At 64.7% G+C, this 57,671-nt stretch carries 40 protein-coding genes (2 of these 40 cut by a window edge); 18 read left to right on the top strand and 22 right to left on the bottom strand.

From position 1 onward, the window contains the following. Positions 1-8,425, top strand: partial view of a DUF5801 repeats-in-toxin domain-containing protein gene (locus J4D52_RS11175; protein WP_102676936.1) — the 3' portion only. It extends 380 nt beyond the left edge of the window; only the last 8,425 of its 8,805 coding nucleotides appear in the window; its start codon lies off the left edge, out of view; its stop codon occupies positions 8,423-8,425. 261 nt (positions 8,426-8,686) lie between these two features. Here J4D52_RS11175 and J4D52_RS11170 read toward each other — a convergent pair whose 3' ends face one another. The 16 genes from J4D52_RS11170 to tagH all read right to left on the bottom strand — a co-directional run bounded on the left by J4D52_RS11170 (position 8,687) and on the right by tagH (position 32,723). Continuing rightward, on the bottom strand, positions 8,687-9,403 hold the full coding sequence (locus tag J4D52_RS11170) for a LuxR C-terminal-related transcriptional regulator (RefSeq protein WP_025810286.1): 717 nt from the start codon (positions 9,401-9,403) through the stop codon (positions 8,687-8,689). Between the two features lie 745 nt (positions 9,404-10,148). Further along, positions 10,149-11,510, bottom strand: a complete 1,362-nt coding sequence (locus tag J4D52_RS11165) for a TolC family outer membrane protein (RefSeq protein WP_051519258.1) — start codon at positions 11,508-11,510, stop codon at positions 10,149-10,151. 38 nt (positions 11,511-11,548) lie between these two features. Beyond that, complete coding sequence (locus tag J4D52_RS11160; RefSeq protein WP_025810282.1) at positions 11,549-12,862, bottom strand: HlyD family type I secretion periplasmic adaptor subunit; 1,314 nt, start codon at positions 12,860-12,862, stop codon at positions 11,549-11,551. Then, entirely contained in the window at positions 12,855-14,630 is a 1,776-nt protein-coding gene (locus J4D52_RS11155) for a type I secretion system permease/ATPase (RefSeq protein WP_063431585.1), read from the bottom strand. The genes J4D52_RS11160 and J4D52_RS11155 overlap by 8 nt, the downstream gene beginning before the upstream one ends. 570 nt (positions 14,631-15,200) lie before the next feature. Next, a complete protein-coding gene (gene tagQ / locus J4D52_RS11150; protein ID WP_063431587.1) occupies positions 15,201-16,142 on the bottom strand; it encodes a type VI secretion system-associated lipoprotein TagQ in 942 nt (313 codons plus the stop codon). Positions 16,143-16,285: 143 nt separating this feature from the next. After that, positions 16,286-17,950: an SUMF1/EgtB/PvdO family nonheme iron enzyme gene (locus J4D52_RS11145; RefSeq protein ID WP_231103255.1), complete on the bottom strand. Its 1,665-nt coding sequence runs from the start codon at positions 17,948-17,950 to the stop codon at positions 16,286-16,288. Between the two features lie 73 nt (positions 17,951-18,023). Further along, positions 18,024-19,211 carry an ABC transporter permease gene (locus J4D52_RS11140; RefSeq protein WP_063431591.1) on the bottom strand — a complete coding sequence of 396 codons (1,188 nt, stop codon included), beginning with the start codon at positions 19,209-19,211 and terminating at the stop codon, positions 18,024-18,026. Continuing rightward, positions 19,211-19,927: an ABC transporter ATP-binding protein gene (locus J4D52_RS11135; RefSeq protein ID WP_025810276.1), complete on the bottom strand. Its 717-nt coding sequence runs from the start codon at positions 19,925-19,927 to the stop codon at positions 19,211-19,213. The genes J4D52_RS11140 and J4D52_RS11135 overlap by 1 nt, the downstream gene beginning before the upstream one ends. Beyond that, positions 19,927-22,986, bottom strand: a complete 3,060-nt coding sequence (locus J4D52_RS11130; protein ID WP_173678545.1) for a serine/threonine-protein kinase — start codon at positions 22,984-22,986, stop codon at positions 19,927-19,929. Before J4D52_RS11130 ends, J4D52_RS11135 begins: the two co-directional genes overlap by 1 nt. A 34-nt stretch (positions 22,987-23,020) precedes the next feature. After that, positions 23,021-23,746: a PP2C family serine/threonine-protein phosphatase gene (locus J4D52_RS11125; RefSeq protein WP_063431593.1), complete on the bottom strand. Its 726-nt coding sequence runs from the start codon at positions 23,744-23,746 to the stop codon at positions 23,021-23,023. 61 nt (positions 23,747-23,807) lie between these two features. Further along, positions 23,808-24,500 (bottom strand): type VI secretion system-associated protein TagF, encoded by a 693-nt coding sequence (gene tagF / locus J4D52_RS11120; RefSeq protein WP_063431595.1) that lies wholly within the window; start codon positions 24,498-24,500, stop codon positions 23,808-23,810. Next, complete coding sequence (gene tssM / locus J4D52_RS11115; protein ID WP_102676938.1) at positions 24,497-28,009, bottom strand: type VI secretion system membrane subunit TssM; 3,513 nt, start codon at positions 28,007-28,009, stop codon at positions 24,497-24,499. The genes tagF and tssM overlap by 4 nt, the downstream gene beginning before the upstream one ends. Beyond that, positions 28,006-29,373, bottom strand: coding sequence for a DotU family type VI secretion system protein (locus J4D52_RS11110; RefSeq protein WP_102676939.1), 1,368 nt, complete (start codon positions 29,371-29,373; stop codon positions 28,006-28,008). Before J4D52_RS11110 ends, tssM begins: the two co-directional genes overlap by 4 nt. Positions 29,374-29,379: 6 nt before the next feature. Next, the gene (gene tssK / locus J4D52_RS11105; RefSeq protein WP_102676940.1) at positions 29,380-30,714 is read right to left on the bottom strand and encodes a type VI secretion system baseplate subunit TssK; all 1,335 of its coding nucleotides are present in this window, start codon (positions 30,712-30,714) and stop codon (positions 29,380-29,382) included. 21 nt (positions 30,715-30,735) lie between these two features. Continuing rightward, complete coding sequence (tssJ, locus tag J4D52_RS11100) at positions 30,736-31,203, bottom strand: type VI secretion system lipoprotein TssJ (RefSeq protein WP_102676941.1); 468 nt, start codon at positions 31,201-31,203, stop codon at positions 30,736-30,738. Positions 31,204-31,313: 110 nt separating this feature from the next. After that, a complete protein-coding gene (gene tagH / locus J4D52_RS11095; protein ID WP_063431605.1) occupies positions 31,314-32,723 on the bottom strand; it encodes a type VI secretion system-associated FHA domain protein TagH in 1,410 nt (469 codons plus the stop codon). 365 nt (positions 32,724-33,088) lie between these two features. Between tagH and tssA the strand changes: the two genes are divergently transcribed. The 17 genes from tssA to J4D52_RS11010 all read left to right on the top strand — a co-directional run bounded on the left by tssA (position 33,089) and on the right by J4D52_RS11010 (position 52,338). Next, positions 33,089-34,135, top strand: coding sequence for a type VI secretion system protein TssA (gene tssA / locus J4D52_RS11090; RefSeq protein WP_219736241.1), 1,047 nt, complete (start codon positions 33,089-33,091; stop codon positions 34,133-34,135). A gap of 55 nt (positions 34,136-34,190) precedes the next feature. Beyond that, on the top strand, positions 34,191-34,706 hold the full coding sequence (gene tssB / locus J4D52_RS11085) for a type VI secretion system contractile sheath small subunit (protein WP_009049566.1): 516 nt from the start codon (positions 34,191-34,193) through the stop codon (positions 34,704-34,706). A 15-nt stretch (positions 34,707-34,721) separates the two neighbouring features. Beyond that, the gene (tssC, locus tag J4D52_RS11080; RefSeq protein WP_025810259.1) at positions 34,722-36,218 is read left to right on the top strand and encodes a type VI secretion system contractile sheath large subunit; all 1,497 of its coding nucleotides are present in this window, start codon (positions 34,722-34,724) and stop codon (positions 36,216-36,218) included. 97 nt (positions 36,219-36,315) lie between these two features. After that, the gene (locus J4D52_RS11075; RefSeq protein WP_009044340.1) at positions 36,316-36,804 is read left to right on the top strand and encodes a type VI secretion system tube protein Hcp; all 489 of its coding nucleotides are present in this window, start codon (positions 36,316-36,318) and stop codon (positions 36,802-36,804) included. A 74-nt stretch (positions 36,805-36,878) separates the two neighbouring features. Continuing rightward, complete coding sequence (locus tag J4D52_RS11070) at positions 36,879-37,310, top strand: type VI secretion system amidase effector protein Tae4 (RefSeq protein WP_025810257.1); 432 nt, start codon at positions 36,879-36,881, stop codon at positions 37,308-37,310. Further along, positions 37,307-37,747 carry a hypothetical protein gene (locus J4D52_RS11065; protein WP_025810255.1) on the top strand — a complete coding sequence of 147 codons (441 nt, stop codon included), beginning with the start codon at positions 37,307-37,309 and terminating at the stop codon, positions 37,745-37,747. Before J4D52_RS11070 ends, J4D52_RS11065 begins: the two co-directional genes overlap by 4 nt. Positions 37,748-37,897: 150 nt before the next feature. Next, positions 37,898-38,413: a type VI secretion system baseplate subunit TssE gene (gene tssE, locus J4D52_RS11060; RefSeq protein WP_053279678.1), complete on the top strand. Its 516-nt coding sequence runs from the start codon at positions 37,898-37,900 to the stop codon at positions 38,411-38,413. Further along, the gene (tssF, locus tag J4D52_RS11055; RefSeq protein WP_025810252.1) at positions 38,410-40,269 is read left to right on the top strand and encodes a type VI secretion system baseplate subunit TssF; all 1,860 of its coding nucleotides are present in this window, start codon (positions 38,410-38,412) and stop codon (positions 40,267-40,269) included. Before tssE ends, tssF begins: the two co-directional genes overlap by 4 nt. Further along, on the top strand, positions 40,251-41,285 hold the full coding sequence (gene tssG, locus J4D52_RS11050; RefSeq protein ID WP_102676942.1) for a type VI secretion system baseplate subunit TssG: 1,035 nt from the start codon (positions 40,251-40,253) through the stop codon (positions 41,283-41,285). The genes tssF and tssG overlap by 19 nt, the downstream gene beginning before the upstream one ends. Beyond that, positions 41,278-44,001: a type VI secretion system ATPase TssH gene (tssH, locus tag J4D52_RS11045; protein ID WP_063431611.1), complete on the top strand. Its 2,724-nt coding sequence runs from the start codon at positions 41,278-41,280 to the stop codon at positions 43,999-44,001. Before tssG ends, tssH begins: the two co-directional genes overlap by 8 nt. 30 nt (positions 44,002-44,031) lie before the next feature. Further along, positions 44,032-46,257 carry a type VI secretion system Vgr family protein gene (locus tag J4D52_RS11040; protein ID WP_025810246.1) on the top strand — a complete coding sequence of 742 codons (2,226 nt, stop codon included), beginning with the start codon at positions 44,032-44,034 and terminating at the stop codon, positions 46,255-46,257. Positions 46,258-46,273: 16 nt separating this feature from the next. Beyond that, complete coding sequence (locus tag J4D52_RS11035) at positions 46,274-46,723, top strand: DUF6484 domain-containing protein (protein WP_063431613.1); 450 nt, start codon at positions 46,274-46,276, stop codon at positions 46,721-46,723. 15 nt (positions 46,724-46,738) lie between these two features. Continuing rightward, the gene (locus J4D52_RS11030) at positions 46,739-47,851 is read left to right on the top strand and encodes a DUF2169 domain-containing protein (RefSeq protein ID WP_063431615.1); all 1,113 of its coding nucleotides are present in this window, start codon (positions 46,739-46,741) and stop codon (positions 47,849-47,851) included. Further along, positions 47,848-48,888 (top strand): 3-oxoacyl-ACP synthase, encoded by a 1,041-nt coding sequence (locus J4D52_RS11025; protein ID WP_102676948.1) that lies wholly within the window; start codon positions 47,848-47,850, stop codon positions 48,886-48,888. Before J4D52_RS11030 ends, J4D52_RS11025 begins: the two co-directional genes overlap by 4 nt. Then, entirely contained in the window at positions 48,888-50,093 is a 1,206-nt protein-coding gene (locus tag J4D52_RS11020; protein WP_063431619.1) for a PAAR-like domain-containing protein, read from the top strand. Before J4D52_RS11025 ends, J4D52_RS11020 begins: the two co-directional genes overlap by 1 nt. 19 nt (positions 50,094-50,112) lie before the next feature. Then, complete coding sequence (locus tag J4D52_RS11015) at positions 50,113-51,012, top strand: hypothetical protein (protein WP_081251657.1); 900 nt, start codon at positions 50,113-50,115, stop codon at positions 51,010-51,012. Between the two features lie 54 nt (positions 51,013-51,066). After that, positions 51,067-52,338: a TIGR02270 family protein gene (locus tag J4D52_RS11010; protein ID WP_063431621.1), complete on the top strand. Its 1,272-nt coding sequence runs from the start codon at positions 51,067-51,069 to the stop codon at positions 52,336-52,338. A 74-nt stretch (positions 52,339-52,412) separates the two neighbouring features. On the opposite strand, the gene J4D52_RS11005 is transcribed toward J4D52_RS11010, so the two are convergent. The 6 genes from J4D52_RS11005 to J4D52_RS10980 form a co-directional block, all read right to left on the bottom strand. Continuing rightward, a complete protein-coding gene (locus tag J4D52_RS11005; protein WP_063431623.1) occupies positions 52,413-53,318 on the bottom strand; it encodes a LysR family transcriptional regulator in 906 nt (301 codons plus the stop codon). Positions 53,319-53,451: 133 nt separating this feature from the next. Further along, positions 53,452-54,078, bottom strand: coding sequence for an isochorismate family cysteine hydrolase YcaC (ycaC, locus tag J4D52_RS11000; protein ID WP_063431625.1), 627 nt, complete (start codon positions 54,076-54,078; stop codon positions 53,452-53,454). 69 nt (positions 54,079-54,147) lie between these two features. Next, positions 54,148-55,986 carry an amidohydrolase gene (locus J4D52_RS10995; RefSeq protein WP_063431718.1) on the bottom strand — a complete coding sequence of 613 codons (1,839 nt, stop codon included), beginning with the start codon at positions 55,984-55,986 and terminating at the stop codon, positions 54,148-54,150. Between the two features lie 118 nt (positions 55,987-56,104). Next, the gene (locus J4D52_RS10990) at positions 56,105-56,734 is read right to left on the bottom strand and encodes an antibiotic biosynthesis monooxygenase (protein WP_063431627.1); all 630 of its coding nucleotides are present in this window, start codon (positions 56,732-56,734) and stop codon (positions 56,105-56,107) included. Next, the gene (locus tag J4D52_RS10985; protein WP_025810222.1) at positions 56,727-57,143 is read right to left on the bottom strand and encodes a DoxX family protein; all 417 of its coding nucleotides are present in this window, start codon (positions 57,141-57,143) and stop codon (positions 56,727-56,729) included. Before J4D52_RS10985 ends, J4D52_RS10990 begins: the two co-directional genes overlap by 8 nt. 127 nt (positions 57,144-57,270) lie before the next feature. Further along, positions 57,271-57,671 carry the 3' end of a LysR family transcriptional regulator gene (locus tag J4D52_RS10980; protein ID WP_063431629.1) on the bottom strand. Its footprint extends 523 nt past the window's final position, so 401 of the gene's 924 nt are visible here — the last part of the coding sequence; its start codon lies beyond the right edge, outside the window — the gene reads right to left on this strand; its stop codon occupies positions 57,271-57,273.

The following is a 57,671-nucleotide window of genomic DNA, read 5'->3' as shown; positions in this document are numbered from 1 at the left end:
CGATATCAAGTTCACCGACAGTCTCGGCGCGGCGCTCAACGGCCTGGACAGCGGCCTGGACACCCTCGATGGCACCAGCATCCTTCTCTATACCGATACCAACAACAACATCCTGCTGGGCCGCGCCGGAGGCCCTGGCGGCGCTATCGTGTTCGCGGCCTATATCGAAGAAACCGGATCGCCGGTCAGCGGCGGCAAGATCTGGACCGTGGAATACCAACCGCTCAAACACCCGGACGCGAGCAACCCGGACGATGCCCTCAACCTGCTGAACAAGGTGTTTGTCAGCACCCTCCAGGACGGATTCAACCTGACCAATGCACCTTCCGGACAGAACCTGTTCCTGATGTTCACGGGGTCGAACCCGACGGTGGTCAACGACGGCGGTGTGTTGCGAATCAGCGATCCGACGATCATCGCCACCGGTAAAGACCCCGCCGACCAGTCATCGGGCGCCAACATCAACACCGGTGACACCGTCAATACCAGCCAGGGGGGTGGCCCGACCACCCTGGGTACCAACAACCAGATGATCGTGGAACAGGAAGGCATCCGCCTGACCTTCGTCACCGGCGCCCGGCAGAATGTGACCGTTCCCAACCTGGACCAGAACGAAGCCGATGTCGAAGCCAACATCGACTACACCGCGATGTTTAATGCGAAGACGGCCAGTTTCGATGTCGTGCAGTTGCAAGGCGGCAAGACGGCGATGGTCAAGATCAGTGCCTTCAGCACTGCGGTTGAAACCGGCGTGAATTTCGTCAACGGCTATGCGAACGACGCATCGGTGGCCATCACCAATGTCCGTGTCTTCGATAAAAGCACCGGGCTGGTGATCGAGAATTCCGACGGCTCGGTGAATGATCCGAGCATTGCCATCAGCTTCTCTGGTGGAGTGGCCACCGTCACCGGCGTCAAGGCCGGCTATCAGATCGAATACACCACCACCGCGGATCACAACCGCGTGCTGATCGAGAACGGAGCAGCCACCAACGCCAGGGGCGATAACCACGCCGACTTCGATATCGGTGGTTTCTCGCTGCGCCATCCTTCTACGATCACCACCGAAATCGGCTCGCAGATGATCTTCGAGGACGATGGACCGGCCGCGGCCGGAACCGCTGAGGCCGGTACCGTCGACGAAGACGGCCTGGCCAATGGCATTGCCGGCGGTGTCGGCGACGTGCCTGGCGAGGTCACCACCGTCAGCGGCAGCGTGACCGCAATCTTCCAGTCCGGCGTCGATGTGCCGCTGAGCTATTCCTTGTCGAGCGATACCAGCGGCCTGCCGGCCCTGAGTTCGGGCGGGGTGGCGCTGGTGTATAGCGTGGTCGGCGACACCCTGACCGCCAAGGCGGGCGCCGTCGATGTATTCACCTTCAGCCTCAGCGCGGCGGGTGCCTACAGCTTTACCCTGCTGCAGCCGCTGGATCACCCAGCCGGCAACGATGAAAACGACATCACCCTTAACCTGGGCACGATGCTGCAGGCCACGGACAAGGATGGCGATACGGTAACGGCTGCGCCCGAGAAACTGGTGATCACCGTCGATGACGATACGCCAACCGCGACCGGCGTCGCCGAAGCCGGAACCGTCGATGAAGACGGCCTGGCCAATGGCATCGCCGGCGGCGTCGGTGACGTGCCTGGCGAAGCCACCACCGCCAGCGGCAACGTGACGGGCATCTTCCAGTCCGGTGCCGACGTACCGCTGACGTACTCCTTGTCGAGCGATACCAGCGGCTTGCCAGCCCTGAGCTCCGGTGGAGTGGCGCTGGTGTATAGCGTGGTCGGCGATACCCTGACGGCCAAGGCCGGTGCAGTCGATGTGTTCACCTTCAGCCTCAGTGCCGCGGGTGCCTACAGCTTTACCCTGCTGCAGCCGCTGGATCATCCAGACGGTAACGACGAAAACGACATCACCCTCAACCTCGGCACCCTGTTGCAGGCCACGGATAAGGATGGCGATACGGTAACGGCCGCGGCCGAGAAACTGGTGATTACCGTCGATGACGACACGCCAACGGCGAATGGCACCGCCGAGGCCGGCACTGTCGACGAAGACGGCCTGGCCAATGGTATTGCCGGTGGCGTCGGCGACGTCGCTGGCGAAGCCACAACGGCCAGCGGCAACGTCACCGGGATCTTCCAGTCCGGGGCCGACGTACCGCTGACGTACTCCTTGTCGAGCGATACCAGCGGTCTGCCAGCCCTGAGCTCCGGTGGCGTGGCCCTGGTCTACAGCGTCGCGGGTGACACCCTCACTGCCCAGGCGGGCGCCGTCGATGTGTTCACCTTCAGCCTCAGTGCAGCCGGTGCCTATAGCTTCACCCTGCTGCAACCGCTGGATCATCCAGCGGGCGACGATGAAAACGACATCACCCTCAACCTCGGTACCTTGCTGAAAGCCACCGACAAGGACGGCGATACGGTAACGGCTGCCGCCGAGAAACTGGTGATCACGATCGATGACGACACACCCACCGCCAATGGCACCGCCGAGGCCGGCACCGTCGACGAAGACGGCCTGGCCAATGGTATTGCCGGTGGTGTCGGTGATGTGCCTGGCGAAGCCACTACGGCCAGCGGCAGCGTCACCGGGATCTTCCAGTCGGGTGCCGACGTACCGCTGACCTACTCCTTGTCGAGTGACACCAGCGGCCTGCCAGCCCTGAGCTCCGGCGGCGTGGCCCTGGTCTATAGCGTCGCCGGCGATACCCTCACGGCCATGGCTGGCGCAGTCGATGTGTTCACCTTCAGCCTCAGTGCAGCCGGTGACTACAGCTTCAGCCTGCTGCAACCGCTGGATCATCCGGCCGGCAACGACGAAAACGACATCACCCTCAATCTGGGCACGATGCTCCAGGCCACGGATAAGGATGGCGATACGGTAACGGCCACCGCCGAAAAACTGGTGATTACCGTCGATGACGATACGCCAACGGCGAATGGAACCGCCGAGGCTGGCACCGTCGACGAAGACGGCCTGGCCAACGGCATCGCCGGGGGTGTCGGCGATGTGCCTGGCGAAGCCACCACGGCCAGCGGCAATGTGACGGCAATCTTCCAGTCCGGGGCCGACGTGCCGCTGACCTACTCCTTGTCGAGCGATACCAGTGGCCTGCCAGCCCTGAGTTCGGGTGGAGTGGCCCTGGTGTACAGCGTCGCGGGTGGCACCCTCACCGCCAATGCAGGCGTGGGTGGCGCCGAGGTATTCACCTTCAGCTTCAGTGCCGCCGGTGCCTACAGCTTTACCCTGCTGCAGCCGCTGGATCACCCAGCGGGTAACGATGAAAACGACATCACCATCAACCTCGGCACCCTGCTCCAGGCCACGGATAAAGACGGCGATACGGTAACGGCCGCCGCCGAGAAACTGGTGATTACCGTCGATGACGACACGCCAACCGCAACCGGAGCCGCCGAGGCCGGAACCGTCGATGAAGACGGCCTGGCCAATGGCATCGCCGGCGGTGTCGGCGACGTAGCTGGCGAGGCAACGACTGCCAGCGGCAACGTCACCGGGATCTTCCAGTCCGGGGCCGACGTGCCCCTGACCTACTCCTTGTCGAGTGATACCAGCGGCCTGCCGGCATTGAGTTCGGGCGGAGTGGCGCTGGTCTACAGCGTGGTGGGCGATACCCTGACCGCCAATGCGGGTGTGGGTGGCACCGAGGTATTCACCTTCAGCCTCAGCGCCGCCGGTGCCTACAGCTTTACCCTGCTGCAGCCGCTGGATCATCCAGCCGGCAATGACGAGAACGACATCAGCATCAACCTCGGCACGTTGCTGCAAGCCACCGACAAGGATGGCGATACGGTGACCGCTGCCGCCGAAAAACTGGTGATCACCGTCGATGACGACACACCAACCGCAACCGGAGCCGCCGAGGCCGGCACCGTCGATGAAGACGGCCTGGCCAATGGTATTGCCGGTGGTGTCGGTGATGTGCCTGGCGAAGCCACCACGGCCAGCGGCAATGTGACGGGGATCTTCCAGTCCGGGGCCGACGTACCGCTGACCTACTCCTTGTCGAGCGATACCAGCGGCTTGCCAGCCCTGAGTTCGGGCGGAGTGGCGCTGGTCTACAGCGTGGCGGGCGATACCCTGACCGCCAATGCGGGTGTGGGTGGCGCCGAGGTATTCACCTTCAGCCTCAGCGCCGCGGGTGCCTACAGCTTCAGCCTGCTGCAACCGCTGGATCATCCAGCCGGCAATGACGAAAACGACATCAGCATCAACCTCGGCACGCTGCTGCAAGCCACGGATAAGGACGGCGACACGGTAACGGCCGCCGCCGAGAAACTGGTGATCACCGTCGATGACGACACGCCAACCGCAACCGGAGCCGCCGAGGCCGGCACTGTCGATGAAGACGGCCTGGCCAATGGCATCGCCGGCGGCGTCGGTGACGTGCCTGGCGAAGCCACTACGGCCAGCGGCAGCGTGACCGGGATCTTCCAGTCCGGGGCCGACGTGCCACTGACCTACTCCTTGTCGAGCGCCACCAGTGGCTTGTCAGCCCTGAGTTCAGGCGGAGTGGCCCTGGTCTACAGCGTTGCCGGCGATACCCTGACGGCCAAGGCTGGCGCCGTCGATGTGTTCACCTTCAGTCTCAGCGCCGCGGGTGACTACAGCTTCAGCCTGCTGCAACCGCTGGATCATCCGGCCGGCAATGACGAGAACGACATCAGCATCAACCTGGGCACGATGCTGCAGGCCACCGACAAGGATGACGACACGGTAACGGCCGCCGCCGAGAAACTGGTGATTACCGTCGATGACGACACGCCAACGGCAGCCGGAACCGCGGAGGCCGGTACTGTCGATGAAGACGGCCTGGCCAATGGTATTGCCGGTGGCGTCGGCGACGTAGCTGGCGAGGCCACAGTGGCCAGCGGCAGCGTGACGGGTATCTTCCAGTCCGGGGCCGACGTACCACTGACCTACTCCTTGTCGAGCGATACCAGCGGCCTGCCTGCCCTGAGTTCGGGTGGGGTGGCGTTGGTCTATAGCGTGGTGGGCGATACCCTCACTGCCCAGGCTGGCGCCGTCGATGTGTTCACCTTCAGCCTTAGTGCCGCGGGTGCCTACAGCTTCACCCTGCTGCAACCGCTGGACCATCCAGCCGGCAATGACGAGAACGACATCACCATTAACCTGGGCACGATGCTGCAAGCCACCGACAAGGACGGCGACACGGTAACGGCCGCCGCCGAGAAGCTGGTGATTACCGTCGATGACGATACGCCAACCGCAGCTGGAACCGCCGAGGCCGGAACCGTTGACGAGGACGGCCTGGCCAATGGCATCGCCGGCGGTGTCGGTGATGTGGCGGGTGAAGCCACAGTGGCCAGCGGCAGCGTGACGGGTATCTTCCAGTCCGGGGCGGACGTACCGCTGAGTTATGCCCTGTCGAGCGACACCAGTGGCTTGCCTGCCCTGAGTTCGGGTGGGGTGGCGTTGGTCTACAGCGTCGCGGGTGACACCCTCACTGCCCAGGCTGGCGCCGTCGATGTGTTCACCTTCAGCCTCAGTGCCGCGGGTGCCTATAGCTTCACCCTGCTGCAACCGCTGGACCATCCAGCGGGCAACGACGAGAACGACATCACCCTCAACCTGGGAACCCTGCTGCAAGCCACCGACAAGGATGGCGACACGGTGACCGCCGCCGCCGAGAAACTGGTGATTACCGTCGATGACGACACGCCAACCGCAACCGGAACCGCCGAGGCCGGTACCGTCGACGAAGACGGCCTGGCCAATGGCATCGCCGGCGGTGTCGGTGACGTGGCGGGCGAAGCCACCACGGCCAGCGGCAACGTGACGGGTATCTTCCAGTCCGGGGCCGACGTGCCGCTGAGCTATGCCCTGTCGAGCGACACCAGCGGCTTGCCTGCCCTGAGTTCGGGCGGGGTGGCGCTGGTGTACAGCGTCGCCGGTGACACCCTGACGGCCAAGGCCGGTGCGACCGATGTATTCACCTTCAGCCTCAGTGCCGCCGGTGCCTACAGCTTCACCCTGCTGCAACCGCTGGATCATCCGGCCGGTAACGATGAAAACGACATCACCCTTAACCTGGGAACGTTGCTGAAGGCCACGGACAAGGACGGCGACACAGTGACCGCAGCGGCCGAGAAACTGGTGATTACCGTCGATGACGACACGCCAACGGCGAATGGCACCGCCGCGGCCGGTACTGTCGATGAAGACGGTTTGGCCAATGGCATTGCCGGTGGCGTCGGCGACGTGGCTGGCGAGGCCACAGTGGCCAGCGGCAGCGTCACCGGTATCTTCCAGTCGGGTGCCGATGTACCGCTGAGCTATGCCCTGTCGAGCGACACCAGTGGCTTGCCTGCACTGAGCTCCGGTGGGGTGGCGCTGGTCTACAGCGTGCTGGGCGACACCCTCACTGCCAAGGCGGGCGCCGTCGATGTGTTCACCTTCAGCCTCAGCGCCGCGGGTGACTACAGCTTCACCCTGCTGCAGCCGCTGGATCATCCGGCCGGTAACGATGAAAACGACATCGCCATTAACCTGGGCACGATGCTGCAAGCCACCGACAAGGACGGCGACACAGTGACGGCCGCCGCCGAGAAGCTGGTGATCACCGTCGATGACGATACGCCAACGGCGAATGGCACCGCCGAGGCCGGCACCGTCGACGAGGACGGCCTGGCCAATGGCATCGCCGGTGGCATCGGTGACGTAGCTGGCGAAGCGACTGTCGCCAGCGGCAGCGTCACCGGGATCTTCCAGTCCGGGGCCGACGTACCGCTGAGCTACTCCTTGTCGAGCAACACCAGCGGCTTGCCAGCGCTGAGTTCCGGTGGGGTGGCACTGGCCTACAGCGTCCTGGGCAACACCCTGACCGCCAAGGCCGGCGCGACTGACGTGTTCACCCTGAGCCTGACGGTAGCGGGTGCCTACACCTTCACCCTGCTCCAGCACCTGGATCACGCGGCGGGCAACGACGAGAACGACCTGGCGATCAACCTGGGAAGCCTGCTGCAGGCCACCGACAAGGATGGCGACACAGTGACCGCCGCAGCCGACAAGCTGGTGATCACCGTCGATGACGATACGCCGACCCTGGCCTTCGGCAACCTGATCGGCACCGGGACCGACCTGGCGCAACAAGGCTACTGGAACCTGGGGACTGGCGCCGACGGGCTGGATGCGAATGGCCTGGATATCTCGCTGGTAAACGGCCAGTTCACCCTGGTCCGGCCGGACGATACGACCACCACCGGCACCGGTACGCTGGTCGAGCAATCGCCGTCACCGGACGCCAATGGCGCCTATCAGTTCGCGGGAACCTTGACCGGTGACTTCGACAACAATGCGGCAACGGCGAACACCACTGTGCACTACACCCTGAGCGCCTACGCCAACGGCACCTATGCCCTGGACCTGGAGGAAGGCTTCCGTTCGGTCATCGTCCTCAGCAGTGCCGACGGCGCGCTGGATGCCGGTGGCCCGGACCCAGTGCGCACGCTGACGATCGGCACCGAGGACATCGTGTTCTTCGGCGCCAACCCGCTGGCTCCGGCAAGCGGCGCGAACAGCATCCAGACCGGCATCGGGCTTGGAGCGTCCGACCCGACCGAAGCGCAACTGCAGACCAACCCGCTGCCATCGTTCATCGGCACGGCAGCCTTGAACGTCAGCACGGCCGGTATCGGCATCGCCAACAACCTGCTCCAGGGAGACAACCAGGCGGCGATCGGCGCGGCCGATGAAAGCTTCGTGGTCAACCCGGAAAGCCTGCTGACGAGCATGAAGGTGTTTATCGACAACTCCGTGGGCGGCTACAACACGGCAACCGAGGACCTGTACTACAGGGTCTTCTACGAAGATGGCACCTTCTCCAACCTGATCGAGGTCAACACCCTGACGCCGGAGGCCGGTGGGCAGGTGTCCTTCACCGTCGAGAAGTCGGCCACATCCTTGATCGATGCCGTTCAGCTGACGATGGCCCGGGGCGATATCAAGATCCCGACGATCCTGTTCACCCACGAGACCGAGAGCCTGGCCAGCGACGTCAAGCTGGCGTTCAACGCGACAGTGACGGACAAGGATGGCGATACGGCAAGCAGCGCGTTCGACGCCAACCTGTTCGCCAACGACACGACCGACGTGCTCTTCGACTTCAGGCTGGTGGGCACCACGGGTGAGCGGGATGCCTTCAACATCGACCTGTCGGTCGCCGAGAACAAGTACCAGGTCAGTGGCTTCGATGCCGGCGCAGGCCAGCGCGATGCGGTGGTGCTCATTGGTGACCCGGGCGCCACTGTGCAGTCGATCGACAACGCCGGCGCCGACAGCATCGTGACGGTGGCCGAGACCGGCGGACAGATAACGACCATTACCCTGGTCGGGGTCGATCTGCTTAATACCGATATCGTAATGGGCAGCGTCTGAAACCTTCGCGCATGCGAACCGATGCGAGGGTGGCCTGGAAACCACCCTCGCTTTTTTTTGCCGCTCCCGTCCGAAGTGCCTCGATCGCATCCGCGGCAAATGCCCGGGCAGCCCAAGGCTCAAAGAGCGCAGCGGCATACCTGCGTATTCATGGGGGGGTAGGAAATAATGAGCACGGCATCACCCTCGGCCTGGGTACCCAGGTCGACGACGACAAGGACAGCGACAAGGACAGCAACGGGCTGCCTTGTCTTGATCACCTCATTCCAGTTCCACCCACGTGGAGTCGGGCGGCTCTTCGTTGTCGGTGAGCCCGTGCTTGAGCGCATACATCAGCAGGTCGATGCGGTTGATCAGGTTGAGCTTCTGATAGATGTTGCTGAGGTGGTTGTGCACGGTGTGCTCACTGATCCCCAGGTGCTCGGCGATGCTCATGTATTTGGCGGACGGGTCGCCGACGATGGCGCGAATCAGCTCCCGCTCGCGCAGCGTCAGCCGCGCCTGTTTCGCCTGCTCCAGGTTGCATCGCATGGGTATATGCCGGGTCGCGGCATAGCCGGAAAGCCCACCGGACCAGGCTCTGTCCAGTCCGACGTCGTAATAGTGGACCTTGATGATGGCCCGGACGATCGATTCCGTCGGGTCTTCCGCCAGCACGATGCCGCGCGCGCCCGCCTCGATCGCCTGGGCAACCGGGACGGATTCGTACAGGCCCTTGAGCACCAGCAGCTTCATTTCCGGGCTGCGGGTCAGCCCCGCGACAACCTCCAGCGGGTTCAGCGCATCCGGAAAGAAACTGAAAAAAATCACGTTGGGACGCAGCTGATCGGCAAGGTCCAGCGCGGTGGTATAGGTGGTGGCCTGGCCACTCACCTCCATCCGGGGCTTCCTCGCATTGATCAAATCATGGAGCCCCATGAGCACGAGGGGACGGCAATCGATCAGCATCACGCGTATCGTTTTTTTATGGTCTGGCATGATCTTCCTGCCTCCCCTTGAAAAACGATGACCTTCATACGCGTTGGCCTTCCTTGATCGGCAACTCACTCTTGAAGGACGGATGCGAGCGCCGACAGGCTCTGAAAGTGCCCGCCCGGGTCTTGGCGACCCGGGGTACAGGCAGAAGTTGCGGAGGTTTCCCAAAGCCGGACAAATCTATCGAAGCAGCATAAATAAGAATAACTATCAATAGCTTGCACGTACCGCAGGGCGTCCGCGAGCCCTCAACTGAGTCTAGGCTAGCCCACTGCAATGCCTGCCAACCCATCCGTCGGTCTTCGACTCAAGCCTGGTGCGGGTCGCCGGGCCGATGTTCCCCGGGGGCGCCCTGCCCCCTGCAAATCAAGCTCTTAGGCTCGCCGCGAGCGACCTGCGGGCAGAATCGGATCCAACCAGGCTCGTCAATTAACGGACGAGTGGCGCGCAGCCAAGTACGCAAGCCATGAAAGCGTCAATTTACCGACGAGGCCAGCAGCGTCATAAATCACTCGGCTCACCGATCCCTGCACAAGCGAATGCGGCTGCCGGGACAGATATCTCTCGGCGGCGTGGCAAACCGGATGGGTGAATCAAAGCATAATCTTCGAGGTGCGGATGGCGTTCCCGCCGGGGGCGTAGACCTGCGCTCATTGGCCGTCGGGCCAGACGCGACCAGCCCCTGACGAGTGCGGATGTCTCCGGCTCCGGGGTTGTAGAGCGCAGCAGTCGAATGGCCGGGCGGCCTCTACTCCTGGTCCTCGACGCCAACGCCCATGGCCTGGCCGGCGCTACCGGGGCTCAGCCAGGCATTCACATTCTCGACACTTTCGACCGGCGGTTTGCCCGCCCAGCGATTGAGGGTGAAGACATTGCTGAGGAACTCGTATTGCGTCTTGAGCAGGTCGCGCCGGGCGCGGAACTCGTTGCGTACGCTGGTCAGTACATCGACGGCATTGACCATGCCGTAGCTCAGCCCCTTCTCCGCCGCCACCCTGGACAGCTGCGCCGAGGCCAGCGCCGAACGGCTGGCGTCGATCTTTTCGCCGTTCGAATTGGCGGTCAGGTAGGCGCTGGTGATCTCCTTGACCACCCGGCGCCGGATCGCTTCCAGCTCCTGCTCGGCGACCAGTTGGTCCTGATAGAGCCCACGGACCCGCGCCGAGGTCGAGCCGCCGCTGTACAGCGGCACCTGAACGCCGATGCCGGCGACGTAACTGTCGGTGCGTGGCGCCAGGGTATTGTTGTAGCCCTCGTTGGTCTGTTGCGCGCTGAGGTTCAGGCTCACCGTCGGATAGTGCCCGCCCTTGCCGCTGCGCAACGCTGCGTTCGCGGCTTCGGCACCGCTCTCGCTGGCCTTGAGCGTCGGGTTCAGCTCCATGCCCTCGCGTACCCAGGACTCCAGGCTCTGCGCCGAAACCCGCAGTTGCGCGTCATTGCGAATCCGGTTGAGCTTCTCCTTGACCGGCCGGCCGACCAGCTCCGCCAGCGCCTCGCGGCTGATGCTGGCCTGGTTGCGGGCATCCAGTTCCTGGGCCGCGAGCAGGTCCACCCGGGCCTTGAGGTCGAGCTGGTCGGTAATCATCGCCAGCTGCTTTTCGTACAACGCATTGACCCGGTCCAGGCTCTTTTGCGTGGTTCGACGCTCCGCCCGCACCAGCTCCAGCTCATCCTCGGCCGCCAGCGCGGTGAAGTAGCGCCGCGCCAGCTCCACCGTGGCCTCGGCCTGGGCGTCCAGCGCTTGCGACTCGGACTGCTTGGCCAGGCTCTTGAACTTCTGGTAGTTCTCCCACGCGGCCTTGTTGTAGAGGTACTGACGCAGCACCAGGCTGTAGCTTTCGCTATCGAAGCTGCGCTCCTGGATCAGGTCGTTTTCCTGGTGGATCCGGTTCGTCCCGGCATTCAGCGACAGTTGCGGCAACAGCGCCCCCAGCGCCTCGCGTTGATGTTCCTTGCCTGCCTGCGCTTGCGCAAAAGAGGCCAGGACCTGTGGGTCTTCCAGGCGCGCCTCGCGATACAACTGCATGAGGTCGGTGGAATAGGTCGAGGCGTTGACCCCGGTTGGTGTTACCGCAGCGGTTTGCGCCAAGGCGGCCCCCGCTGCCAGCATGAATGCACTCCCTAGCAGAACTGACGACTCTCCCACGGTCACTCCTCGATCATTGATTGAGACATCACATCCCGGGCCGGCTGCATCAAGTACTGCAACAGCGTGCGTTGCCCGGTGATGATCAACACGTCCGCCGGCATCCCCGGCAACAACTTGCGCTCACCCAAGGTGCGCGCACCGTTCTCGGTGACCCGGACCCGCGCCAGGTAATAGGCGGTCCCGGTTTTTTCGTTGGTCAGCCGGTCGCCCGAGACGCTGCTGACCTCGCCTTCGATCACCGGCGTGGTCGAGCTCTTGAACGCGCCGAAACGGATATCGGCGCGCTTGCCGATGCCGATGCGGTCGATGTCCACCGGCGCCACCTGGGCCTCTATGACCAGTTCGGAGACCGATGGCACGATGTCCAGCAAGGGCGTCGCCGAACGCACGACACCGCCGATGGTGTGCACTGTCATGCCGATCACCATGCCCGCGTCGGGGGCGCGGATGACGATACGGCTGAGGCGGTCTTCCAGGGCCGAATTCTTCTCTTGCAGATCGTAGATCTTGGTCTGCACCTCGGCCAGCTGCTTGGCCACGTCGGAATTGAAATCCTTGTCGACCTGGAGGATCTGCAGCTGGGTTTCGTTGATCTGCAGACGGGTCTTGTCGATGGTGGAACGGTGATCGGCCACCTCCGACCTGAGCATCCCCAGCTTGCGGTCCTGCTCGAGCAGGCGTTGCTTGTCGACGAACCCCTCCTTGAGCAGCTCGGACAACTCACCGATTTCACCGCTGTAGGATTTCTCCAGGCGCACCTTGACCGCGATCATCGACTCCAGGCCCTTGATCTGCTGGTGCAATTGGCCGATGCGCTCGCGCAGCACCGAGATCTGGCCCAGCCGCGAGCCGCGCCGAGCATTGAATACCTGGGTCTCGCCCTGGCGCGCTTCCTCTCCTCGCACACTGGCGGATTCGGGCATCGCCCCAAAGTCGATCGCCGGCAACCCATCGCGCTCGGCAATCAGCCTCGACTCCATGGCCCTGGCCGCGACCAGCAGGCCTTGGGTCGCCTCGTATTCGGAGCGCAGCTGGGCATCGTCGAGGATGATCAGCGGGTCATCGCGCTTGACGATGTCGCCATCGTGGGCCAACACCGATTTGACGATGCCGCCTTCAAGGTGCTGGACCGTCTTGCGGTAAGTCTGCACGGTGACCACCCCCGGCGCGTAAGCAGCACCGTCCAGGGGTGCGAGCGCCGCCCAGGTGCCGAACAGGCCGAAGGTCACGCCAACGATGCCGATGCCCAGGCGGTGGGCCTTGCGATCGGACACCGGCAGGTCGGAGAAGCTTTCGATTTGACGATCAGGCATAGGATTCACCGCCATCGTCCTTACGGGCATCGATCGACGCCACGTTGGTAGCCACAGGTACTGGCCCGGCGTGTTTCGGGACCGGCGGTTGCTGCCCGCTGAGTTCGGCCAGCACTTCCTCGCGCGGCCCATAGAGGCCGACAACCCCGGCTTTCATCACCAGCAGCCGGTCGAGTTGCGACACGATGTTGGTGCGGTGGGTAATCACGAACAGGGTCGCGCCGGTGTGCTTGATCTGCTGGATGGCGGCCGCCAGGGCGCGATCGCCGACTTCGTCGAGGTTGGAGTTGGGCTCGTCGAGAATGATCAGCCGCGGGTTGCCGTACAGCGCGCGGGCCAGCCCGATGCGCTGGCGCTGCCCTGCCGAGAGCATGACGCCTTCGCTGCCGATGACGGTGTCGTAGCCATCGGGCAACAGCAGAATCATTTCGTGGACGCCAGCGGTCCTGGCGGCCTGGATGACCTTCGCCGAATCGATCTCGGCGAAGCGGGCAATGTTCTCGCCAACGCTGCCCTCGAACAGTTCAATGTCCTGGGGCAAGTAACCGATATGCGGGCCAAGCTCATGCTTGTCCCAGGTGCTGATGTCCGCGCCATCCAGCCGGACCACCCCATGCTGCGGCGGCCAGACGCCGATCAGCGCCCTGGCCAGGGTCGACTTGCCCGAGGCGCTCGGACCTATGATGCCCACCACGCAACCGGCCGGTACGCTGAAGCTGATGTTCTTGAGGATCGGGTTTTTCGAGCCAGGCGCCGTGACCACCAGATTCTCGACCTGCACCTGGCCCTCAGGCGCGGGCAAGGACAGACGCTCGGGTTGCGCCTGTTGTTTGCCGAGGATGTCGTTCAGGCGGTTGTACTGCGAACGGGCCGCGATAAAGCCCTTCCAACTGCCGATCATCAGGTCGATGGGGGCCAGTGCCCGCCCCAGCAGCACAGCCCCGGCGAACACCAGGCCGGCCCCCACCTGATGGTCCACCGCCAGGTATGCCCCCAGGCCCAGCACCAGCGATTGCACCAGCAGGCGGAAAGTCCGCGAAAGCGTCGTGACCAGGCCTCCCCGGTCGCTTGCCAGGGACTGCAGCAGCAGAACGCTTCTCTGCCGACGGCCCCAACGATCCATCAGGGTTTCCAGCATGCCCATGGACTCGATGACTTCGGCGTTGCGCAGGTTCTTGGTGGTATAGAGGGTCGCGCCGATGTGCTCCTTGTTGGCCTGGGCCAGTACCGGCCCCGTCAGCTTCTCATTGACGAAGGCGAGCACTATCAACAACAGGGCACTGCCCGTCGCGACCCAGCCGAACCAGGGGTGGAACAGGAACATCACGGCGATATAGATCGGCAACCAGGGCGCGTCGAAAAAGGCGAACAGACCGCTGCTGGAAAGAAACTGTCGCAACCCCGTCAAATCGTTGAGCGACTGGGCCGAGGCATCCATGCCGCCACTGTCCAAGGCCCGTTTGAAACTGGCCTTGTAGACCTGGCGACTGAGCAGCACATCCAGCCGGGTACTGACCCGGACCATGATGCGCGAACGAATCCATTCCAGAGAGCCGAGGGTGATCACCAGTCCGATCATGATCAACGTCAACATGGCCAGGGTGGTGAGACTGCCGCTGGTCATCACCCGCCCATACACCTGAAGCATGTAGAAGGTCGGGACAAGCATCAGCGCGTTGATGAAGAAACTGAAAAAGCCGACGAAAACAAAGCTGTCTCTACAGACCTTCAACGCATTTTTCAGACTGTTTTCAGGTGTGCTTTGCATTGAAACCTCTGCTCGAAAGGCCAGCCTTTGTGGAGCTTAGATCATGCCGAACAGCCGCGCGCAGCCATTGGCCGGTTCGCCTCGGGCAAGCGCAATCGCGCCGGTAACGGCCCGGCGCGCGAGCGCGCGCAAGAGCCCGACGACTTAGAGACCTGATGGCTCTAGCACGGGCTCATGGCGCCATCATTGGCAGGAGGGAAGTGGCTGGAGCAGAAGCGCCGCGGGATACCGGGACAGGCTTTCCAGGCGCGTGACAGATTCGTCGCGCGCCCCGCTTCGCCCGGGAGAATCCGATTGTCGGTAGCGACAGGTGCAGTGCACGCAGCGCCTGGGTATCCCGATTAGTCTAGTTACTGGATTGGCCGGCCAGCCTTGCGATGACCAGCGGTGCATTCGCGCCGGATATCGGGCTGCTGGAACGCAGCCGACGGCGAGGCTCTGCAACACATGCAAAGCCTCCTGGATCGGGCACCCGTGATGATGCGTGTCCACCGTCAAACAGGTTGAGCTTCCAATCGGCTCACCCATGCCTTGGAAAGAGCTCTGCCATGGCCAGAGCCCTCGACCGCATCAGGCTTTCGAGCAAGCAGGCGGTGCCCAGTCCCCCATGTCGGGGTTGCTGCACACGTCGTTGACCATGGTCTGGCCACGAGCAGCGACTTTCTGGCCTTCCGCGCGCTTGGCCGAGGCTTGCTGCAAGGTGCGCTCGGTGGTGACGGCTTCTTTGGGCACATTCGTCTTCGTCGCCGGCTTGGCGCTGGCCTTCTTGCTGGTCGACGCCTTCTTATCGGTGGCGGCTGGAGGCTTCACGGCAGCTACTTGAGCGACGTCCTGGCGTTGCACACCTACCGTCTGCAGGTCTTTCTCATAGGCCTGGGTGTAGACATCGATGCTCTCGCCCGCACGCCCATCCGCGGCGGCCATCAGCGCGTTGGTTTCCTTCAGGCCGCTGACGATCTCGGCCAGACGCAGGCGCCCTTCGCTGTCGCTGATCTTCTTCGCCTTGCGCGCATTGAGCAGTGACGTGAATTCACGCTGGTAGCAGTTCTGTGCGGTACTGGTGTAGCTGATGCTGCGGTCGATTTCGCCGGTACTGTGGTCGATGTCGCTGGCGTAGGAGGCAATGCGCGCACGGTCGTCGCTGATCTGTTTCTGGCGTTCGGTGTAGTAGCCGGTCGCGCCACCGACCAGGGCCCCGGCGGCAGCGCCTATCAGGGCATTGCGGCCGGCATCGCCGCTATTGCCGACGAAGGCCCCGGCCAGGCCGCCGAGCAGGCCGCCAGTAATGGCGCCGGTGGCCACCGACTTGGTCATCGACTTGTCGGAACTGCGCAACTGGCTGACCGGCTCATAGCATTGCGGGTAGTACTCGACCTTGGTCTGGGCCGCGACCTTCGAGCTTGGAGACCCGAAACTCGCGCATCCGCCCAGCAGCAGTGCGCAGCAGATCAGGGTAGGCACCGGCAGGATACGAGCCGGGATGAAAGCGCAGTGCTTGAGTGAAGTATCCATGGTCGTGTCTCTCCTTTTTTGTGGGTCAATTCCGTTTCGGCTTCTGCGCAGAGCGGGCTCCGTCCGACGTGACCAAAGTCAGCTGCCGCTACATCCAGCCTAGCTGGTCTGCGCTGCCGCCGACGGCCGTTTCGACAGCCTGTTCAGGGCGCCAGCAGCTCCTTCAGGATCGTCTCCGGGTCTGCCCGACGCTGCTGGCGAAACTGCCCCACATGCCTGACAAAAACTGTGGCACGGGCTACCAGGCTTTTTCCCAGCACCGGTTTGTGATTGAGCTCTTCTCGGGTCCGCTGGAACTGCGTCTGGATCACCTCGTCGGTGTAGCGCGTTCCGGTCGCCAGGTTGTCGATGTAGATCGCCAGGGCGCCATCGAGCGCACTGCGCCCATTGGCGATGCCCGTTTCATAGAGCTTGGCGGTGGCTTCGTCCTGGGCTGCCCGCGCTTGATCGCGGTCCTTCTTCAGGTTGGTCAGGCGAATGTTGTAGTTGTTGACCGTCTCGGCCACCAGGGCCGCCGACTGGATCAGGTTGCCCGCGGCCTCCTCGCGCTGCCGGGCGATCAGCGACACATTGCGCTTGAGCTCTTCGTTCACCCGCGCCAGGCGGGCCTGCAGGTTCGGGTCGGTGCTGCTGGCGATGAGACTGTCCAGTAGTTGGGTCGGGTCTTCGGCAGCGTTGATTTCATCGGTCAGGCCTGCCAGGCGGCCCTCCTTCTGCCACTGCTCGAACAGTTCCTCGTAGCGTGAGCGCGGTGCCGACAACGCGCCCAGGGCCACCCGGAAACCGGTGGTGGCGTTGCGCTGTTCGCTGCCGTCGGCGGCGAACAGCGGGTATTCCCGACGCATGCCGGTGAACAGCGTCAGCTCGCCTTCCAGGTAGTTGCCACCCTTGACCACAAAGCCGCCGTAACTGCCCTGGCGGCGACCGGCGTGGACCAGTTGGAAGGACTCCTGGACCATCTCCGCGGCATTGCCGATCACGTCGAACAGCCCCAATGGATTGGGCTTTTTCAGCCCGACCGGCAACAGCCGCGCGCCCTGCCCGGTGCCCCCGGCGACCTGGCTGAACACCGCCCAGTCCCCTAGCGGGCCATCGCTGTCGCTGCCTTGCACCTTGCGCGGGAACAACCGCGCCTCCAACGCCTGGCGGCTGACCGCCTGGCCACCGCGGGCGGCGAATTCCCACTCCACTTCGGTCGGCAGGCGGACGAAGCCCATCCCGCCGTCCTCGGCCGCTTTGCCGCGGCCGCTGACCGGCAAGCGGTCGCGGTGGTACTTGAGCAACCAGGCGCTGTACACCGCGGCAAAGCGCTCAGCCTCCAGGCGCGACAGCTTGACCTTGGGCAGGCGCGCAGCCATGTCGCTCATGGGCGCGCAGGCCGGGGCCTCGCCCTGCCCCGCCAAGGCCGCCTCCTGGGCCATGACCAGGGCATATTGGCGCTCGGTGACCTCGTATTTGCCGACGAAATAGAACATCGGCTTGAGCAGGCTGTCGGCCCCGCTCTTGGGCAGGGCCGGGGCGATTCTGGCTTGCCAGTCGGCCGGCAGGTCGTCGAGGACGAACTGACCGTTGATGTAGTCGCGCCGGTAACCGGAGATGAAGGATTGCCGGTAGCCCGGATCCTCATCGCTGAAGGGATAGCCGAGATTGACCTCACGGTCGTCCAGGCTGCCCTTGGCGAGGACATAGACGTAGCGGAACACCAACTCGCCTTCGCAGGGCAGCGGTAGGCTGAGGTCATCGGGCAGCGGTTTCGGATTATCCGCAGGGGCGTCCTGCGCCTGCGCTGTGCCGGCCAGCGCCAGCATGACGAGAGCCTTCAGCCAGACTAGAGCCCTCAGCGGGACTAGAGCGCTCAGCCGGACCAGAACCCTCAGCCAGTTAGACATCGCGCAGTCCTTCCGATGCTTCGATCCGCGCCGCGCGCCAGCCACCGGAGGCCGCCGCCAGCAGGCAGCAGAACAACGTCAGCAGCAGCGCCAGCAGGTAGTGGCTCGGCAGCAGCCGGCAGGCGAACTCCCCCGCCGCCGGTGCGAACAACCGGTTCAACCCGGCTTCGGCCATGCCGTACAAGCCCCAGGCCAGCAGCAGGCCGAACACCCCGGTGTACAGCGCCTGCAGCACGACGAAGGCGACCAGGGCGCCTGTCGAAAAGCCCAGCAGGCGCAACACCGACAAGGCCCTGCGCTTGCGCTCGACGGCGGCCAGGGCGCTGGCGGTCATCGCCGCGAAGGCCCCGGCCAGTGCCAGGCTGGCGATGATCCAGAACACCAGGGTCAGGTTGCGGCTGAGGGAGCGCACCTGGGCGATGGCGTCGGCCTGGGTCGCGACCTCAAGCCCGCGCTCGGCGAAATACCGGCGCAAGCGCTCCACGCCGTCCAGGTCCGCAGCGTAAAGACGAAACCCCGGATACACCCGCGCCGTGTTCGCTTGTGGCTCATGCCCGGGCCAGGCCAGGCCGTCGCGGTAGTCTTCGGCGGCTTCCAGCAGGGCCAGGGGCGCGAACAGCGCATCGCGCTGGAAGGCCGCGAGTGGCAAGACCCCCTGCACCCGCAGGCGGGTGCGCTGGTATTCCTGTCGCCCGGCTACCTGACGGCCGAACGCGGCGCTCAGCACATCGCCGCCCTGGACCCCGAGTTTCTCCGCCGCCCGCTGGCTGAGCAGTATCTGGTCCGGCGCCTGGAGCAGCAGCGCGGGCGCCACCAGCGGGTCGCCCGCGGCGGTGGGGATCATCTCAACCGTCAGGGCCTGAGCGGCCGAGTCCGGATAGAGATCGGCGGTCGCGGCGATCTGCCGGGTGCGCGGCACGACGAAGGCGACCTCGGGACGAGTGGCCAGTTCGGCGATGGCCTGGGCGCTGAAGCGCCCGCCGCCCATGGGCACGACCTCCCGCACCGCGGGGTCGCGCTCCAGGCGTTCGGTCAGGGTGCTGACCAGGCCGAACTTGAGGCCGAACAACACCAGCAAGGGCGCGAGCACGGCGACCAGGGCCAGGACCGCGCAAGCCGACAGGCGCACCTCGGCGCGGTAGTCGTGCCAGGCCAGCAGGGCCATCAGGGCAAGGCGCATCAGCCACCTCCCGCCAGCGTCGCGGTGACCCCGCCATCCGCGCCGCGCTGCACCTGCAAGGGATGCAGCTGCAACCCGGCGCGCCGGGCCAGCGCCTCGTCATGGGTGGCGACCAGGATGCACACGCCGCGCTCCTCGGCCTGGGCCACCAGCAGTTGCATGACCCGTTCGGCGTTCAGCGGGTCCAGCGAGGCGGTGGGCTCGTCCGCCAGCACTATGCTCGGCCCGTGGGCCAGGGCCCGGGCGATGCTGACCCGCTGGCGCTGGCCCACGGACAGTGCCGCCGGCAGCTTGTGCAGTTGGTCGGCGATTTCCAGCTGCTCGGCCAGGCGCCTGACCGTGGCATCGGCCGGCAGGCCGAGCAGCGAGCGCGACAAGCCGATGTTGCGCTGCACGTCGAGAAAACCCAGCAACCCGCCCGTCTGCAGCACATAGCCCATGACCCGGCTGCGCAGCCCGGCCAGCACATCCTGGCGGCCACTGCGCCAGAGCCCGGCGACATCCAGCGCAGGGTCGTCGATGCTGCATTCGAAGACCCCGCCCGGGTCCGGCGACAGCACCAGGGCCAACAGGTCCAGCAGGGTGCTCTTGCCGCTGCCGCTGGGGCCCACCAGGGCCAGGCGCTGGCCCGGCCGCAGGTCGAGCTGGGGCACCACCAGGCTGTAGCGCTGTGGCCCCTCGCCGCGGGTCTTGCGGATATCCCTGAGCTTGAGCATCAGGGCAGCGTCGCCAGGGGCACGCGGTACAGGGCATCGCCCGGCTGGGCCTCGCCGAAGCGGACCCAGTTGGCAATGTCATTGTGGAAGGTCTCGTACAGGCGGATCTTCGACTCCAGCTCGTCGATGAAGTCCTGCTGCTCGGCCACGCTCAGGGACAGCCAGAGGTCCTGGGTCATGGTCAGCGATTTGCTGCGATACGGCAGGCCCTCCAGGTACTCGCCGAGGACGCCGCCTTCGACCAGGTTGCCGCCCTGCCTCAACCGCGTCGGATCGCGGCTCATGTGGGCGCTGGCGCTGGCGATTTCCTGGAAGAAATCCTTGGGCGAGGTCTGGGTACGGCGGGCCGCGTCGACGATCAGTTTCAGCGACTGCTGCAGGTCGTTGAGCTGCAGCTTGGTCAGCAGCACACAGACCTGGAAGGCCGGCAGCGAGGGGTTGGTCAGGTCGTGGTCGGAAGTCCAGGCGGTGATCAGCTGCGGGGCACGGACGGCTGATCGGCGGCCGAGAAAGTCCATCTGCATGGCGTAGCCGATGGCCGTGGCCTTGCTCGCGACGCTCGGCGCCCCCTGTGGCGGCGCCAGGCTGGGCACCTGGTTGTTGCGCGCCTGATGCACCTGTTCGGCGAATACCGAGCCGATCTCAGTGACTGTGTCGCCGAAGCGACCGACATCGCCGCCAGCCACCGGAATGTAGAGGTCGCCGATCTGCGGGTTGGCGTCGGCCGTCAGGCTGCGGTACTGCTGCTCGGCGAAGTCATGGTTTTTCCGGCCGGCCTCGGTGCGCAAGTGCAACGCATAGATCTTGATCTGTTTGCTGAGGGCGGCTTCGCGCACCTCGGCTTCGTTCATCTGGGTACGCCCCAGCGGATCGTTCTTGCGCAGGGCGCCAGCGTCGGTGACCAGCAGGATCAGCCGCCCGGCATAGGGGCTCCAGTCCATGCCTTCGACCGCCTCCATCACACCGGCGAAGGCATCCTCATTGAAGGCATGGCTGGACACCTGGGCGGCCTTGACCTGGCCAGCCAGCTCGAGGAAGCGCTGCGGATCGCGGCCTTCCTCCAGGCTCACCAGGGGGCGCGCCACATATTCCAGGCCCGGGGTCTTCTCGACATTGCTGCGAAACCCCACCAGGCCGAAGCTGACGCTGTCCAGGTCGCCACGGCTGGCGATCTGCTGGTGCAACGTCTGCACCACCTTGCGTACCCGGTCGATGTAGGGCTGCATCGACACCGAGGTATCGACCACCAGCACTATCGCCGTGCGGAAGGCGTCGCTGCCGACTTTGCCCGCCCCCTTGGCCTTGCCCGGGGCCGTGTCGCCGGGGTCGATGGAGGCCACATTGAGCAGTTGCACCGGCTGGCCGTTGGCATCGAAGCTCTCTCGGGCCTCAAAAATCGGCAGCAGGTAGAACTGGTCCTGGGGAATGGCGCTGGCCGCAGGCTCCAGCGCGACGATCTGCGGGTCCACGCTGCCTTCGTTCTGGGCCTTGAGCAGTGCGCTACGGGCCTGCGCCGTGTTCGCCAGAAACCGCTCGAGGCCGCTCACGTCGCGCAGGAACATGACCGGCGAACGACCGGAGCGCTCGGTGAACTTCAGCACCAGGCTCTGCTTCCAGTCGCTGACCTGCTCGGCCGGCAACCAGCCATCGCGCTGGCCATCGCTGGCGGCGCCGACCTCCAGCCAGCTGCCACCCGCCACCGCCTTGCGCTGATAGACATACAGCACCGAGAACGCCGGCAGCGCTGCGCCGCTGGGCGCCGCCCCGGGCTGGCTGGACACCTGTGCGCCGGGCTTGCTCAGCACCCGTTGGAACAGGGTTTTCTTGCCCGGCATCAACAGCGGACGGTCGCCGCCATCAGCGTTGGTCGCCAGCGGCGGTTGCGCTGCGCTGGCCGTCTTGGCGGGCGAGTCCTGCACCACGCCAGCCGGCGTTTTTTTGGCCTCGACCTGGCCGTCTTGCGATTCCGCCGGCGGCGCCGAGCGCAGCCACCAGTAGCCCCCGCCAGCCAGGGCCAGTGCGCCGGCCACGGCCACACCGAGCAGCGCTAACGACGGCCTGCGCGACCCGGCCGGCGACTTGGCGCCGAGGCTTGCGGCCGGTGCGGGCCTGGCCGTGGCGGCCGGCTCGGGCTCCGGCGCGGCGAGCGGCGGCATGTCGAGGGAAACCGGCGTCAGCCCGCCCAGGTCGGTCGCCCCGGATTGGCCGGCGGCCGCAGCAGGCGGCAACGGCAGCGGGCGGATCTGCGTCGCCTCGGTATCGGCCGGCCCGGCGGGCGGTAGATGGTCCAGCGCGGCGATCAGGGCATCGGCATCGGCAAAGCGCTCGGCCGGGTCCTTGGCCAGCAGCTTGCGCAGAATCCCCTGGTAACGGCCGTGGGTCATGGGCAGTTCGGGCAGCGGCTCGGTCAAGTGGGCCAGGGCCGTGGACAGCGAGTCGCTACCGGTATAGGGCAGCTTGCCGGTGAGTATCTCGTAGAACACCACCCCCAGGGCGTAGAGGTCGGCGCGGCCATCGATCTGCTGGCCGCGGGCCTGTTCCGGACTCATGTAGCTGGGTGTGCCCACGGCGAAACCGGCCTGGGTGAACTGGGTGCGGTCCTCCAGGGACTTGGCGATGCCGAAGTCCGAGAGCACCGCCGAACCGTTGGCGCGGAACAGGATATTGGCCGGCTTGACGTCTCGGTGCACCAGCCCCTGGGCATGGGCATAACCCAGGGCCAGGGCGATCTGGCGCAGGTAGACCAGGCCCTGCTCCGCGCTGAGCCCCTCGGCGATCCGCTCCTTCAGGGTGCCGTTCGGCAGGTACTCCATGGCCATGTAGTAGAAGTGGCCGACATTGCCGATGTCGTAGATGGTCACTGTGTGCGGGTGGGAGAGCCGCGCCAGGGTCTTGCCCTCGCGCAGGAAGCGCTCGCAGAAGCTGCGGTCGGCGGCCAGCGCGGCGGCCATGACCTTGAGCGCCACCTTGCGCTCCAGCGAGCGCTGGGTCGCCAGGTAGACGGTGGCCATGGCGCCATCGCCCAGCTCGCGCTCGATCGCATAGCCTGGAATCTCCATGTCCAGGCTCGAGCGTTCTTCAGTCGATGCGTTTTCAATGGGCATTGACGACTACCGCCGTGATGTTGTCGGGAGCGCCCCGGGTCAGCCCCAGGTGCACCAGGCTGCGGACCACCTCATAGGGGCTCGCGTTGCCCAGCACCTCGCGCAGTTCATGGTCCTCGACGGTCTTGGTCAGCCCGTCGCTGCACAGCAGGAAGCTGTCGCCGGGGCGCACCTCCAGGTCCACGGCCGAGAGTTCCAGCCAATCCTGGGTGCCCACGGCGCGGGTGACGATGTTGGCCATGGGGTGCTCCCGCGCCTCGTCCTCGCTGAGCAGCCTGCTGTCCAGCAACTCCTGGACATAACTGTGGTCGTGGCTGATGACCTCCAGCTGGCCCTCGCGCAGGCGATACAGGCGGCTGTCGCCGGCCCACAGGCAGGTGGCGTCGGCGCCTCGGGCGGCCAGCAGCACCAGGGTGCTGCCCATGATGCCGACCCCGCGCTGTGCGGTTTCCTGGCGAACCGCCGCGTTGGCCTGCTCCAGCCCCGCCCGCAACGCCTGGACATAGGCCGGCAAGGAGGGCTCGGGCGGGATGGCGCGCAGCGTATCGACGATCAGGCTGCTGACGAAATCGCCCGCCGCATACCCGCCCATGCCGTCGGCCACCACCCAGAGGCCGGCTTGCACCGCATCCAGGCAGGCGTCCTCGTTGACCTGACGCACCATGCCGACATGGCTGTGGCTGGCGGATTCGTAACGCGTTACGGTTGACGACATGCCCTGGCTCCCGAAATGGCCCTGCTTCCCAAAAATCAGCTCCCAAAATCAGTTCCCGCAATCAGCTCCCGAAATCGAACTGCAGGGTGTGCGCAAGCGACGCGCAGCCGCCCTCGCCCAGCAGAAAACCGCTGAAATCCTGCGCCGCCGGCAACCCCTGGCAGCGCAGCAGGCCAGCGGCGACCCGCCCGGAGCCCTTGCCCCACCAGAGGCTCGCGCCCTCGCAGGCGTGCTGCATCAGCACCGCCCCGCGCGCCGCCGCAGTAGTGGCGACGAAGCGCATCTGCCCTTCCAGCGCCTGCCTGCCCAGCGCCGGCGCGCTACAGACCGGGCTACCGAGGGCCGGCACCGCGGCCTCGAAGGCCTCGACATCGGCCTCAGGCTCCAGGGTCGAGAGCAACAGGGCCTCGGCGGCCTCGAACCAGTCATCCGGGCCGGCCACCAGCGCGCCCAGATCGGTCTCGGCCTCCAGCAGCAGCGCTATGGTCAGCGGGAAGTAGCGCCCGACCCGGTCGACGCTGGGCATCATCACCCCCACCACCGCCTCACTGCCGAGCAGGCCCGGCGCCACGGCAAAGCGCCACAGCGGGCTGACCAGGTAGGCATCCAGCCAATCCGCCCCCAGTTGCGCCTGGCTGGTGGCCATGCCGGCGGAGAGCCAGGCATCCCAGCGCTCGATAAAGGTCGGCGACAGGCCGCGGTGGATGAAATCCCCGCGGCCGGCCAGCTTGCCGTAGAAACCCGGGCTGCTCACAAGCGCTCCGGCAAGCTGAAGCCGGACACCAGCCGGCCCTTGAACGGGTTGAACGCGCTGCTGGCGCGCAGTTCGCAGGAGATACTCGCAGTGTCGACGCGCATGCGCAGGGTGAAGCGGTCCGGGGCGTTGCCCTGGGTCAGGTCGGACTGTTCCAGCAAGCGAAACCAGGCCCAGGGCCCTTCCAGGGTCAACCCCGAACGCCCGGTGCTGGTGGGCGGCGTAACGGACAGGCGCACCACCCCCAGGCTGTTGGGGCTGGGCCATTGCATCGCCATCGGCCGGCTGGGGCCATGGTCGTAGCTGAGCTGCTGGCCGTCCAGATCGAGCAGGAACTGGCTGATGGAGGCGTCCATCGCCACGGGCTTGAGTTCGAAGCGCACCGTCGGCTGGGTGCCTCCAGAGCGGAAGTAGGCATCGCGAATGGCTGCGGCGCGTTGGAAGGTTTGCAGCACGCCCGGGCCTATGCCGAGCTTTTCCGCGGCGCCCGGCTGCCAGCGCCAGTTGCTGGTCGAGGTGTTGACGTAGGGCTGCAGGTACTTGCGGAAGTAGTTGTCCATCACCCCGCCCACGCCGAAGAAGTTGCCGAAGTCCTCCAGGGTGGCCTCCCGCGAACTGGAGTTGACCAAGGGATAACGGCCGGCCAGGGACTGGCGGTAGACATTTACCACCTCACTGACCCAGGCCGCGTTCAGCTGGGTGCGGATGCTGCCCATCATGCTGCCGGTGGTGGCGCTGACCACCGAGTTGACCAGTTTCTGTACCAATGGCGGCTGGCGTTCGGCGCTGAGTTTGACCCGCGATGCCGTGGCCACCGCCTGGTTCTTCGCCTCGCCCAGCAAGGCCTCGCCGCTGGCGCCGCTCATGGCGCTGGCCTGCACATAGAGCTCATTGAGCTGGGCCAGCAGATCGTCGATCGGCGCTGGCCCATCCCCCTGGGTGGCCACCAGGCTATTGAGCTCGGCGAAGCGCGCGGTGATGGGATCGACCTGCGAGGCTGCCGGCGAATCGTCCTCGGCCGCCTGGCCGACCAGCGAGCCGAGCTGCTGCTTGAGTTTGTCCACTGTGCCGTCGGCGGCCTTGAGCTTCTCGGCCAGCAGGCGATCCTCTTGTTGCAGGTTGGTTTCCCTGGCCACCGCATCGAGCAGTTTCTTCAGTGGCGAGTTTGGCCCGGAGAGCACCCGCAACACATCGGCGGCCTGGGCGATGCTGTTGATCGCGACGAAGTCGAGATCGCCGAGCAGGGTTTCCCATTGGTTGAGGAAGTCCTGGAAGTACAGGGCACGCACCTCCAGGGCCAGGCTGGCGACGTCCTGGTTGTCGTTCAGTGGCCGGCCGAGTACCCATTGTTCCTCGGCCAGGGCGCCGGACTGGCTGAGGCTGGCGACCATGAACGCCTGGCGGTAGCCGCGGTAGGTATAGAAACCGGACAACGGATCGTTCAGCGGCTTGCCGCTCTTGCGCGTGAACACCAGGGCGGCATCGCGCCCGGCCGCTTCGCTGAGGCGGAAATCCGCGATGCCCTCGGGCAGTTTCTGGCGTTTCACCCGGTTGTAGACCCGCTGCGCCACGGACATCTGCTGCAACTGCCGACGCAGGTCAGCGAGCAGTGCTTCATCCAGCCTCGCCGGTGGCGGCTTGTGGGCGAACAGCGCATTGAGATGCTCCGCCAGGGCCAGCCGCTGTTCCGGGGCCAGGTCGCGCGGCAGGCTGTGGTCCCAGTCGAGGTTGATCCAGGTCTTGATGGCATCGGCGTCATAGTGCTCGGCGCTGGCCAGCATCAGGTAGGCCTTGAGACCTTCGTAGAGAAACTCCGTGTTGCCGCCGCTGCGCAACTGTTCCTCGATGCGTGTCAGCAGACGCGGCGCCAGCACCGCGATCAGCAGCTTGCGGTACACGCTGGCGGCTTCGGCGCCAAGCATGTCGCCCTGGTACAGGCCATAGCCTTCGGCCCAGGACAGCGGATAGTCGGCGACATGGCGAATGGCATTGAGCAGTGGCAGCACGGCGAGTACCTCGCGCTGCGCCGGGCTGAGGGATTCGACCTGCCCCTTGAGTGGCGCCAGGCGAGAATCCACCTCGGCGATATAGGCCTGGTTGGCGCGGTAGCTGGCGACCCAGATCGCCGTCACCGCAAGCAATACCACGGCACTGGCGGCGAGTACCCCACGGGTGATCCAGCGATGCCGGCGCTCGACCTTGGGGTTGCTGCCGACCAGGCCGCGCTCGCCGAAGGCGACATCGCGGAACAAGCGGGTGATGAAGTAACTGCGACCTGTGCCGGTCTGGCGCGCCAGGTGCTGGCGATCCAGGTTCATGCTTTGCGCCATGCTGCCGATCAGGCGGTCGATGGGGCTGCCTTCCTGGGTGCCGCTGGTGAAGTAAAGCCCGCGCAACAGCGCACGTTCTTCATAGGGATTGGGCTTGAACACCCCCTCGAGGAAGGACGCCAGGTTGTGACGCAACGCCGCGAACTGCTGGATGAAGCCGTAGATCAGATCGCGTCGGTTGGGGTCGCGCTCCTGTTGCAGGCGTTCCACCAAGCGCTCGGTAAGACGCGCCTCAAGGGCGGTGAATTCCTCGTCGAAACGGGCCAGCGGGCCCTGGGGGTTCTTGCCATCGTCCAGGGCGAAGGTGACGCCCCAGACCTGGGCCCGTTCTTCCTTGCTCAGCGCGTCGAAGAACTCCATGAACCCCGGCACCAGGTCGAACTTGGTGAGCATCACGTAGATCGGGAAACGCACACCGAGCTGGCTGTACAACTCCTGCACCCGCGTGCGGATGGCACGGGCATGGGCACTGCGCTCGGCCTCGCTGCCCAATAGCAGGTCGGACAGGCTGATGGCGACGAAGACGCCATCGATCGGCCGGCGCTTGCGCTGGTTCTTCAACAGGTCGAGAAAGCCCAGCCAGGCCGCCTTGTCCACCGCCGCATGGCTATCCTGGGTGGTGTAGCGCCCGGCGGTGTCCAGCAGCACCGCTTCGTCGGTGAACCACCAGTCGCAGTTGCGCGTACCGCCGACACCGCGAATCGCCCCGCCGCCCATCTGTTCGGCCAACGGAAAGTGCAGCCCGGAGTTGACCAGCGCGGTGGTCTTGCCCGAGCCCGGCGGGCCGATGATCACGTACCAGGGCAGTTCGTACAGGGTCCGCCGCTCGTTACCGCCAAGCTTGCTGCGCTTGAGCAATTGCAGCGCTTCGTCCATGCGTTGCTTGAGGGTCGCCAGCTCTTCGGCGGTGGCGACGCTGGCCGCATCCGGGGCCACCGCCGCCAGGCCCTGCATGACCTTGGCGGCGTTGCGCCGGGCCTGGACGATGCGCAATACGCGCATGCCGATCCAGGCCAGGAACAACAGGGCGATCAGCGCCCAGCGTACGGCCGCCGAGGCCAAGGGTTCATGGCCGGCGACGACGATCAGCGGGCCGAGGAACCAGATCACCAGGCTCAGGGCGAGCAGGCCAAGCAGCGGCACCACCCAGCGCACCAGGAAATTGAAAAAGGTCTTCACTGGTTACCCTCCGCGAGAACGGTAATCTCCACGCGCCTGTTCTTGGCGCGCCCGGCGGGGCTGTCATTCGAGGCCACAGGTTCGGCGTCGCTGCGGCCTTCGGCGGTGAAACGCTCGGGTTGCCCGCTGCGGGCGGCGAGGATCTCCATCACTTGCTGCGCCCGGTCCTGCGACAGCTTCCAGTTCGAGGGGTAGCGCAAGGTGGCGATCGGTCGGTTATCGCTGTGCCCGGTGACCTGCACCGTGCCCTTGACCTGGCGCAAGGCATCGGCGACCCGTAGCAGCAAGGGCTGCAACTGTTCGGAAATGCTCGCGCTGCCCGAGGCGAACAACTCGTCGCCACGAATGGTCACCACCGAGCGATCCAGCGCATCCTCCACGGCAACGCGCTGGGCCTTGATGTCCTCGGCGAGGAAGCGCGCCAGGCGTGGGCGTTCGATCAACCTGGGCTGCTGCGGCGGACGGTCGATGCTTTGCACCGGGATCTCGCCCAGGGCGTGAATATTGCGAAACACCGGCTCGGCGTCGGCCGCCAGCTTCAGGCGCAAGCCGAACAGCAGCAGCAACAGCAGGGCCAGGCAGATGGCCACGCCAACCCAGGGCGGCAGGAATTGCGACAAGCGATCGCGCGCCACGCTAAGCCCCCGCCAGTGCGGCGACAGCTCGCGCTCGAATTCGCCGCGCACGCTGCGAATGGTCGCGCTGGTGCGTTCACGCAGGGCCTCCAGCTGGCTGCGGCCGTCATTCATGACCCGGTAACGGCCCTCGAAGCCCAGGCAGATACAGAGGTACAGCAGCTCGAGAATGTGCAGGCGCTGCTGGGGGTTCTGCAGGCAGTGCTCGAGCAGCTGGAAGACTTTTTCGCCGCCCCAGGCTTCGTTGTGCAGGGTGATCAGCAGGCTCTGCTTGCCCCAGTCGCTGGTACTGCCCCAGGGAGTGCTGAGCACCGCCTCGTCCAGCGCGGTACAGAGCACATAACGGCTGAGCATCACCTCGTCCTGGGCGACGCCGGCGGCGCGCGCCTGCTCCTCGAACTGGCGCAGGTAGGCCAGCAACTGGGCGCGCAGGCTGGCCGGTTGCGGGTGCGCCAGGGTGCTGCGCAGGCGGGTCAGCAACGCCAATATCGGGCCCGCCGCCCGCTCCAGCGGGTTGAGGCCCTGGGCCAGGCTGCTCGCCACCGGCGCGCCCGGCATCGCAATGTGCGGGTCGGCAGCGCTGGCGCCATCCTTCCTTGGGGCAGAGGCATCGAGGGGGCGCCCGCCGGGCCGCGGCATGATCAGGGTATGGTCGTTGCCGCCCGGCGAGGCGCCGCCTGAAGTGCCGCCTATGCCAGAACTGCCGAAGGGATCATCGATCGGGTGCATGGCGAACTATCCTCGGATGGCCCAGAAGGCCAGGTTCAGGCCCGGGAACTGGCCGGCAATGTGAAAGGCGAAACCACCTGAATGGGTCAACTGTTTCCAGTGCTCGCTACCACGGTCCAGTTCGAAATAGCTCGAACCTGCGTGATAGGGAATCTGCCGCGGCGCCACGGGCATGGACAGCAAGGCAATGCCTGGCAACTGCAGATTGACCAGGTCGCGGATGTGTTCCACCGAGCCGATCTTGGCCTGCTGGGGGAAATGGGTGCGCAGGGTTTCTGCCGGCACGTCGGCCCGCACCACCAGGATGAAGCTGGCCATTTCCAGCAGGCTCTTGTCGGCCAGCATCGCCACATGCACGCCGTAGGACTTCTCGACGATGGGAATCGGCGTGGCGCGGGTATCGATGACCATCGACAAGGCTTGCCGCAGGTCATGCATCACCGGGGCGAAGCTGCTCGCCAGGTCGTCGTGGGCATAGGCCGGGTAGTCGCTGGGGCGACGCCCGGCCGCGGAAAAGGTGGCGAACTCCCCCGCCAGGCAGACCGCCTCGCGGTAGAAGTCCTGCGGGTGCAAGGGGCTCAAGCGGGCCAGGTGGCTGAGCAAGGGCTCGGCGCGATTGACCAGTTGCAGCAGTAGAAAGTCGGCGATCTCCGAGGCACCGCCGGCCCCCGAGGCCACCACCCTTCCCGCCAGGGCCTCGCCGCGCTGGTGCAACAAGCCTTGCAACTCCTGGCGAAAGGCCGCCAGCACGCTGGAGGCGGCCACATCGAGCAGCGGCGGGATATAGTCGTCGTCGACTTGCACGGCGTTGTCCGCGCGTTTTTCCAGGACCCGGATCACACCGAGGCAGGCATATTCGCCGAGGCCGTCGCGCTCGGTCAGCAGGCGCAGGGCTTTGCCGCCGATCGCCAGTGACGCCCGGCTCTCGAAGGCGGCGTTGTCATCGCGCACTTCCCGCACCTGGCTGATGTAGCGCGCACCGCCCGGTGCCTCGCCCTCCCCCACGGTGTCGCGGCTGCCGGCACGCTTGAGCGGCAAGCCCAGAAAGACCTGCGCATCGCGCAGGTTGTCGTTCACGTTCAGCGGCGGCGGCGGCAGATCGTCGCCGGGAATGTCGAAAGGCGTGCCATCGGGTAGCACCCCACGCGCGCTGACAATCGCCACCTTGCCCTGGCTGAGCAGGGACTCGTCGATACGCAGCTCGGAGAACCCCCAGCCCCCCGCGCTCAACGGGCGGCAACGGCCATCGATCAGGGCTTCCATGTAGCGATCATGCTGCTGGAGATGCTGCGGCCGCAGAAACATTCCTTCGGACCACACCACACGGTTATTCCAGGACATGGACGGGCTTCCTCGACAGAATTAATTCACGGGCTTCGTGGCTGCCGCGCTGATCGCCCTGGCCGTCAGGGAAACCGTCAATGGCGTGGTTTCATTGCTCGGGATACTGACCATCTGGCGCCACACGGCGCTGTCCAGTTCGCGGTAGGACACCACCAGGCCGAGCAAACGGCTTTGCTCGTCGAGCTTGCGCTCCAGGGTCAGTTGTTGACCCGGCTGGACCAGCAATTCGTCCTGCGCCACCAGGTCCGTGGACAAGGTCGCGCTGGTGGCATTCACCAGGGAGAAATAGTCGGCGCGACTGAAGACCGCACCGCTCTTCAACTCATACAAGCGCACCCGCACGGGCGTCGCCTGGCCGCCCGCCGAAAGATTCAGATCGGCAGCAGCCTGGATATGCATGACAACGACAGTAGGAGTAAGGGGCGGCGGACTCGAAGCGCAGGCAGTCAGCAGTAGTACTGTTGCGAACAACAAGAACTTTGGCATGTCGTCGTCCTCACTGACATTTATTATTCCAAATCGAAACTACCGATAGCCAAACAAGATCAACTCACTATTTAATAGCCATTAGCCTGCATCCAACTAACTGATGGCACTTAGCCTTTGCACAACTTGGAACTTTGTTCTTCATAAGCGCGACTGAATTCGCGCCCGAACAAATCCTCGAAATCGTCTTCAGCCTCTCTGGAAATATTCGCATAGAGTTCCGTGAACAACTCCCAGTATTGCGCTTGACGTCTACCCGGCAGCAAAGCGCCAATCCCCGAAGGTTGACTTAAACGCGCTTCCAGTACCGCCGGCTGAAAACGCTTGAGCAGGTGCTTGATCGAGGCTTGCACGCCTGCCATGACGGCCAGTTGATGCGCTTTCAGGTCGTCGAAGCTTTCCTTGATCGCCTGGTCGGCCGGCATGAAGGCCTGGTTACCGGAACGCAGCAACAGCAGCAGCGCCTCATCGACATTGGGGGCGAATTTGAGGGGGTTGTTCTCCACCGGGCGGATCATGGTCTGGGCCATGCGGAACTCACCCTTGAGGCTGGCACGGGCGCGCAGTACCTCGATCAACCCCTCGACCATATGCCGGTAGCTGCGGCCAATGGCCTCCATTTGGGCGCGGGTTTCGCCTCTGTCGATACGCAATTGCTCGAGCCCCGCGCCCCTGAGAAAGGCTTCCAGCACCTCGTCGCCGCTCCCGGTGGCAGGTGCTGGAGCCGCAACCGCAGCCCGCGGCACGGCCGGCTCGGGTGCGCTGCTGGCCATGCTCTCCGGTGCCGCTGGCAATGGTTGCGGCTGGGCCTGCGCAGTGGCTTGCACAGTGACCGGCGCCACGGACGCCCGGCCCGCACCCAGTTCGGCGAAGGGGTCCCAATCCGCCGGAATCGCTGCTGCCGCGCCGGTTTCGCTGGCCTGGGGGGCGCTGGGGCGTTGTGGTTCTGGCGGGCGAAAATCATGGCGCTCGGGCGGCACGTGGTCGGCCAGGGCCGGTGGGGGCACCGCCGGGGACGCGAGAAAATCGAACAGGTCGGGCTTGGTGTCCAGGGGCGAACCGCCCGCCTGGATCTGTACCCTGCCGGGGGGCGCCGTAGCCGCGCCAGGAATCTCGCCAGGCGCCTGGCGCTGCATCAGCGCATCGAAGCCGGTAAAGGGATCGTTCATCCCGGGCGCGCCGTTGATGATCTGTGGGGCGCCGTTGATCTGCACCAGGATGTCGTACTCGCCGACGCGCAGCAGTTCGCCGTCCTGCAAGGGTTCGCTGTTGCCGCGATGCATGCGCACGCCGGCATTCACCAGATGTACGCCGTTGGTGCTGGTGTCGGTCAGGTAGTAGGTGCCGTCACGCAGCTGAATGACGCAATGCTGGCCGGACACCAGGCGCTCCGGGTCTGGAAGTATCCAGTCGTTCTCGGGGTTGCGGCCGATTTTCAGCTCACCGCGATCAAGCTCGAACTCCGCGCGTTGGCCGGGAGTCAGCTTGTGATAACTGGTGATTGTCAAACGCAGCGGCATTAGAACTCCTTGTAAGGTATTGCTCAATAACCACAACTCGGGCATGCCAGCGAGTGCAAGCCGAGTATAGCCCCCTAAAAGATTTCGGTGTCGTCAAAGTTCCTGCGCTTATATTCGCTTTTTTCAAATAAGCCCTATAGCCAAAGAAACTAAAAAATAACCTGCGACCACCTATCTTCAAACATCACAGTGTTCACCCCACTGGTCGGAGAGTTTCTTGACAACAATTGAACTGGGCTAAAACTTCAGGTCAATTGTCGAGTTCAGAGATAACGCTAAAAAGTGGCTCTGGATAGAACACTCATCCGCAGGAAAGGGATTTAGTCGTGCGCTCGCCCTGAACGGGCGCCGATTGCCGGGCCGATATGGAGATCACGTCCGTGGTGGATGTACAGCACTTGTTGGAAACCATTTCCCCCGACTCCCCCTGTGGCGGCGACCTCGAGTACGACGCCGCATTTCTTGAGCTTGAACGTGCGGCGCAAGGCCAACCCGAACGGCAGATGGGCGATTCCGTGTTGCCCGCCACACCACCGGAATGGCGCCAGGTGCGCGACCTCTGCGTCGAGCTGTTCAAGCGCAGCAAAGACCTGCGCATCGCCAACTACTTCCTGCAAAGCGCCATTGCCCTGCAAGGCTTGCCCGGCCTGGTGCAAGGGTTACAGCTGATCCAACAGCTGCTCGCGCAGTATTGGGACAACCTGCATCCCAGGCTGGATGCAGAGGATGGCAATGACCCCACTTTCCGGATCAACGCCCTCGCCGGCCTCAACGCCGAACCGGTCATTCACCTGCTCTGGGGCATGCCGCTGCTCAGCTCGCGGGCCTTTGGCAGCGTTGGCCTGCGGGCCGCGCTGAATGCCGCGGGCTTGCAGCGCTTCGCCAGTGAAAGCCTGAGCTCGGACCAGCTCGGCGCAGCCTTCCAGGACTGCGCGGGCGAACAGCTGGAGGCCTGCCGCGCCGCCCTGAACGATGCCCATGGCACGCTGTTGACCATAGAGCGTGAGGTCAACGAACGGGTCGGTTCCAACCGCGGCGCGGACCTGGGCACGATCAAGCAACTGCTTCGGCATGCCGTGCAAATCATCGCCGAGCACGCCCCTGCGCCGGGCGTTTCCAGCGCTGTCGCGGAGGCCGGCGAGCCTGTCGATACCGCCATGTCCACGGCCTCCGCCGGCGCCCCGCCGCGCATCGCTGGCGAGATCGGCAACCGTGACGATGTGCTGCGCAGCCTCGACCGCATCCTCAGTTACTACACCAGGCACGAGCCCTCAAGCCCGGTGCCCGTGCTCCTGAGCCGCGCCAAGAGCCTGGTCAGCGCGGACTTCGCCACCATCGTGAGCAACCTGATACCGGACGGCTTTTCCCAGTTCGAAAAATTGCGCGGGCCTGAGGGGCAACAGTCCGAGTGAAAACGCTTAACCGACGCCAATCCAACACAGCCGCAAAGGCAGCGCAGGAGGAAAAATGGCTAACACCAGCAGCCAGAAATTCATCGCCCGTAACCGTGCTCCCCGGGTGCAGATCGAGTACGACGTAGAGCTTTACGGTGCGGAGAAGAAGGTGCAGTTGCCCTTCGTCATGGGGGTGATGGCCGACCTTGTCGGCAAGCCCGCCGAGCCGCTGCCGGCGGTGGCCGACCGCAAGTTCCTGGAGATCGATGTCGACAACTTCGACTCGCGGCTCAAGGCGATGAAGCCGCGGGTGGCGTTCAACGTGCCCAATGCCCTGACCGGTGAAGGCAACCTGAGCCTGGACATCACGTTCGAGAGCATGGACGACTTCAGCCCGGCCGCGGTGGCGCGCAAGGTCGATGCCCTCAATCAACTGCTCGAAGCCCGCACCCAGCTGGCCAATCTGCTGACCTACATGGACGGCAAGACCGGCGCCGAGGACATGATCATGAAGGCGATCAAGGACCCGGCCCTGTTGCAGGCCTTGGCCAGTGCGCCGAAACCGACCGAACCCGAGCCGCAAGCCTGACAGAGGACGCAGACCATGGCCGAATTGATGAAAGACCAGCAGGCCCAGGAAGGCGCCGCGACCGGACAACCGAGCGACTTCGCCGCCTTGCTCCTGCAAGAGTTCAAACCCAAGACCGAGCACGCCCGCGAGGCGGTGGAAAGCGCCGTGCGCACCCTGGCCGAACAGGCCCTGAGCAAGACCGAGCTGATCTCCAACGACGCGATCAAATCCATCGAATCGATCATCGCCGCGATCGATGCCAAGCTCACCGCGCAGGTCAACCTGATCATGCATCACGCCGACTTCCAGCAACTGGAAAGCGCCTGGCGCGGCCTGCACTACCTGGTCAACAACACGGAAACCGACGATCAGCTGAAGATCCGCGTGATGAGCATCGCCAAGGGCGACCTGCACAAGACCCTGAAGAAGTTCAAGGGCACCGCCTGGGACCAGAGCCCGATCTTCAAGAAAATGTACGAAGAGGAATACGGCCAGTTCGGCGGCGAGCCATTCGGCTGCCTGGTGGGCGATTACTACTTCGACCAGTCGTCGCCGGACGTCGAGCTGCTCGGCGAGATGGCCAAGGTCTGCGCGGCGATGCATGCGCCTTTCATTAGCGCGGCCTCGCCGACGGTGATGGGCATGGGCTCCTGGCAGGAGCTGTCCAACCCGCGCGACCTGACCAAGATCTTCACCACGCCGGAATACGCCGCCTGGCGTTCGCTGCGCGATTCCGAGGATTCGCGCTACATCGGCCTGACCATGCCGCGTTTCCTCGCCCGCCTGCCCTACGGCGCCAAGACCGACCCGGTGGATGCCTTCGCCTTCGAAGAGGAAGCCACCGGCGCCGACAGCTCCAAGTACACCTGGGCCAACTCGGCCTATGCCATGGCGGTGAACATCAACCGCTCGTTCAAGCTCTATGGCTGGTGCTCGCGGATTCGCGGCGTGGAGTCCGGCGGCGAGGTGCCGAACCTGCCGACGCACACCTTCCCCACCGACGACGGTGGCGTGGACATGAAGTGCCCGACCGAAATCGCCATCGCCGACCGGCGCGAGGCGGAGCTGGCGAAGAACGGCTTCATGCCGCTGCTGCACAAGAAGAACACCGACCTCGCCGCCTTCATCGGCGCGCAATCGCTGCAGAAGCCGGCCGAGTATGACGACCCCGACGCCACCGCCAACGCCAACCTGGCGGCACGCCTGCCCTACCTGTTCGCCACCTGCCGCTTCGCCCATTACCTGAAGTGCATCGTTCGCGACAAGATCGGCTCGTTCAAGGAAAAGGACGACATGCAGCGCTGGCTGCAGAACTGGATTCTCAATTACGTCGACGGCGACCCGGCCCACTCCACCGAAACCACCAAGGCCCAGCATCCCTTGGCCGCGGCGGAGGTGGTGGTCGAGGAAATCGAAGGCAACCCTGGTTACTACAGTTCGAAGTTCTACCTGCGCCCGCACTACCAGCTCGAAGGGCTCACGGTATCGCTACGGCTGGTATCCAAGCTTCCATCCGCCAAGGCGGTTTGATCCATCCCAGGTGGCACCCGCCGTGGTGGCGGGTGCACTGCAACACAGCGTGGCCAATCGCTGGAGCACAGTGGTGTAGACCACTCAAGGAGGCATGATGGCTGTTGATATGTTTATCAAGATCGGCGACGTCAAGGGCGAGTCCCAGGACAAGAACCACAAGGAGGAGATCGACGTGCTCTCCTGGAGCTGGGCCATGGCCCAGTCCGGCAACATGCATGTGGGCGGTGGCGGCGGTGCCGGCAAGGTCAATATCCATGACCTGACGTTGACCAAGTGGGTGGACAAATCCTCCCCCAACCTGATGATGGCCTGCTCCAGCGGCAAGCATTACGACGAGGCCAAGCTGACGGTGCGCAAGGCCGGCGGCGACGATCCGGTCGAGTACCTGACCATCACCCTCAAGGAGGTCCTGGTGTCCTCGATCGGCACCGGCGGCAGCGGCGGCGCGGATCGCCTGACCGAAAACATCGCGCTGAATTTCGGCCAGGTGCTGGTCGACTACCAGCCGCAGAAGCAGGACGGCTCCAAGGACGGTGGCCCGGTCAAGTACGGCTGGAATATCCGCCAGAACGTCAAGGTGTGACGACAGCCACCCTGCTGCCACGGCGCAGGGTGCTCGTCTTGTAGCAAGGCCAGGGCGCAACAGGAGGTTCGATAATGGCCAGACCCGCATTCATCAATCTGTGGAACAACTATCCGACTGAAAGCCAGCCTTGCGATGGTGGTTGGGAAAATCAATGCGCGATCCGCATGAGCATTACGCTCAACGCCGAGCGAAGCATCCAGGTGGATGCCCACACTTATTCCGAACCGCGCTGCAGCCACGGCCACGCCCGCGGTGCCGAGTCGCTGGCGAACTGGCTGTGGCGACAGCATCTGGGCCGGCCGAGCATCTTCACCGACGCGGCCAAGGCCAAGCTGCAGCTCACCGAGAAGAGCGGCATCATTTTTTTCAAGGATTGCTTTACCCGCAGTGGCGAGACTCGCGCGGCCGGCGACCATATCGATCTGTGGAGCCGCGGTTTCACCAAGACCTATGACGACCCGGCCAACCATTCCGCCCAGGTGTGGTTCTGGGAGCTGTCATGAGTCGACACCTGCTTCGCCTTGTCGCCGCGGGCTTGTCGTGCCTGATCTTTCCGGCCTGCGCGCAGAACCCGGTCGATAACCCCACCCAGGCGCGCTTCCTTGCCCAGGATCTGCTGCTGGAAGAGCGCAATGGCAACTGTCGCTTGCTGGTTCCGGAGCAACCCGGCATCGACCTGAGCCTGAAATGGCCTTGCCAGTTCCATCGGGATGCCAGCGGCGCGCTGCGCACCAAGCAGGTGGGTGCACGCCAGGTGATCCTGGTGGAAAGCAGTGAGCCCATGCCCTCGCCCAGTCGGGATTGCCGCACCGAGATCCAGGCGATACGCAGCACCGGGAAGGGTCTGGAAGCCTCGTCGGCGGTGAGCCGGGTGGCCGCCTGCCCGCCATTCCAGTGGGATGAGAAAGTGTTTATCGGCTTGTTCGAACCCGACGTTTGAGCGCACGCAAGGGCTCGGCTCGAAGCCTGCGAATAAGGAGACCGCGATGAACGCCGAGCAGCCGGTGCGTGCAGGTAAGTTGGGCGGCGCCCTCTGGGCCCTGCGGGATCAGCTGCGCAGCCTCGGCTGCGCCGACAGGAATAACTGAAGATGGCCGAACTGACCCTGCAAGAACGTCTGCAACCCTCGTTGCTCGATCGCCTGACCGACGACGATCCGCACAACCCGAAAGAAGCCGCCGAGCGCCGCGTCATGTCGATGAACCAGCTCAAGGCTTCGGTGCTGCGCGATCTGGCCTGGCTGTTCAATACCTGCGTGCTGTTCGATCCGGAGCAGGCCGCGCAGATGCCAGCGGGCAGCTCGGTGCTGAATTTCGGCCTGCCGCCCCTGGCCGGACACACCGCCTCGAGTGTCGATGTACAGGCCATCGAAGCCTTGTTCAGCGACACCATCGCCGCGTTCGAACCGCGCATCCTCAAAGGCTCGCTGAAGGTTCGCGCGCAACTCGACGGCAATGACATGAGTCACAACGCCCTGAGCTTCGAGATCGAGGGCGATCTGTGGGCCGAGCCGGTGCCCCTGCGCTTGCTGCTCAGCACCGCCCTCGACCTGGAAACCGGACACGTCAAGGTGACGCCGGCCGAGCCCGTCAGGAGACGCCGATGAACCCGCGCATGCTCGAGTATTACAACCAGGAGCTGCAGCATATCCGCGAGAGCGCCGCCGAGTTCGCCCAGGAATTCCCCAAGATTGCCAGCCGCCTGACCCTGTCCGACCTCGAATGCGCCGACCCTTATGTCGAGCGCCTGCTGGAAGGCTTCGCCTACCTGAGCGCGCGGGTCCACCTGAAGCTGGACGCCGAATACCCGACCTTTACCCACAATCTGCTGGAAGTCGCCTACCCCCATTACCTGGCGCCAACCCCTTCGGTGGTGGTGGTACAGCTGGTCGCCGACCCCAACGAGGGTTCACTGACCAGCGGCTTCAGGGTCGAACGCCACGCTGCCCTGCGCGGCCAGCTGGGCCATGGCGAGCAGACCGCCTGCGAATACCGTAGCGCCCATGCCGTGACACTGTGGCCGTTGCAGGTCAGCCATGCCGAATACTTCGGCAACCCGGCGGCGACCCTCGGCCGGCTGGCCGCCAGCGAACCCAAGGCCAAGGCCGGGCTGCGCCTGCGCTTGCGCTGCGGTGCCGGGTTGCCGTTCAACGCCCTGGCGCTGGACAGCCTGCCGCTCTACCTCAACGGCGCCGACGAGCAACCTTTCCGTTTGTACGAGCAACTGCTCGGCAACGCCTGCGCTGTATTCATCAAGAGCCTCGACGGCGACTGGGCCGAGCGCTTGCCTCTGGAGAGCCTCAAAGCGCGCGGCTTCGACGATCAGGACGCGGTGCTGCCGGTGGTGCCCCGGGCCTTCCAGGGGTATCGCCTGCTGCAGGAGTATTTCGCCCTGCCCAACCGCTTCCTGTTCGTCGACTTCACCGGGCTGAGCGCCGGTGTGCAGCGCTGCAGCGGCCAGGAACTGGAGTTGGTGGTGCTGTTCGATCGCCTCGACAGCACCCTGGAAGGCACGGTGTCGGCGGCCCAATTCGTGCCCTTCTGCACCCCGGCGGTGAACCTGTTTCCACGCCGCACCGATCGCATTCACCTGAGCGAGCGAGTGCATGAGCACCAGGTGATCGCCGACCGCACCCGGCCGCTGGATTTCGAGATTCATTCCCTGACCCAGGTCACCGGCCATGGCAGCGGCCCCGAGCAGCCGTTCCAGCCGTTCTATGCGATCCGCGATCCGCTGCGTTATGGCCGCGAGCAGGCCTACTACATCGTCCGCCGCGAGCAGCGGCGCTTGTCCAGCCAGCAACGACGCCGCGGGCCACGCTCGACCTATATCGGCAGCGAAACCTTCGTCTCGCTGGTGGATGTCAACCAGGCGCCCTATCGCCACGACTTGCGCCAGCTCGGTCTCAGTGCCCTGTGCACCAACCGCGACCTGCCGCTGCTGATGCCGGTGGGTACCGGCAAAAGCGATTTCACCCTGGAAGACAGCGCCCCGGTGCTGGCCGTGCGCTGCCTGGCCGGACCAAGCCGGCCGCGGCCGAGCCGCGCTCACGATGCCAGCGCCTGGCAGTTGATCAGCCAGCTATCGCTGAACTACCTGTCGCTCAGCGAACAGGGCCAGGGCGCCGCGGCGCTACGGGAGTTGCTGCGCCTGTACGGCGACCCCGGCGATGCGGCGCTGCAGTTGCAGATCGAGGGTCTGCGCCAGGTGCGCAGCACGCCCTGCACCCGCAGGTTGCCGATGCCGGGACCGATAGTGTTTGGCCGTGGCCTGGAGATCAGCCTGGAGTTCGACGAAAACGCCTTCCGCGGCACCGGCGTGTACCTGCTGGGCGCGGTGTTCGAGCGCTTCCTGGCCCGTTACGTGTCGATCAACAGCTTCACCGAAACCGTACTGCGCACCACCGAGCGCGGCGAAATCATGCGATGGCAGGCGCACCCCGGATGTCGACCGAACCTCTGAAACCGCTGCACAGCATCGCCCGGATGGCCGACGAGCCCTGGGCCTACGACTTCTTCCAGGCGCTGCGGCGCATCGAGTGCGAGGCCAGCGACCGGCCGCGCATCGGCCATTCCCTGCGCTTGCACGACGACCCGCTGCGCCTGGGGCAGAAACCCGACTGCGGCTTCGCCCCCTCGACCCTGGCCAGCATCGAGACCGACCCCGAGGGCGCCGCGCCGCGCATCGAACAGTTCTTCTTCGGCATGACCGGGCCCAACGGCCCCCTGCCGCTGCACCTGACCGAATACGCCCGCGATCGTCAGCGCAACAACGACGACGCCACCTTCACGCGCTTTCTCGACGTGTTCAATCACCGTTTGTTGTGCCTGTTCTACCGCGCCTGGGCCGAGGCGCGGCCGACCGTCAGCCATGACCGCCCCGACCACGACTACTGGTCGATGCGCCTGGCCGCGCTGTCCGGGCGGGGCATGACCAGCCTGCTCGGCCAGGGCCCGATCGCCGACTCGGCGCGTTACCACTTCACCGGCCACCTGGCGGCGCAGACCCGCTACCCGGACGGCTTGCGCGCCATCCTGGAAGACTACTTCGGCGTGCCGGTGAGCATCGAGGAATACATCGGCCAGTGGCTGGAGTTGCCGCAGCGCAGCCAGCTGGGCGTGGCGCTCTGCTCGCTCGGCAGCGACCTGAGCCTGGGCACCCACATCTGGGATCGCCAGCATAAATTCCGCATCCGCCTGGGGCCTTTGAGCCTGGAGCAATACCGACGCCTGCTGCCCGGCCAGGAAAGCTTCGGCGAACTGGCCGCCTGGGTCGCCGAGTACCAGGGCGAGGAGCTGGATTGGGAAGTCAATCTGCTGCTGCGGCACCAGGAAGTGCCGCGCATCGACCTCGACGGCCAGACCCGCCTGGGCTTCGACACCTGGCTCGGCAGCCCGCCGACGAATGCCGACGACCTGCTGCTGGCCCGCGAATACGCCAGCCATACCACCCCTTCAAGGAGTTGCGATCATGAGTGAGATCAGCCGCGTCGCGCTGTTCGGCAAGTTGAACAGCCCGGCCTACAAGGCCATCGAAGCCGCCACCGTGTTCTGCAAACTGCGCGGCAACCCCTATGTGGAACTGGTGCATTGGCTGCATCAGCTCCTGCAATTGCAAGACAGCGACCTGCACCGCCTGGTCCGCCAGTTCAGCCTCGACCCGGCGCGCCTGTCCAGGGATATCACCGACGCCCTGGACCGCCTGCCGCGCGGCTCGACCTCGATCACCGACCTGTCCTTGCAGGTCGAGGAAGCCGCGGAGCGCGGCTGGGTCTATGGCAGTCTGCTGTTCGGCGAGAGCCAGGTGCGCAGCGCCTACCTGGTCGTCGGCATGCTCAAGACACCGAGCCTGCGCCACGCGCTCTCGGCCATCTCCCGCGAGTTCGACAAGATCAAGGTGGAGCACCTGATCGAGCGCTTCGACGAATACCTCGGCGACTCGCCGGAAAACGGCCTGGCCGCCAGCGACGGTTTCAACGCTGCCGCCACGCCGGGCGAGGCCAGTGGCGCCATGGCGCCCAGCGCGCTGGGCAAGCAGGAGGCGCTCAAGCGCTTTACTGTGGACCTCACCGAACAGGCCCGCAGCGGCAAACTCGACCCCATAGTCGGGCGCGACGAGGAGATCCGCCAACTGGTCGACATCCTGATGCGCCGCCGGCAGAACAACCCCATCCTCACCGGCGAGGCCGGGGTCGGCAAGACCGCGGTGGTCGAGGGCTTCGCCCTGCGTATCGTCGCCGGCGACGTGCCGCCGAGCCTCAAGGACGTCGAGCTGCGCAGCCTGGACGTCGGCCTGTTGCAAGCCGGCGCGAGCATGAAGGGCGAGTTCGAGCAGCGCCTGCGCCAGGTCATCGAGGATGTGCAGGCCTCGCCCAGGCCGATCATCCTGTTTATCGACGAGGCCCATACCCTGGTCGGCGCCGGCGGCGCGGCCGGTACCGGCGATGCCGCCAACCTGCTCAAGCCGGCCTTGGCCCGTGGCACCCTGCGCACCGTGGCGGCCACCACCTGGGCCGAATACAAAAAGCACATCGAGAAGGACCCTGCCCTGACCCGGCGCTTCCAGGTGGTGCAGGTCGACGAGCCGTCCGAGGCCAAGGCGATCCTGATGATGCGCGGCGTCGCCTCGACCATGGAGCAGCACCACAAGGTGCAGATCCTCGATGAGGCGCTGGAGGCCGCGGTCAAGCTGTCGCACCGTTATATTCCGGCCCGGCAGCTGCCGGACAAGTCGGTGAGCCTGCTCGACACCGCCTGCGCGCGGGTCGCCATCAGCCTGCATGCGGTACCGGCAGAGGTCGACGACAGCCGCCGACGCATCGAGGCGCTGAGCACCGAGCAAGCGATCATCGGCCGCGAGCAGGCCATTGGCATCGACATCGGTACTCGCCAACAGGATGTCGAGGCGGCCCTCGGCGAGGAACGCCAACGCCTGGCGACCCTGGAGGCTCGCTGGAGCGAAGAGAAAGCCCTGGTCGACGAACTGCTGGCGACCCGCGCCACCCTGCGCGCCGCCGCCGAACCGCTGGACGACAGCGCTAGCGAGGCCGACGCGCCATCGCCGCGCCTAGCGGAAGCCGAACGCAGGGCATTGCGCGACAAGCTCAGCGACCTGCAGAGCCGCCTGGCAGCCTTGCAGGGCGAAAGCCCGTTGATTCTGCCGACGGTGGATTACCAGGCGGTGGCCGCGGTGGTCGCCGACTGGACCGGCATCCCGGTCGGGCGCATGGCGCGCAACGAAATCGACACCGTGCTCAGGCTCGACGAGCACATGAAAAAACGCATCATCGGCCAGGACCATGCCCTGGCGATGATCGCCAAGCGCATCCAGACCTCCCGCGCCGGGCTGGACAACCCCAGCAAACCGATTGGCGTATTCCTCCTCGCCGGCACCTCGGGCGTGGGCAAGACCGAAACCGCCCTGGCCCTGGCCGAGGCCCTGTACGGCGGCGAACAGAACATCATCACCATCAACATGAGCGAGTTCCAGGAGGCGCACACCGTCTCCACCCTCAAGGGCGCCCCGCCCGGCTATGTCGGCTACGGCGAAGGCGGCGTGCTGACCGAGGCAGTGCGGCGCAAACCCTACAGCGTGGTGTTGCTGGACGAGGTGGAAAAGGCCCACCCGGACGTGCACGAAATCTTCTTCCAGGTGTTCGACAAGGGCGTGATGGAGGACGGCGAAGGCCGCCTGATCGACTTCAAGAACTGCCTGATCCTGCTCACCACCAATGCCGGCACCGAAATGATCGCCAGCCTGTGCCGCGACCCGCAACGGCTGCCCGATCCCGATGCCATCGCCAAGGCCCTGCGCGAGCCATTGCTCGAGGTCTTCCCGCCGGCCCTGCTCGGGCGCCTGGTGACCGTCCCCTACTACCCGCTGAGCGACGAGATGCTCAAGGCCATCACCCGCCTGCAACTGGAACGGATCAAGAAGCGCGTGGAAAGCGGACACAAGGTGCCCTTCGCCTACGACGACAGCGTGGTCGATCTGATCGTCTCGCGCTGCACCGAGATCGAGAGCGGCGGACGGATGATCGATGCGATCCTGACCAATACCCTGTTGCCGGACATGAGCCGGGAATTTCTCACCCGCATGCTCGAGGGCAAGCCGCTGGCGGGCGTGCGCATCAGCCAGCGGGACAATGCGCTGCATTACGTGTTCGACCCGCATGTCTCCGAGACGACCGACTGACGCCCGAACGCGAGCCAGAGGAAGCCGTTTATGGCAATCACGCAAAGCACCCGCCTGGTGCAGGTCGACAGCCCCCTCGGCGGCGAGGTCCTGCTGCTGCAGGGCATGGAGGGCAGCGAGGAGCTGGGGCGGTTGTTCCATTACGAGCTGGACCTCACCTCCGAAGACCGGGCGATTAAGTTCGACCAGTTGCTGGGCAAGCCGATGGGCCTGACCCTGGAGCTGCACGACGGCGGCAAACGCTACTTTCACGGCATTGCCTGCGGCTGCCGGCAACTGACCGGCCACGGCCAGTTCGCAGGTTATCGGGTCAGCCTGCGGCCCTGGTTCTGGCTGCTCACGCGTACTTCGGACTGCCGGATTTTCCAGAACAAGACGGTGCCGGACATCATCAAGCAGGTGTTCCGCGACCTCGGTTTCTCCGACTTCGAAGACAGCCTGAGCGCCAGTTACCGCGAGTGGGAATACTGCGTGCAATACCGCGAAACCAGCTTCGACTTCATCAGCCGGCTGATGGAGCAGGAAGGCATCTACTACTACTTCCGCCATGAGAAAGCGCGTCATGTACTGGTGCTGGCCGACGCCTACGGCGCCCACTCGACGGTGGCTAACTACGCTTCGGTGCCCTTCTACCCGCCCGATCAGCAGATGCGCGAGCGCGACCACTTCTACGACTGGCAACTGGCGCGGGAAGTCCAGCCCGGCTCGCTGGCGTTGAACGACTACGACTTCCAGCGCCCCGGCGCCAGCCTCGAAGTGCGCTCCAGCGTGTCGCGCAGCCACAGCAACGGCGACCATCCGCTCTACGACTACCCGGGCGAGTACGTGCAGAGCAAGGATGGCGAGCATTACGCACGCACCCGTATCCAGGCCATTCACAGCCAGTTCGAGCGCGTGCAGCTGCGCGGTCGGGCGCGTGGCCTGGGCTGCGGGCATCTGTTCAAGCTGACCGGCTACGAGCGCGCCGACCAGAATCGCGAGTACCTGGTGGTGGTCGCACGCTATCAGATCCGCCAGGAGCTTTATGAAAGCGGGCAACTGGACCTGGCCGAGCAGTTCATCAGCGAACTGGACTGCATGGATGCCAGCCAGGCCTTCCGCCCCCTGCCCCTGACCCCCCTGCCGATTGTCCGCGGGCCGCAGACCGCCAGGGTGGTCGGCCCCGCTGGCGAGGAGATCTGGACCGATCAGTATGGCCGGGTCAAGGTGCATTTCTATTGGGATCGCCACGACCAATCCAACGAAAACAGCTCCTGCTGGATGCGCGTGTCGCAGGCCTGGGCCGGCAAGAACTGGGGGTCGGTGCAGATCCCGCGGATCGGCCAGGAAGTGATAGTCGGTTTCCTCGAAGGCGACCCTGATCGCCCGATCATCACCGGCCGCGTCTATAACGCCGAACAGACCGTGCCCTACGAGCTGCCGGCCAATGCCACCCAGAGCGGGGTGAAAAGCCGCTCGAGCAAGGAGGGCTCGCCGGCCAACTTCAATGAAATCCGCATGGAAGACAAGAAGGGCGCGGAGCAGTTGTTCATCCACGCCGAGAAGAACCAGGACATCGAGGTCGAGAACGACGAGACCCACTGGGTCGGCCACGACCGCAGCAAGACCATCGACAACGACGAAACCGTGCACGTCAAACACGACCGCACCGAAACCGTGGATAACAACGAAACCATCACCATAGGCGTGGATCGCAAGGAAAAGGTCGGCAATAACGAGACCATCTCCATTGGTGTAAACCGTACCGAAGATGTCGGCAGCGACGAGAAAATCACCATCGGCGCCAATCGCACCGAGGACGTGGGCAACAACGAGCGCATCACCATAGGCGCGGATCGCACGGAAAAGGTCGGTGCCAACGAAACCATCACCATCGTCAGCAACCGCACCGAGGACGTGGGCGGCAACGAGACCATCGGCATCACGGGCAACCGCAACGAGACGGTCAAGGGCAACGAAGGTATCGAGATCAATGGCAACCAGAGCACCCAGATCGGCCAGAACGAGTCCCGCGACGTTAACCAGAACCGCACCACCAACATCCAGCAGAACGACAGCCTGGACGTCGGCAAGAACTTCTCCCTCACCGCCGGCGACTCCATCACCCTGACCACGGGCGCGGCCAGCATCACCATGAAGAAGGACGGCACCATCATGATTCGCGGCAAGGACATCACCATCGACGGCTCCGGCGCCATCAACATCAAGGCCAACAGGAACGTTGTGGTCAAAGGTCAGAAGATTCTGCAGAACTGAGCATGGAGCACAGACCATGAGCGTCAAACAGCACCTTCCCGTCAAAATCCCCGCGCGCTTGGATGGCGTGGTCATCGGCATTCTGCTGGACGTTCCCCAGGCCGGCGCGCCGGTGGTGGCATTTCCCGGCTGCCCCAGCGAAACCGGGATCGCCGCCCGCACCACCACCGAGCTCAGTCGCGACGACATCGGCGCCCAGGTCGCACTGATGTTCGAGGCCGGCGACCCGAGCCAGCCGCTGGTGATCGGCCGCATTCAGCGTCTCCCTGAAACGACCGTCCCCGCCATTGCCCATCTGGATAGCGAACGCCTGGAATTCACCGCCGAGCGGGAAATCGTTCTGCGTTGCGGCAAGGCCAGCATCACCCTGACCCGCGCGGGCAAGGTGATCATCCAGGGCGCCTACCTGTCCAGCCGTTCCAGCGGAGCCAACCGCATCAAGGGTGGCTCGGTGCAGATCAACTAGACAGGTATCCGGCCTATGGAACTGCTCAACGCCAGCAAACTGCTTGCGGCCTATACCCAGGGCCTGGAACCCGATGGCCGCGAATCCCTGGTGGTGGTGGCCAAAGGCACCTTCAACCTGCCCCTGGACGGCCGCGCGGCCACCCTCGCCGACACCCAGCAACCGCTACTGATGGCCGACACCTTCCTCGGCGAGCCGGGTCTCAGCGCCCCGCTGCAGGAAATGGACTTCGCCCCGGTCAAGCCATGCTGCGATGTCCTGGTCCGCGGCAAGGCCTACGCGCCAGGCGGGCGACCCGTGACGCAGCTGACCGCGGGCATTCGCGTCGGGCGGATGAGCAAGGCTTTTTCCGTCCTCGGTCCACGGCAATGGCAATCGGGGCTGTTGGGCGTTGCTCCCGGCTTGCCGCAGCCCTTTACCGAGCAGGACATCTCCTACGCCCGGGCGTTTGGCGGCAGCCATCCGATCGCCAACGACCCCCAATTGCGTCATTGCTACCTGGACAATCCGATCGGTTGCGGCTGGTACCCGCGCAGCGCCGACAGTGCCGACATCGTCGGTATGCCGATGCCGAGCACCGAGGAGTTGGGCAAACCGATCGACAGCCCCTCTGGCGACTTCCGCCCTATGGCCCTCGGCCCCATCGGCCGTGGCTGGCCACAACGCGCCCGCTTCGCCGGCACCTACGACGAGGCCTGGCTGGCCGAGTGTTTTCCCTTTCTGCCGGCGGATTTCGACAACCGCTACTTTCAGGCGGCCCCTGAGGATCAGCAGACCCACTACCTGCGCGGTGGCGAGGATGTGCTGTTGCTCAACCTCACGCCCCAGGAGCGCGCGGGCTTTCGCATCCCCGAAATGCAGGTGCCGGTGACCTTCTTTCTGAAAAAAGGCGGTCATGAAACCGTGCAGGCGGTGATCGACACCCTGCTGATCGATACCGACACGCGCCAGGTGCAGTTGACCTGGCGTGCCTCCCGTCCGCTACGACGCAACCTGTTCGAGATCGCTCAGGTGCTGGTCGGCACTATGTCCACGGGCTGGTGGCGCGCCCGCGAACTGGGCAAGGATTACTACCCGTCGCTGTCGGCGCTGGTGAAAGCCAAACGCGCGCCCGAGGAGACGCCCTGATGGCCGCGCTTTGCATCATCGGTTCCGGCATGGTCAGCGCTGTCGGCCTTAGCGCCCCCGCGAGCTGCGCGGCGATCCGTTGCGCTATCGACAACTTCCAGGAGACCCGCTTTATCGACCGCGGCGGCGAATGGCTGATCGCTGCCAGCGTACCGCTGGAACAGCCCTGGCGCGGGCGCAGCAAGCTGATCAAGATGGCCGCCCGCGCCCTCGCCGAGGCACTGCAAAGCACGCCGGGCCTCGACCCGGAGAAAACCCCGCTGCTGCTCGGGGTAGCGGAGGCCGACCGCCCCGGCCGTCTCGACGGCCTGGATCTCAGCCTGCTGCACGACATTGAGCATGAATTGGGCGTGCGTTTTCATGGCAGCTCCAATGTCATTGCCCGTGGCCGGGTCAGCGGCGCGGTCGCCCTGCTCAATGCGCGCAAACTGATTTATGAGCAAGGCCATCGCCACGTGCTGATCGCCGGCGTCGACTCCTTCCTCAGCGGCCCGACCCTGGCCGCTTTCGAAGAGCGCGAACGCCTGCTCACCAGCCAGAACTCCAACGGTTTTATCCCCGGCGAAGGCGCCGCCGCCGTGGTGGTCAACGCCCCGACCGCCAGCGAAACACCGCAGCTGGCCTGCATTGGCCTGGGGTTCGGCGTGGAAAAGGCCACGGTGGAGGCCGAAGACATTCCGCTGCGCGCCGAGGGCCTGACCCAGGCCGTGCGCGCCGCCCTGAGCGAAGCCGGCTGCGGGCTGGAGCGGATGGATTATCGGCTCACCGACATCTCCGGCGAGCAGTACTACTTCAAGGAAGCCTCCCTGGCCCTGAGCCGCACCCTGCGGGTGCGCAAGGAATTCTTCCACCTCTGGCACCCCGCCGACTGCATCGGCGAAACCGGCGCCGCCATCGGCCCGGCGATGCTCGCCGTGGCCCTGGCCGCCAGCCGCAAGGGCTACGGCGAAGGCCCGAATATCTTCTGCCACCTCGGCAACGACGCCGGGCAACGCGCCGCTGCACTGCTCAGTTATCAGACGGTGAGGGCTGCGTGATGGCCAACCAGGTTTTCGCCAACGACATGGAGATTTCCTGCAAGGCGGCCGATGGCAAGTCGGTGGCCTGCTTCCCGGATGTCTGCTTCACCCCACCCCTGGCTCCGCCGACACCAGCAGGGGTACCCATCCCCTACCCCAATACGGGCATGGCCAAGGACACGACCAAGGGCAGTCGGACGGTGAAGATCAGCGGCAAGGAAGTGATGCTCAAGGACAAGAGCTACTTCAAGACCAGCACAGGGGACGAAGCCGGAAACGCACCGAAGAAAGGGGTTGTTACCAGCAAAATCAAAGGCAAGGTGTACTTTAACGCCTGGTCGATGGATGTGAAGTTCGAAGGTGAAAACGTCGTACGCAATGCCGACCTGACGACTCACAACCATGGCTCGGTACCAGGTAACACCGCAGTCTGGCCTTACATCGACGATACCAATATAGGCATCGATACATGGGCGCGCTGCAGCAAGGACTTGAAAAAGGAATATGACGCTTGCAAGGACTTCAAGCCAAGAAAACCAGACGGGCCAGACCCTTGCGATAGTTTGACGAAAATACCGGCAGGCAAAAAACCAATCCAAGCACCAGCCGCGAACAAACTGGCCGACGATGTGGCGGCAGATAAGTGTTTATCCGCACGCCGTTGCGCGCTATCCCCGTATGAACCCTCAAGGTGCTGCAACACACCGGATTCCCTCAGGATTCAAACCCCTCACCATATTGTCGAGGCAAGTTCTTTCATACAAAACAGGGGACAAAAAACAGAAACCCCATTTGCTACGTTTAACTCTCCTGGTTCATACGACGCCAATAAAGCCCCCTGTGTCTGCGCCGAAGGAACCAGTCACTCACTGGGGGGCACGCATGAACTCATGCACACTTTCCAGAGTGCAAGTGCTTGCAAGATAGATGCAGATGGCAAGCTGCCGCTGGCCAGCGGAGGAGAAGCAGAAAACATAAGAGTCACCACATATGGTGCAGCGAGGGATTCAGGAGTAGAGGCATTTCAGAAAGTCTTCCCGGACTCCGGCTGCGACCCCGATTGCCTGAAAGCCCAGCTCGACGCTTATCACAATCAATGCGGAATTGATGACAAGACAAAATGCCAAGCGGTAGCCACTAGGAAAAACACCCCTGATGCCATGCTTCAAGAAGCCGAAGAGCAGGTGCAAGAGAGATACCTACAAGCCATAGCGGCACGATGACCGCTTAAGGAGTATTGATATGAGTGGAAAATTTTCCGATATCGGTTCTTATGTGGCGGGTGGCGTTTTCTCCAGGAGCCGCGGAGCCCTGGCCCTCTCCATAGATGAGATGAACGCCCGCAACGTGGCCAATTCCATTTTCATAAGCTGGGATGGGTCTGCCATCAAGCCGCTTGGCCGCAAGTTGATTTATACGAAATTCCTGGGAATCGACCAGGAGCAAGGCGACATTGTTGCCGTCGGAGAATATGGCGAGTGCGTTGCCATTTCCCCCTCGGGCACGCTAACGGAGGAGTCCGTTTCCTCTTCTGGAAGCGATCCCGCCAACAGGGGCCCATTAAGAGGCGGGGTGTGCGTTGCAAGTTCGATTGTAGTGGTCGGTATGGACAGGCAGGTTTATCTGCGTCGCCCCGGTGGAGCATGGTCGACCCTGGAGGCAGGTTTGCCCCCTGCGGAAACTGCGGGTCTGGGCTACGAAGCCGTTACCGCGTTTTCATTCCAGGAAATGTATGCCGCAGGATGGGACGGCGAGTTGGTCATGTTTGACGGCAACAAGTGGCACGGCATCGTGAGCCCAACCAATCAAATCCTGGTTTCATTGACCACGGGCACTGATGGATTCGTTTATGGCTGCGGGCGAAATGGCCTGGTCATTCGCGGCAGAAAAGATCAATGGGAAGTCGTGGACAACGATATCGTCGATGACTTCTGGTCGATCACCTGGTTTCAGGAAGCGCTTTACTTGTCTTCAATGCGGGGCATTTACAAACTGCAGGGCAACTCGTTATCACCCATTGATGTTTCCGTCACGGCAGCTGAAACATTCTATGCGCTGTCGGCAACGGCCGATGTCCTGTGGTCCATCGGCCCCAAGGATGTGATTGCATTCGATGGGAACACATGGGCCAGAATCGATTAGCCGATGCGCGAAATCGATACTGTTTTCTAACTGAAATATTGGCGTGGCCAAACTATGCAAACGCCGAACTCTTCGCTGATTCCGATGATCGACCAGCACGCCGAAGAAGCGGGTTTCCTCGCTGTTCTGCGCGACTACGCCCTGCGTGCGCCCCATTACGACCTCGACGATCTCATCAAGCTCGAGAGTCGCATGGAGGCTCACCTCGACGGCCTGCGCATCGCCGGACAAACGGGGTTGGAGGTCCTGCTGGCACACCTGGGCCCGCACGCCATCGGCGAGGTGTTTGCCAGTACCGTGCTGGCCTTCGAATCGGCTAACGCTCAGGTGCTGTCACGGCTCAGCGAGCATCTGCGGGGTGCCGTGGAAACGGAGCGCGGCTATCTGATGGCCTTGGGCTGGCTCGACTGGGAGCGCGTCTCGCCCTGGATCGAGCGCCTGCTCGCCTCCCCCGAGCCCCTGTTCCGTCGCTTGGGCCTCGCCGCCTGCGGCATGCACCGTCACGATCCTGGCCCTGCCCTGCTGGCCGGACTGTCCCATGCCGACCCCAGCGTGCTGGCGCGGGCCGCTCGTAGTGCCGGCGAGCTGCGCCGTCGTGACCTGATGCCGGCGATTCGTGCCCACCGCCAGCATCAGGAGGCAGCCCCACGCTTCTGGGCCAACTGGGCCACCGCGCAGATGGGCGACGAGGAAGCGCTGGAGCCGCTGCGCCAGTTCGCCGAGCAACCGGGCGAGTTCCAGTACCGCGCGCTCTGCGTATTGCTGGCCTGGCAAAAACGCGAGCACAGCATCGCCTGGATCCGCCAGTTGATGCAGAACCCCGAGCAGCGGCGCATCGGCATCCAGGCGGTTGGGCTGTTGGGCGATCCGGTCAGCGTGCCCTGGCTGATCCAGCAGATGAGCGACCTGCCTCATGCCCGCGTCGCTGGCGAGGCCTTCAGCCTGATGACTGGCGCCGACCTGGCGCTGCTCGATCTGGAATTGCAGGATCTGCCGGATTTCGATGCCGGCCCCAACGACGACCCTGAGGATGCCAATGTCGTCATGGACCCCGATGAGAACCTGCCCTGGCCCGACCCGCCGTTGATCGCAGCCTGGTGGCAAGCCCATGCAGGCGATTTCCAGGCGGGCGTGGGCTATGTGCTGGGGCTGCAACAGAACGAAAGCAGTTATCGGCAAGCTCTTGTCCGTGGCCAGCAACGCCAGCGTATCGCCGCGGCATGCGGCATCGCCCGCTTGCGGCCGACCGAAGTGCTTTTCCCCACCAGCGCACCCGCCTGGCGGCAAAAAGCATTGTTGGGAGAGCCTGCGGGGTTCGGGCGCTGAGCCGGCAACCGCCCCGGATTGCACCGGACTAAACCGGACAGCCCCCGCTAACGCCAGCGCATTCTCCCCACGCCTTATCGCGCTCCCGGCACCACGCCGCGATTCAGCTGTTCGCGCAGAAACTCGATAAACACCTGCACCGGTCGCGAGCCCTGGCGATGCTGCGGGTAGACCGCCGACAAGGCCAGGGGCGCGGGCTCGAAGTCGTCCAGCACCGACACCAGTCGCCCGTCCTTCAACGCCGCCTCGACGATAAAGGTCGGCAGGTAAGTGATGCCCATGCCGGCGATGGCCGCGTCCTTGAGCAATTCGCCGTTGTTGACCCGCATCCTGCCGGTGACGTTGACCAGCAAGGGCTTGTGGCCCTGCCCTTCGAAACGCCACTGCACCTGGCGGCCGTGACCGTAAGGCAGGCAGTCGTGGCCTTGCAGCTCCTCGGGCCTGAGCGGGGTGCCGCGCTCGGCGAGGTAGGCCGGGCTGGCACAATACACCCGCTGGATCGAGGCGATGCGCCGGGCGATCAGCGTCGAGTCTTCCAGCACGCCGATGCGTAAGGCCAGGTCGTAGCCCTCGCCGAGCAGGTCCACCGGGCGGTCGCTGAGATCGACCTCGACCGTGACGTCGCGATAGCGCTGCAGGAACAGCGGCAACAACTCCCCCAGGTGGGCCATGGCGAACGACAGCGGCGCGCTGAGGCGGATGGTGCCCCGGGGTTCGACGGTCTGGCCGGCGATGCCCTGCTCCACCTGCTCGACTTCGCTGAGCAGGCGCAGCGCCGACTCGTAGTAGCTCTGCCCCAGGGGCGTCACGTCCAGGCGCCGGGTCGAGCGATTGAGCAGGCGCACGCCCAGGCGTTCTTCCAGTTGCATCAGGCGTCGGCTGACGAACTGCTTGGACAGGCCCAACTGATCCGCCGCCGCGGTGAAGCTGCCGGAGTCCATGACCTGGCAAAAAATACGCATGTCTTCGAAGGGGTTCATTGTCACTCTCTGGTTGACAGCTGAACGCTTTATAGCGGCTTTCTGGCTTTCCGACACCTCATCAGTCCGTGCCCTGGTTAAAAAAATGCCCGCACAATGGCGGGCATTCATTCGTATCAGCGGTAGCGCAAGGTTACTTGGCAGTGAATGCCGAGTAGCTGTTCATCAGGTTGCGATAGTTCGGGATACGCTGCGACAGCAGGTTGGCCAGGCCTTCCATGTCGTTGCGCCAGTCGCGCTGCAGCTCGCACGCCACGGAGAACCAGTTGACCAGTTGCGCGCCGGCGGCGGCCATGCGGGCCCAGGCGGCCTGCTGCACCACCTCGTTGAAGGTACCGGAAGCGTCGGTCACCACGAACACGTCAAAACCTTCTTCCAGTGCGCACAGGGTCGGGAACGCCACGCAGACGTCGGTCACCACGCCGGCGATGATCAGTTGCTTGCGGCCGGTGGCCTTGATCGCCTTGACGAAGTCTTCGTTGTCCCAGGCATTGATCTGGCCTGGACGAGCGATGTAGGGCGCATCCGGGAACATCTCTTTCAGCTCGGGTACCAGCGGACCGTTCGGACCGGATTCGAAGCTGGTGGTGAGGATCGTCGGCAGTTTGAAGAACTTGGCGCAGTCGGCCAGGGCCAGCACGTTGTTCTTGAACTCGTTCGGCGAGAAATCCTGGACCAGCGAGATCAGGCCGGTCTGGTGGTCGACCAGCAGGACAACGGCATCGTTGATGTCCAGGCGCTTGTAGGTTGCGTTGCTCATGTGGAACTCCTCGGTGGGTGGATATAGCTGAGGGCGCCGACCACTACGACCGGCGCCGGGTATGGATCGTCAGAAGGCAAAGCACGAGCAGCCGAAAGCGCCCCAGAAGCCCTGGAAGTCGCTGACCGGCACATTCGACAACCGCGCCCGCTCATGGCTATGGGAGTGCACCGCGCACGGGCCGCTGCACTGGTGCACCTGGGCCACCAGCGGCGAGGTCGGGCGCCAGTGCCCCGGCACCTTGACCACCGGCGACCAGTCCGGCAGCACCGGGACCATGGGCGGCGAGAGCTTGGAGAAATCGCCAGCGGCGTACACCACCTTGCCGTCGACCACCGTCAGCACCGACTCGATCCACTTGATGGCTTCTTCCTCGACGCTGAAGAAGTCCGCGGACAGGGCCGCCAGGTCCGCCAGCTGGCCGACCTTGATCTGCCCCTTCTTGCCCTGCTCCGAGGAGAACCAGGCGCTGCCGTGGGTGAAGAGTTCCAGTGCGGTCTGCCGCGGCAGGCCTTCGGCGTGCAGTTCCATGCCGCCGACGGTCTTGCCGCTGACCATCCAGTACAGCGAGGTCCAGGGGTTGTAGCTGGAGACCCGGGTGGCATCGGTGCCGGCGCCTACCGGCACGCCTTCGGCCAACATGCGCTTGATCGGCGGGGTCTGTTCGGCGGCCTTGGCGCCGTAGCGATCGACGAAGTATTCGCCCTGGAACGCCATGCGGTCCTGGATCGCGATACCGCCACCAAGGGCGCGCACCCGCTCGATGTTTTTTGGCGTGATGGTTTCGGCGTGGTCGAAGAACCACGGCAGGCCGTTGAACGGAATGTCGCGATTGACCTTCTCGAACACGTCGAGCATGCGCGAGATCGACTCGTCGTAGGTGGCGTGCAGGCGGAACGGCCAGCGCTGTTCCACCAGATGCCGTACTACCGACTCCAGCTCCTGCTCCATGGTCTGCGGCAGGTCCGGACGCGGTTCGAGGAAGTCCTCGAAGTCGGCGGCGGAGAACACCAGCATCTCCCCGGCGCCGTTGTGGCGCAGGAAGTCGTCGCCCTGGTGCAGCTTGACGCTGCCGGTCCAGTTCTTGAAGTCGGTGAGTTCTTCCTTGGGCTTCTGGGTGAACAGGTTGTAGGCGATGCGCACCGTCAACTGCCGCTCCCGGGCCAGTTGCTCGATCACCGCATAGTCGTCCGGGTAGTTCTGGAAGCCGCCGCCGGCATCGATGGCGCTGGTCAGGCCCAGGCGATTGAGTTCGCGCATGAACTGGCGGGTCGAGTTGACCTGGTATTCCAGCGGCAGCTTCGGCCCCTTGGCCAGGGTCGAATAGAGAATCATCGCGTTAGGCCGCGCCACCAGCATGCCGGTGGGTTCGCCGTTGCTGTCGCGCACGATCTCGCCGCCCGGCGGGTTCGGTGTGTTGCGGGTGTAGCCGGCGACCCGCAGGGCCGCGCGGTTGAGCAAGGCGCGGTCGTACAGGTGTAGGACAAACACCGGGGTGTCCGGCGCCGCCTGGTTGAGCTCTTCCAGGGTCGGCATGCGTTTTTCGGCGAACTGGAATTCGTTCCAGCCACCCACTACCCGCACCCACTGCGGGGTCGGCGTGCGGTCGGCCTGGTCCTTGAGCATGCGCAGGGCGTCGGCCAGCGAAGGCACGCCTTCCCAGCGCAGCTCCAGGTTGTAGTTCAGGCCACCGCGGATCAAGTGCAGGTGCGAGTCGTCGAGGCCAGGGATCACCGTGCGGCCCTTGAGGTCGATGACCTGGGTGGCGCTGCCGCGCAAGGCCATGGCCTCGGCGTCGGTGCCCACCGCGACGAAGCGCCCCTGGCTGATGGCGACCGCACTGGCGCGGGGTTTCTCACGGTCGACGGTGTGGAATTGACCATTGAACAGAATCAGATCGGCGTTCATCGGATGTCCTTCTGAATGGGAAGAGGCAAGGGACAGGCGCGGCCAGAAAGCCGCCGCGGCGCTGAGCAGGGATCCGGCGGCGAGCAGTTGGCGGCGCAGCGGATCGGTCGGTTCGTCGTTATTGGCCATGGCCGGGCTCCAGGTGTCGATCGGTGACAGAGGTTTGCAGCCAGGGTGCGAACAGGCGGGTCGCCAGGGGCATGAACAGGTAGACCACCGAAAGCACTATGGTCAGGGTGATCAGGAAGGTGGCGACCACGTAGTTGGCAAGCCAGGCGTTGAGTTGCAGCACAGGCCCCCAGATCAACGGCACCAGCAGGGTGTGCGGCAGAATCACCAGCATAGTCAACAGCGCCTGCTTCCAGCGTGGCGGTGGCGAGGCGGCATCGGCCTGGATGGAAAACCAGAACTCGTGGACCGGGTGGACTTCGGTCCGGTCGCCGTCGGCCAGCATCGGCGCGGCTTCGTCGACCAGCGCCTGGCGTAGCGGCGATTCGAGCCAGCGCTGCATCGCCTCGGTGGAGCAAAAGCGCAGCACGCAGGTGAACAGGTCAAGGCCAGCGCTCTTGCCGCGAATCACGTCCACCCCCAGATGCCCCTCGTGCTGCCCGGCGATACCGACGATGCGCCGCAACCAGGCTTCATAGGGCGCTTCACAACCGGCCTTGACCCGGTGCTTGACGATCAGGGTCACGACCTCATCGGCACCCGGCCGCACACTGGCCTCGAGGCGATTGGAATCAGACATAACGCAAGGCTCCGGCGAAACGATCATTGAGGGCCAGCCGTCCCGGGCCGGCGATCAGGATGCTGCTGAACAGGATCAACAGCAGCCAGGCGAACTGCCCTTCGGCCAGGCTCCACCGCGGATGCACCACCAGCAGTGCCACCAGCAGCACCGCGAGGATCGGCAGGCAGGCCAGGCGCACCGCCACCCCGGCGACAATCAGCAAGGGGCACAGCACCTCGGCGAAAATCGCCAGCATCAGCGTCAGGTTGGCGCCGAGCTGGAACGGGTCTTCGATGCGTTGCAGCTCGGCGCTGTAGTCGAGCAGTTTCGGCAGGCCGTGCACCCACAGCAGAAACAGCCCGGCGCTGACCCGCAGAAACAGCAGCCCGAAATCCCGGGCCCGTTCATCCCATGGTGAAGCGTTCATTGGCGCACCCGCACAATTTGAAAAATTCCCGGCGTTAACGCCGAGATTGCATGGTGCCGCTGCGCGGGCGGGAAAAATTGAACGTATGTGCTCTCTTCGCCCTAGGGCCCGGCAGGACCGCCAGTACCTAGGCGGCGTGGATCTTCAAGGGCTCGGACATGAACTGGGCGATCCGCGAACGCAACCAGCGCTCGGCCGGATCGTTGTCATGCACCCCGCTCCAGGCCATGGACAGCTGCGCCGCCTCGATGGCGAACGGCGGGTCCTCGGCGCGCAAGGCGCAGCCTTCGACCAGGGCACAGGCCGCATAGTCGGGCACGGTGGCGATCATTTCGGTGCCGGCGAGCAAGGCCCGCAGACCGCTGAACTGCGGCACGCCCAACACCACGCGGCGGGTGCGCCCGACCTTGGCCAGGTCGAGGTCGATATTGCCGCTCAGGTCGCCGGAGAACGACACCATGGCGTGGGGCCGCCGGCAGTATTCGTCGAGGGTCAAGGGCTCGGGGCGGTTGTCGCCGCGCAGCACTT

This window comes from Pseudomonas sp. GW460-12-10-14-TSB1 (assembly GCF_017349775.1).
Taxonomy (GTDB): domain Bacteria; phylum Pseudomonadota; class Gammaproteobacteria; order Pseudomonadales; family Pseudomonadaceae; genus Aquipseudomonas; species Aquipseudomonas piscium.
The sequence above is the reverse complement of the archived record's forward strand: the minus strand, read 5'-3'. Positions and strand labels throughout refer to the sequence as shown.

Coding starts and splice junctions, on each gene's coding strand:
- J4D52_RS11170 (WP_025810286.1), bottom strand. CDS start 9,403: ATGCCAGACCATAAAAAAACGATACGCGTGATGCTGATCGATTGCCGT.
- J4D52_RS11165 (WP_051519258.1), bottom strand. CDS start 11,510: ATGCTGGCAGCGGGGGCCGCCTTGGCGCAAACCGCTGCGGTAACACCA.
- J4D52_RS11160 (WP_025810282.1), bottom strand. CDS start 12,862: ATGCCTGATCGTCAAATCGAAAGCTTCTCCGACCTGCCGGTGTCCGAT.
- J4D52_RS11155 (WP_063431585.1), bottom strand. CDS start 14,630: ATGCAAAGCACACCTGAAAACAGTCTGAAAAATGCGTTGAAGGTCTGT.
- tagQ (WP_063431587.1), bottom strand. CDS start 16,142: ATGGATACTTCACTCAAGCACTGCGCTTTCATCCCGGCTCGTATCCTG.
- J4D52_RS11145 (WP_231103255.1), bottom strand. CDS start 17,950: ATGCTGGCGCTGGCCGGCACAGCGCAGGCGCAGGACGCCCCTGCGGAT.
- J4D52_RS11140 (WP_063431591.1), bottom strand. CDS start 19,211: ATGCGCCTTGCCCTGATGGCCCTGCTGGCCTGGCACGACTACCGCGCC.
- J4D52_RS11135 (WP_025810276.1), bottom strand. CDS start 19,927: ATGCTCAAGCTCAGGGATATCCGCAAGACCCGCGGCGAGGGGCCACAG.
- J4D52_RS11130 (WP_173678545.1), bottom strand. CDS start 22,986: ATGGAGATTCCAGGCTATGCGATCGAGCGCGAGCTGGGCGATGGCGCC.
- J4D52_RS11125 (WP_063431593.1), bottom strand. CDS start 23,746: ATGTCGTCAACCGTAACGCGTTACGAATCCGCCAGCCACAGCCATGTC.
- J4D52_RS11110 (WP_102676939.1), bottom strand. CDS start 29,373: ATGCACCCGATCGATGATCCCTTCGGCAGTTCTGGCATAGGCGGCACT.
- tssK (WP_102676940.1), bottom strand. CDS start 30,714: ATGTCCTGGAATAACCGTGTGGTGTGGTCCGAAGGAATGTTTCTGCGG.
- tssJ (WP_102676941.1), bottom strand. CDS start 31,203: ATGCCAAAGTTCTTGTTGTTCGCAACAGTACTACTGCTGACTGCCTGC.
- tagH (WP_063431605.1), bottom strand. CDS start 32,723: ATGCCGCTGCGTTTGACAATCACCAGTTATCACAAGCTGACTCCCGGC.
- tssA (WP_219736241.1), top strand. CDS start 33,089: ATGGAGATCACGTCCGTGGTGGATGTACAGCACTTGTTGGAAACCATT.
- tssB (WP_009049566.1), top strand. CDS start 34,191: ATGGCTAACACCAGCAGCCAGAAATTCATCGCCCGTAACCGTGCTCCC.
- tssC (WP_025810259.1), top strand. CDS start 34,722: ATGGCCGAATTGATGAAAGACCAGCAGGCCCAGGAAGGCGCCGCGACC.
- J4D52_RS11075 (WP_009044340.1), top strand. CDS start 36,316: ATGGCTGTTGATATGTTTATCAAGATCGGCGACGTCAAGGGCGAGTCC.
- J4D52_RS11070 (WP_025810257.1), top strand. CDS start 36,879: ATGGCCAGACCCGCATTCATCAATCTGTGGAACAACTATCCGACTGAA.
- J4D52_RS11065 (WP_025810255.1), top strand. CDS start 37,307: ATGAGTCGACACCTGCTTCGCCTTGTCGCCGCGGGCTTGTCGTGCCTG.
- tssE (WP_053279678.1), top strand. CDS start 37,898: ATGGCCGAACTGACCCTGCAAGAACGTCTGCAACCCTCGTTGCTCGAT.
- tssF (WP_025810252.1), top strand. CDS start 38,410: ATGAACCCGCGCATGCTCGAGTATTACAACCAGGAGCTGCAGCATATC.
- tssG (WP_102676942.1), top strand. CDS start 40,251: ATGTCGACCGAACCTCTGAAACCGCTGCACAGCATCGCCCGGATGGCC.
- tssH (WP_063431611.1), top strand. CDS start 41,278: ATGAGTGAGATCAGCCGCGTCGCGCTGTTCGGCAAGTTGAACAGCCCG.
- J4D52_RS11040 (WP_025810246.1), top strand. CDS start 44,032: ATGGCAATCACGCAAAGCACCCGCCTGGTGCAGGTCGACAGCCCCCTC.
- J4D52_RS11035 (WP_063431613.1), top strand. CDS start 46,274: ATGAGCGTCAAACAGCACCTTCCCGTCAAAATCCCCGCGCGCTTGGAT.
- J4D52_RS11030 (WP_063431615.1), top strand. CDS start 46,739: ATGGAACTGCTCAACGCCAGCAAACTGCTTGCGGCCTATACCCAGGGC.
- J4D52_RS11020 (WP_063431619.1), top strand. CDS start 48,888: ATGGCCAACCAGGTTTTCGCCAACGACATGGAGATTTCCTGCAAGGCG.
- J4D52_RS11015 (WP_081251657.1), top strand. CDS start 50,113: ATGAGTGGAAAATTTTCCGATATCGGTTCTTATGTGGCGGGTGGCGTT.
- J4D52_RS11010 (WP_063431621.1), top strand. CDS start 51,067: ATGCAAACGCCGAACTCTTCGCTGATTCCGATGATCGACCAGCACGCC.
- J4D52_RS11005 (WP_063431623.1), bottom strand. CDS start 53,318: ATGAACCCCTTCGAAGACATGCGTATTTTTTGCCAGGTCATGGACTCC.
- ycaC (WP_063431625.1), bottom strand. CDS start 54,078: ATGAGCAACGCAACCTACAAGCGCCTGGACATCAACGATGCCGTTGTC.
- J4D52_RS10995 (WP_063431718.1), bottom strand. CDS start 55,986: ATGAACGCCGATCTGATTCTGTTCAATGGTCAATTCCACACCGTCGAC.
- J4D52_RS10990 (WP_063431627.1), bottom strand. CDS start 56,734: ATGTCTGATTCCAATCGCCTCGAGGCCAGTGTGCGGCCGGGTGCCGAT.
- J4D52_RS10985 (WP_025810222.1), bottom strand. CDS start 57,143: ATGAACGCTTCACCATGGGATGAACGGGCCCGGGATTTCGGGCTGCTG.